Raw genomic sequence first — 40,591 nt, forward strand, 5'->3', positions numbered from 1 at the left:
CCTGCTCACGCCCTGGCCGGGCGGCGGCAAGGGCAGGGATCCGCACGTGCTGGACGAACCGGAGGTACGCGACCTGTTGCGGGAGCGCCTCGCACGGGAAAGCGACGAAGCGATGGCCGCGATGCTCCTCGACGATCCCCGCGCGTTGCTCGAACGGTTCCTGAGCATGCTGGAGCGCTACTGGCGGGAGGCGTTCGAGGAGGAATGGGCACGGCTCGAACCCGAACTCGCCGCCGGCGTCAGTGAGGCCGGACACCAGATCGAGCAGCGCGGCCTGTACGGGATGCTCCGTGGCCTGTGGCCGGAGGTGCGCAGCGACCGGCAGGCCGAACGCTTCTGGCTGGAGCGGCCGCACGACCACGAGGTCGCCATCGGCCCGGACGACACGCTCGTACTCGCCCCCAGCGCCTATGTGTGGCCGCACGTGCGCGTCAACTGCGACGGTCCGTGGCCCCTCGGTCTCGTCTTCCCCGTCTCCTCGATCGCCCGGGAAGCCCGCCCGAGGATTCCGCCGACCAGGCTCGTCGGCACACTCCGCGCGCTCGCCGACGACACCCGGCTGCGCGCCCTGCGACTGCTCGCCGAACGCCCGCGCAGCACGCAGGAGTTGGCCCCGCTCGTCGGCGTCAGCGAGGCCGCCCTGTCCAAGCACCTGCGGGTGCTGGCGGACGCGGGCCTGCTGGAGCGCCGTCGCGAGGGCTACTACGTCCTGTATCGGCTTGCGCCCGGACAGGTGGCGGGCCTGACCCCCAGCCTGGAGAGCTTCCTGCACGGCGACGGCGAGGTGACTGAGCACGACTGATTAGCCATCTGCCTAATAAGTGGATCAGGGGCCCGACGGGCCCCGACAGTGGCCGCATGTCACTGCTGAAGGACCGCAACTTCCTGCTTCTCTTCGCCGGTCAGGGCATCTCACGCTTCGGCGACGGCCTGTACACCGCCGCGACCGCCTGGCTGGCCTGGTCACTGACGAAGGACCCCACGGCCGTCGCCCTGGTCAGCGTCTCCGCGTTCGCGCCCGCGTTCGTGGCCACCTTCGTCGTCGCCTCGTACGCCGACCGCCGCGACCGCCGGAAGCTGATGATCGCCACCGACCTGGCCCGGGTCGCCGTGGTGGCCGTGGCTCTGGTCCTGCTCTCCCTCGACCTGCTGAACCTGCCGCTGCTCGTGGCGACCACGGCGCTGCTGGCGCTGATCGGCGCCCTGTTCGCCCCGGCCCGCAACGCCATCGTCCCGCAGATCGTGCCGGACGACCGCCTCCAGCAGGCCAACGGACTGCTGCAAGTCGCCTTCCGGGCCGCCTTCTTCGTCGGCCCGCTGATGCTCGCGCCGCTGCTGGCCTTCGGCTCGCTGCAGTCGGCGCTGGTGGTGAACGGACTCACCTTCCTGGGCTCGGCGGCCGCTGTGGCCGCCATCCGCGTGACCCGCCCCGCCCCGACCAGCGGTCAGACGGGGCTGTGGTCCGATCTCAGCGCCGGGCTCAGGGCCGTGCGGGCCGCTCCCGACGTACTCGTGGTCATAGTGACCTTCGTGCTCGCCCTCGCCCTGACCAACGGTTTCCTGACCGTCGGGCTTGTCGCGGTCGTGGGACAGGGCGGCCAGTACGGCCTGCTGCTCGGCGTCGCCGGGGTCGCCGAAGTGGTGGGCGCCCTGCTCCTGGCCGGCCTGCGCATCCGCAGGCTCGCACTGGCCGCGGTGCTGGCGTGGGCCCTGCTCGGGATCTTCCGGGCTCCGCTGGGAACGGTCACCTCCCCCGCCGTGGCGGCGGTTCTCCTGACCGCGACGGGGCTGGCCTCGGCCCTCACGGACATTCCCTTGATCGCACTGGTGCAGCAGCGCATACCGAGCCATCATCTGGCGAAGGCGCTTGGCCTGTGGGAGGCCGGGGTGGCAGGAGCCCTGGCGATCTCCCCCTTTGTGGCCTCGACCGCCATCACCCTCGCCGGAGTCGCGAACGCCTTCCTGCTCTCGGGAGCCGCCGTTGTCGTCCTGGCCGTGACCGCCACGTTCACCCTCGCATGCGTCGGCGCACGGCAGCCCGGTCGGGAGCCCTTCGCCACGGCCGACGGCACGGCAAGTGTCGCGGCGCCGGAAGAGACAGCGGTGATCACGGCCGAACCGGAGTGACTGCGCGGATCATCGCTGTGCGCAGGTCAGCTCAGGACACATTCCCAAGCTGAGAGCGCACCCGTTCCGACGTCACGGTTCGGCGGGCGCGTCTGCTGTGGTCGACGGCATGGCAGCGGGGCTACGGCGCGGCGGGGGCTGCCAGGCATATGCGCGCCTAGCTCGATGACCGGCCGGTTAGCCCCGCGTCAGGCAGGGGCGTAGGGATCACTGATCGGTTGCGGCTCGGCGTGCAATGCCGTCCGGGTCGACGCGATGAAGTCGCCGATGGCGGTCTCAAGAGCGGACGATGCGTCCCCGTAGGCGCCCGGCTCCTGCTGGGTCAGCAGCAAGGGCATCCGTCCAAGTAGGCCGATGGTGCGCAGTAGGGAACGGAGTTCACTCAAGATCTCGTCCGCTTCGTTCGGCATATCCGGAGATCCGATCTGGTGCCAGTAGTTCCTAACACGGAAGGTTGCGCCCAGATCCGCGATTCGCTCCACTTCGTGCGGATGGCTCGCGCGACACTCGTCGAGCAGCGTTCGGGTGAGAGCCGTGTTCGCCCAGGTGCGGCACACCTGCATGAGGCCCTCGACAGCGTCCACCAGAGCTTGCCCAGCGTTGGACACCTCGTCCGGGCCCTCCAGTCTCACCACCAGATTCTTGTGTGTCATGTCGGCCGCCAGCGGCTTGGAAGCGGCGATGGCATCCGGTGCCTGATGCGGATCGGTGGCGCCCTGAGAGAACACGTTGCTCGCCTGCTCTTTGTAGTTCAGGACGGCTTGCAGCAGGGCGGCGTAGGCGTCTCGCCGGATGCCACGTCTCCATTGCTCGTGCTCGTTGAGGCCCTGTGCGCGTACAGAGTCCAGTGCGGCCCGATAAGTGGCGTCTGCCTGCCTCATCGCGGCCTGCGCTGTCTGGAGCGCCGCCCTCGTCTGCCATCGGCCCACGAGCAGCGTGGCAGGGACGCTGAGCAATGCCACGCCAGCCGCGGCGAGCGCTCCCACTCCTTGAAGATCCATGGACAGATGATCCCGCCGACCGGTGGGAGGGCGCAGCGTGTCCAACTCTTCCACTACACAGATGGTTGTGGGCCGGGTGAGAAGTGCTCCGCCCCGAGGTGATGGGCGACGAGTTCGTTGAGACGTACGCCGAGGCGAGAAGACGGGCACCTGTGCTCAGCGCCTCTCCCGTACCGTCACCCCAGGGACGACCCAATAGCTTCAACTCCGACCCTACCGAGTCCTCGGTTGTCGATTCAGGCCACTGGACGGCAGTACGAGCGGGAGGGGCAGCCCGTCTCAGTTTCCGTCTCATTCAGGGCCGTTCACGGACGTTCAGACGAGGCCGATGGTGGTAGCAGCTCCCACGACTGGACGACCATGAACCCAGGCGAACGTCCCTGTACGCTCTCCACCACCCCACCACCACAGTTGGAAAGCGTGTTGGTGGGTATGCGCTGATGCTGGACACCACGACCTGCAGCACACGCATGAGACTCTGAAGGGTTGCTGCCAGTGCTGGCGAAGAGGCTCACCACAACCTCTTGCTGCGCTAGAAGTCTTCAGTGCGTAGTCTCCTACAAAGGCTCGTCGAGAGCCGCGCGTGGCGGGTAGCTCGGGTGGTGGCCTACTCCCTAGCAGGCCTTATCGGCGTAGGGATCTTCGTCGTCCTCCCGGTCACAGCCCAACTCAGCGGGTGGAACGATGCTGACGAGGATCCGCCTGTCAGTTCTGGAACTCCATCCGCCACGAACGCGCCAGTTCACTGGACGTATCAGGGCTACGAGTGCGCAGACGGGTGGCCGTCAGACTCCATCGGCCGCCATGGAGCCTGTAGCCATCACGGAGGAGTTGTCTCCGTATTTGAAGGAGACGACGGAACAGTCCTCAAGTGTGGAGACGACGAGCACGCACCTCGTCCCAACGAACAACAGCAGCAGATCGAAGACTTTGGGCGCATCGTCTGCGTGTTCAGGTGACATCGGGTTCCAACGCGGGTGATCACGGCCGCACCACATGCGCACCAGATCGCGCGGGGAACGGGCTGACCGCCGAGCGGCTGCAGGGTGCGCCGACCTTCGACCAGGTTGCCGGTCGGGTCGGGGCCATGCTCCAGGACCGGGTCCTGGTCGCCCACAATGCCCAGTTCGACTACGACTTTCTGGCCCGGTGTCCGGACAGACCGACCACCGTTGCAAGGAGCCGATCGCCGCCAGTCGGTCGAGTGCATCGGGCATATCCTGGTCCTCTACCCCGCACTCGTGTGCCACCCGGTCGGCCTCGCCTCGCCCTCGGCCGCAGTGGATCGAGTCGCCCTGTCCTTCAGTTGCCCCGCCGTCAGCGAGCCAGAGGCCCCGGAAGCCAGGGCTGGAATCCCTGTTGGGGAGGCGGCGAGCAACGTTCACTGGGGGAGCATGCTTAACGAGACCGGACGCCGTGCCTTTTTCCGCCGCGTCCTCCAACACCGCCCCAAGACAGTCAATGGAGCTCAGAGCGCCGTTCTGGAGTCGCTGGCCGACGGCGCGTGTCTTCTGAGCTTCCGGAGGGGCAAGTTGCTCGTGGAGTTCCGGATGCGCAAGCGACATTCCGTCGCCGCGGCCAGAGCCTTCGAGCAACTTTACGCAGACCGTGCTGCCCTGGCACGCAAGATGCGCCTCACCCTGCAATGGGACGTCCCCAACAAGACCATCGCGGCTTTCTATCCGGGCAAGATGTCATGGGCGCAGGTCAATCAAGCCCGAACCCACGTGCAGCGGGGCGATGTTGTCCAGGGAGCTTCGTGGAGCAAGCGCAGCGTTGCACGTGCCGAAGCCACTTCCTGGGCCTCGTCCACCCAGAACCTGTTCATCAGGCACATAGTGAAGGACTTCCAGTCCGATCTCCCTGCACCCACGGATCCAGCCGCTGGACTGTTTGACCGCACGGCCACGCCGGCAGCCTTGCCGTCCAAGAGCGCAGAGCCCAAGAGTCCGACTCGACGGGTCGTGCAGCCACGTCCTGCCATGTCTCCGCAGCCGGTGAAGTCTCCGCAGCCCACCGGGGACGTCGACTCCCGTAGTCGCCCCGGAAGCACGCCGCACGGGGGGTCAAGCAGCTATGAGCGCAGAGTCAGGGCGCTGGAGCTCGCACAGGCCGGCCGCGGCCGCCGGCGAGGAACGTCCACCATGACCCGACCCCAGCGGTCACGGGAGGCGCGCGCCTTGGTCATCGAGCGTTCCTCAGGACGCTGCGAGAACCCGGAATGCGGCAATCCAGGCTTCGCAGAGCAGACTCCGGCCGGGGAGCCGATACTCGAAGTCGACCACATCCACGATCTCGCCCTTGAGGGACTCGACCATCCTGCCAACATGATCGCTCTGTGCCCCAACTGTCACGCCGTCAAGACCCGCGGGGCGCGCGGCGAGCAGCTACGGGAGGTCTTCAAAGTCGCCGCCCGTGCGCGCCATGCTGCCGCCATGACCAACGCGCACAAGGCCTGAGAGTCAATGGCCGTCGATTCGCTTCGCGCTGGGATGCCGGCCGGTCGGCCGGCAGACCCCGGCAAGTCCCGCGTGGACCCCGACTCCTCCGGGACAGGAGAGGTCCCTGGCCGGCGGTGACGTCGGTCAGGGACCTCTCGACGCGATCAGCGATCAGCCTGCGTCAGCCGTCGGATTCCGGTGACGGGATGTAGGCGCCCGGTACGTCCTCCGGTGCGAAGATCTTGCTCTCGCCGGGGTACGGCTTCTTCCAGTCGTGCGTCTGGTACCACGTGAAGTGGTTCATCTGCGCGGGGTTCGCGAAGTCGGGCACGGCGTTGGGCCCGGTCAGCCGCTGCTTCGACTTCCAGGCCTCCCACTGCGCCGCGAGCGCCTGCTTGTCCGCCGGCACCTTCACCGACGGCACGGCGGCCGCACTCGGGTCCTGCGGTGCCGGAGTGTCCACGCCGCAGGCAGGCGGGGTCGCCAGCCCCGCGGTCAGCGAGGTCCGGTTGGGCAGCGTCTTGAACGGCGTGAGGTCCGCGTGCTGGGTGAACGCCCCACGCATCGGGCTGGCCGCGCTGTCCTTCTGGTTCATCGGGTGGATCCCGAGGATCTGCTCGATGGTCCGGATCATCGTGATCTGTGAGTAGTAGTGGTTGTCGACGGTGCCGTGCTGCGCCCAGGGGCTGATGATCTGGATCGGGGCGCGGTGGCCGTCGACGTGGTCGAGGCCTGCCTGGGAGTCGTCCTCGACCACGAAGATCGCCGAGTCCTTCCAGTACTTGCTGTGCGAGATCTCGTCAACGATCCTGCCGGTCGCGAGGTCGTTGTCCGCGACCTGTGCGGCGGCGTTCGCCGGACCACCGGTGTGGTCGCTGGAGAGCCAGAACATGTTCAGGTTCGCCGGGCCGTTCTTCTCGAAGTCCTGCTTCCAGATCTGCTCCCGGTAGATGTCCGGGATGCTGGTGTCGAACTTCGGGAAGCCGTGCACCGACACGTCGTTGAGGGACGGGATCGGCGAGGACGAGTTCAGGGTGTAGGCGGTGTCCTGCCCGGTCGCGTCCATGTTCTTGGCGTCGCAGTACAGGTTCTGCCAGCTCGCGTCCGACGGCTTGGTCAGGAACTGCTGGAACTCGCCGAAGTCCCGCACGGACTTCCCCGCCGCCTGCGCGCCGGTCCAGATGAACCCGGTCCGCTGGTGGCCGAGAGCGTCGTCCTCGGTGTCGTAACTGCGCGCGTACTCACCGGCCGAGGACTCGGTGTACTCCGGGTCGTCGGCCTGCATCAGCCAGTTGTGTCCCTCGGCGGAGTTCGTGCCGATGTCGTACGTGTTGTCGTACAGCCCGAACTGCCCGGCCAACGCGTGCTGGTTCGGCGTCACGTTCTCGCCGAACTCCGCCAGCGACGGGTCGCCGTTGCCCTCCGGAACGTCACCGAAGACCTGGTCGTAGGTCCGGTTCTCCTTGACGAGCAGGAAGACGTGCTTGATCGTCGAGGGATCGCCGAGCCGCACCGGGACCGGCACCGGCGTCGCGTTGCTCTTGCCCTCGGTCAGCGCGACCGAGCCGCCGTTCCAGCCGTTCTGCTTGAAGACCTTGGCCGTCTCGGACTTGATGACGCTGTCGTCCGGCAGCGTGAACCGCTGCACGCTCGAGGTCGTGTCGTGGGTGCCGTGGCCGCCGCTGGTGGTGGGACGGCGGGCGTCGATGCCACGGGTGTTGGAGACCAGCACCTGGTTGCCGGCGGCTGTGATCTCCGCGGGGAAGTAGTCCGTCGGGAGCAGGCCGACATAGCTGACCGGCTCCTGCGGGCTCGTGTACCGGTAGACGGCGACCGCGTTGGCGCGGCCGAGCGTCACCAGCAGGTGACCGTCGTCGGTGAGCGTCACCGCGTCGGGCTCGTAGCCCACCGACGCCTCCGGCCACGGCTGGGTGGCGATGGTCTGCACGACCTTGTCACTGGTGGTGTTGATGACCGACACGTCGTTGGTGGCGGTGTTGGTGACGAACACCGCGCCCTTCTTGGCGTACAGGGCGGTCGGGTGCAGGCCGACGTTGATGCTTCCGACGGCGGCATCCGGCTTCGCCAGGTCGATGACGCTGACCGTGCCGGTGGTGGTGGCAGCGGTCACCGGGCTGGCCGGCACCTGGGTGCCGTACGAGTTGATGGTGGTGTCGCCCGGCTTCGCCGGACGTCCGCCCTCGTTGCTGACGTAGAGCTTGGTGCCGACCTCGACCATGTCACGCGGGGCGTTGCCCACGGCCCAGCTCTGCTTGATGGTCCCGGTCGCCGCGTCGAGGGCGACCACGCGGTTCTGGCCGTTGACGGCGGAGTACACGGTGGAGCCGTCGGGCGAGAACACCGCCTCGCCCACCAGAGCGTGCTTGGTCCCGTCCGCCGGGATCTTGATGGATGTCGGGCCGGCGACGCTGCCGTCCGGGTTCACGGTGAACTTGGTGTAGCCGTCGGTCTGGCCCAGCCACAGCTGCGAACCGTCGGGCGAGTACGTGGGGCCTTCCTGGCCCACGGAGTTGCTGCTGATGCGCAGGTTGGCCGACGCGGAGGTGCCGACGAGCTGCTGCACCTTCCAGTTCTTCAGGTCCACGACGGACAGCGCCATCCCACCGTCGGTGACCGAGGCCGCGAGGTGGGTGCCGTCCGGGCTGACCGAGGACGACATGATCTTGCCGTTGTTGACGACGAGGCGGTCGCCGTACGGGGCGATGTACTGGTCGCTGGAGATGACCTGGCCCTGATCGGTGATCTGGCCGACCTGGTCGGTGCCGAACTGGTTCGTCTGGGCGAAAGCGGTGCCGGCCGCGACCAGGGCGACCGCGGTGGTGCCCGTCGTCAGCAGGGGAATACGGCGGCCCATGCGTCTGCCGAGAAAGCCGGAATGCTCCTTCTCGACACACCGCCGTCGGCGTGTTACCTGCATGGAGTTATCCCTTCGGGGGTGGGGTGGAGAGCAGTTCGACGTTGCCGTCGAACTGCCAGAGCGGGTTCGGTGCGTCCCCGATCGGGGTCCGCACCAGGAAGTAGCCGTTCACTTCCTTCGGTCCGTCGCCATCGGCCACGAACCGTCCGTCGGCGGTGACGTCGAGCTGGTAGATGGCCTGCCCTGTGGCCTCGACGCCGGGGAGATGCCAGGAGACGACGCAACGCCAGTCATTGCCCGGCCCCTCGGCGGCGAGATGGCCGGCGCCCTTGTTGCATGCCGCCGTGGCCCGCAGCTGCGCCTCGGTGACGTCGGGGCGGTTGAGCTGCTCGGTCTGCGTGCGATAGAGGTGGGCGAATGCCGTGGCGACCGATCGCTGCACCTTGTTCTGCTGGATTCCGGAACCCACGGACGGGGTCGCCACGGCGACGACCGCGACCGTGAGGGCGACCAGTCCGGCCAGCGGCAGGAGTCCAGTGGTGATCGCGCGGCGCCCGGAGCCGTCGTAGGTCAGGTTGGTGAAGTCGCGCCGCAGGAACAGCAGGTAGGCCAGCGCGGTCGCGAGCACGGCCCACACCAGGCTGACAACGATGCCGATCACAAGCGGCCCGAGCTGCGTGGGGCTGGTGAACAGACCGTTCCAGGCGATGAAGGCGTAGCTGGGCAGGGCGAGGCGTACAGCGACGGGCAGAGGCAGCATCTGGGCGAGCTGCATCGCGAGCGCGACGAGCGCGGGCAGCAGGAGTCCCATCGGGGACCGCCCCAGCGCGACCGACCCGAGCAGTCCGATCGCGGCGAGGGCCAGGGTCGGGGCGAGCACACAGACCCAGGCGAGGAGGACCTTCCCGGCGGCGTCCGAAGGCGCCAGCAGGTGGCCGTCGAGGCCGACCAGGGGCTGGTTGCCGACCGCCACGACCCCGCCGACGGTGCTGGAACAGGCCAGCCCGGCCACGAGCAGCAGGATGACGGTGAGGCTGGCCAGTGACTTCGCCACGAAGATCCGTCGAGGCGAGCGGACCGCCACGAGCAGGTGGCGCCAGGTACCGAGCCGGTCCTCGGAGGCGAACACGTCGCCGGCGACCACCGAGGTCAGCAGCGGGAGCGCCCAGGTGCCCGCGAAACCGAGCATCACCAGCGGTCCGGCCCACCCCGTGGCGTGCATCCAGCGACCGAAGAGAGTATCGGTGGGGAGCGTGCTCTGCCGGCTCACCGCGGCGACGAAGAGCGCCGGTGCGATCCAGCAGGCGAGGAGCAGCAAGCGGATCCGCCATTGTGAAACCAGCTTGACCAGCTCGAAGCGGTAGCCGCGCGGCACCGAGACGCGGCCGGCAGCGGCAGCGCGGTCGTTGACGCGGTCGTTGACTACGGTCGCGGTCATCTGCCGGCCTCCTGCCGCTCGTGCTGCTCCTGCTGGTCCGCCTGCTCCTGCTGCTCGGTGAGGGCGAGGAACGCGGCCTCGAGCGGTGACACCACGGGGGTGAGCTCGCGCACCGCGATGCCCGCGTGTACGAGAGCCACCACCAGTTCGTCGAGGGCGGGCACCAGCGCGCGCACAACGAGCCGCTCTGCGTCATGCCGTGCCCCGGCGTCGTCGATGACGCGGATCCCGGCGGTGTCGACGGCCACCCGGCGGGCGGCCTGCGGGTCGGAGGTGACCAACCGGTAGTCGAGTTCACGGTTCTCGGCGGCCAGCTTGCTCAGCGGGCCGGAGAAGACGACCCGTCCGGTGGCGAGGATGGTGACCTCGGAGCACAGTGCCTCGAGGTCGTCCATGCGGTGGCTCGAGAGCACGACGCCGGTTCCGTCCGCCGCGAGCCGGGTGAGGACACCGTGTACGTGTTTCTTGCCGGCCGGGTCGAGGCCGTTGGCAGGTTCGTCGAGCACGAGCAGCCGGGGCCTGGTGAGCAGGGCGGCGGCGAGCCCGAGCCGCTGGCGCATGCCGAGGGAGAATCCGCGGGTCCGGTCGTCGGCGACATCGGTGAGCCCGACCTGGTCGAGCACATCGTCAATTCCCGTTGTCCGCGCGTCGCTGCCGCGAAGTGCGGCCAGCGCGGCGAGGTTCTGCCTGGCGGTGAGCGAGGGGTAGAGTCCGGGCCCGTCCACGAAGCCGGCGACACCGTCGGGGGCGGCGAGCGCCCGCCCGACCGGCGTACCCAGGATCTCGAGGCGGCCGCTGTCGGCGACGGCCAGGCCCAGCAGGAGGCCGAGCAATGTCGTCTTCCCTGCGCCGTTCGGCCCGACCAAGCCGTGGATCTGCCCCTGCGTCACATCCAGATCGATGCCGTCGAGTGCGACGACGTCGCCGAAACACTTGGTGATCCCGCGAGCCCGGATTGCGAGGAGTGTGTCCATGAGCCCCTTCTTTCGCAACAGTGAAGGAACTTAGGCGCGGCACACAACCCAGGCAGGGACCGCTGGTTGAACGTCCACGGAACGGATCGTCAAGGCATCGGCAAGTCAGTGTGTACGGAGTAAAGCCGACATCGAGCCAGACTTGAGCAACACCTGGCGGCACCGAGTCCGCGTGAAGGCGATCCTTCGAACGTCGACAGCCGGACCACGTAAGGTAATGGTGATAGTTGTGAAGTTTTGAGGGAGACGAAGTGCCGCTGGAGCCGTTGACATTCACGGTCCTCGGGCCGATCCGGGCACAGCGGGCGGGGGCGGATCTGGCTCTGGGGAGCCCTCAGGAACGGGCCCTGCTGGCACTGCTGTTGGTGCGGGCGGGACAGCCGGTCTCCGTGAGCGAGATCGTCGACGTGCTCTGGGGACCGCACCCTCCCCACAGCGCCGTCAACGTCATTCGCCGTCATGTCGGGTCACTGCGCCGACTTGTCGAGCCCGGGCTGCCCGCCCGGGCCGCCGGCCGCTGGCTGATCCGGGAAGCGGGCGGTTACCGATGGGCGGCCGACAGCGATTCCCTGGACCTCCTTCGATTCCGCCGGCTCCGTGACGAGGCCAGGCGGGCCGCGGACGAGTCACCTGCGCGGGCTGTCGAACTCCTCACCCAGGCGCTGTCCTTGTGGCAGGGGCCGGTTGCCTCCGGGCTTCCCCCGGAAATTCACGAGCGCGCGGGCTTCGTCTCGGTCGACCGCGAACGTCTCGCGGCCGTGCAGGAGGCCGCCGACGCAGCGCTCCGCGCCGGCGTCCCGGGCGCCGTACTGCCCGAACTCAGGGAAGCCGCCGCCCGCAACCCGCTGGACGAACCGCTGCTGGCCAGGCTGATCCTCGTCCTGGCGGCCACCGGGCGTCGGTCCGAGGCCCTGAGCACGTATCAAGGGGCGTGCTCCCGGCTCGCCGAGGAGTTGGGCATCGACCCGGGCGCGGAACTGCGCGAAGCGCATCATGCGGCGCTACAGGACGCGCCCGCGACCGGGCCCGGTGCCGCCGGAACCGGCTCCGACACCCCCACTCCACCGACAGCGTCTGCAACGCCTCCTGCCCAACTGCCCCATGACCTACCGACGTTCACCGGTCGCCGCGCCGAGCTGGACGCGGCGCTGGCGTTGCTCACGGGCCATGACGGGCGGCCCGCCGAGACGGTGGTCATCAGCGCCATCGCCGGCATGGCGGGCATCGGCAAAACCACTCTCGCCGTGCACTGGGCCCATCGGGTCGCCGACCGCTTCCCCGACGGACAGCTCTACGTCAATCTCCGGGGCTACGACCCGTCCGGAGCGGTCATGAGCGCGGGCGAAGCCGTGCGCCTGTTCCTGGACGCACTGGGAGTACCGCCCGAACGCGTCCCACACGGGGTGGACGCCCAAGCCGCGCTCTACCGCGGACTGTTGGCCCGCAGACGATTCCTGGTCCTGCTGGACAACGCGCGTGACACCGATCAGGTACGACCGCTGCTGCCCGGCACCCCCGGCTGCCTGACCATCGTCACCAGCCGCAATCAGCTGTCGGGGCTGGTGTCCGCGCATGGAGCGCATGCGCTGACCCTGCGCCCGCTCGACGCCGAGCAGGCCCGGGTGTTCCTCGCCCGCCGGCTGGGCGCCGAGCGGCTGGACGGCGAGTCCGGGGCGGTGGCCGAGATCACCGCCCTGTGCGCCGGGCTGCCGCTCGCCCTGGCCTGTGTCGCGGCCCGTGCCGCCGCCCATCCCCACTTCCCGCTGTCCGCCATCGCGGCCGAACTGCGGGCGACGCACGGAAGCCTCGACGCCTTCAGCCGGACCGACGCGTCCGCGAACGTCAGCGCGGTCTTCTCCTGGTCGTCCGGCGCCGTCTCGCCCGGGGCGGCCCGCCTCTTCCGGCTGCTCGCCCTGCACCCGGGCCCGGACTTCTCCGTACCGGCTGCGGCCACGCTCGCGGGGCTCCCGGCGCGAGAGGCTCGGCAGCTCCTCACCGAACTCGCCGACGTCCACCTGATCGGCGAGCACGCCCCCGGTCGGTACGCCTTCCACGACCTGCTGCGCGCTCACGCCGCCGAACTCGTACACGCCCAGCACCCCGAGGCCGAGCGCCTGGCGGCAACGGACCGGCTGTACGCGTACTACCTGCACACCGCCCACACCGCCGACCTGCTCCTCACGCCGCACGCGGATTCCCTGCCACCGGAGCAGCCACCGGCGGGAGTAGCCGCCGAACCCCTCGCCAACGACCAGCAGGCGCTGACCTGGCTGACCGCCGAGTACCCGGTCCTGCTCTCCCTGATCGACGCGGCCGCACACTCCGGTCGCGACCGGCTCGCGTGCCTGCTCACCTGGTCCCTTGAACCGTTCTTCGACCGGCGGGGCCACTGGCACGACTACGCTGCCGCCCACCGCACCGCGCTCGAGTCGGCACTGCGGCTGGCCGATCCCGCCTGGGAGGCCCGCGGCCTGCGCGGGCTGGCCCGCGCAGAGGGCCGGCTGGGCCTGTACGAACAGTCCCGCCCCCGCCTGGGCCGTGCCCTGGAACTCTTCACCGAGTTGGGCGACGACATCGGGCGGGCCAACACCCACCGCAGCCTCGGTTGGGAATGCGACCAACAAGGCGACCTCCCCGGCGCCCTCCGGCACAACCAACAGGCCCTGGAGCTGTTGCGGGACGGCGGTCAACGGGTCGCGCAGGCCAGTGTCCTCAACGCCGTCGGCTGGTACCACGCACTGCTCGGGCAGTACCGGCAGTCCCTGAGCCACTGCTCCGAGGCCCTGGCCATGCTGCGGGACCTCGGCGACCGCTACGGCCAGGCGGCCACCTGGCACAGCATCGCCTACGCACATCACCACCTGGGCCGCCACCCGCAAGCCCTGCTCGGCTACCGCAACGCGCTCGCTCTCTGCCAGGAACTGGGCGTGCCGTACATGGAAGCCTCCACCCTCGTCGACCTGGGGGACACCCATCTCACCATGGGCGACCACGACGACGCGCACGCTGCCTGGCGGCAGGCGCTCACCCTCTTCACCTCGCTCGGCCACCCGGACGCGGACCGGGTCCGGGCCCGGCTGCGGGGGCGGAGCAACGGGCGCGATCTCGCATGAGGATGCGGTTCGAGGTACTGGGTCCCCTTCGGGTGTGCCGGGACGGGAAGGAGCTCGATCTCGGGTTCCCCCAGCAGCGTGCCCTGCTGGGCCTGCTGCTGGTGCGGGCGGGCCGGCCCGTGCCGACGGGCGAGATCGTCGACGTGCTGTGGTCCGAACGACCGCCGGCCAGCGCGCTGAACGTGGTGCGCCGTTACGCCGGTTCACTGCGCCGGCTGCTCGAGCCCGGCCTGCCGCCTCGGGCGCCAGGGCGCCGGCTGCTGCGCCGTGCCGGTGGTTATCTGCTGGAGGTGGGCGAGGACGAGCTCGACCTGCTGAGGTTCCGGGACCTCACCAAGCGCGGCAAGCGGGCAGCCGCCACCGGAAGACCCGAGGTGGCGCTGCGGCACTTCGTCGAGGCACTGAGCGGGTGGCGGGGTCCGGTGGCCATGGGAATCCCCGTATCCGTGCGAGAACACGCCGTGTTCGCCGCCGTGGAGCGCGAGCTCGTGCGCACGACGGTGATGGCGGCCGACGCGGCGCTGCTGTGCGGCAGAACGGAGCACGTCCTGCCGCGGCTGCGCCGCGCCGTCGAACTCGACCCCCTGAACGAGTCGTTGCGCTCCAAGCTCGTCATGTCGCTCGCCGCCGCCGGGCTGCAGGCCGAGGCACTGGCGGCGTTCAAGGCCGTAAGACGGCTGCTGGCCGAGGAGTTAGGGGTCTCCCCCGGCGTCGAACTGTCCGAGGCTCACCTGCGGGTGCTCCGCCAGGAGCTCCGGCCGGCCGGTTCCGCCCCCGCCCATGAACAGCGGACGGCACGGGCTGAAGCACCGGAGCCCGTTGTCCGCCCTGCCCAATTGCCGCCCGCCGGAAGGGACTTCAGCGGCAGGCGGGCCGAGCTCGGCAGGCTGCTGGAGATCACCGAGGCGGCGTCGGACTACGCCGGGGCGCCCGCCGGCGTTCTGATCAGCGGTATGGCGGGCATCGGAAAGACCACGCTCGCGGTCCATGGCGCCCATGCGCTCGCCGATCGGTTTCCGGATGGTCAACTCCACGTCGAGCTGCGGGGTTTTGACCCTTCCAGGGCGCCGCTAGAACCCGCGGAGGCACTGCGCGGGATGCTCGCCGGGCTGGGCGTGTCCCGTCATCTGCCGAACGGTCTGGACGCCCTCGCCGGTCTGTACCGCAGTGTGCTGTCGGGCCGGCGGGTTCTCATCCTGCTGGACGACGCCTCCGGCACCGAGCAGGTGCGGCCGCTGCTGCCCGCCTCGCCCGGCTGTCTGACGCTGGTCACCAGTCGCAACGGCCTGCCCAGCCTGATCGCCTCGGGGGCCCACCCGCTGCGCCTTGGCCTGCCGTCCGCCGCGGACGCCCGGGCCGTGCTCGCCGTGCGCATCGGCCACGAGCGTCTGACCGCCGAGCCCGCGGCGGCCGATGAGATCGTCGAGCGCTGCGGTCGGCTGCCGTTGGCTCTGGACATCGTGGCCGCCCGGGCCCTCAGCCGCCCCGATGTTCCACTCGCGGCCATCGCGGCTGAACTGCGCCTCTCCGAGGGGAGCCTCGACGCCTTCGCCGGCGCAGACGGCGCGACAGACGCCCGCACCGCCTTCGCATGCTCGTACCGGAGTCTGCCGCCCGACAGCGCCCGGCTGTTCCGCCTGCTGTCAGTGCACCCCGGCCCGGACATCGCGGCGGACGCCGGCGCCGTCCTGGCCGACCTCCCTGCCCGCAGAGTGCGTCTGATCCTCGATGAACTCGCCGACGCCCATCTCCTCACCGAACACACCCCGGGTCGCTACGCCCAGCACGACCTGCTGCGTGTGTTCGCCGCCGAACTCAGCGCAGAGCATGACTCGCTGACGGAACGCCAGGCCGCGCGGCAGCGCCTGCTGGCTCACATCCCGCACACCGACCACGCATAGGCGGCGGGGCGCTGCCCCTCACTTCTCTGTCACTTTTTTTGTACACCCTCATTCCTAGGCTCCGTGGGCAGTGAATGACTGCATTCGGCCCGGCACGGAGGCAAAGACATATGACGTCTGGCATGAGCACCATCGGGGCCCAGGGCGGCGAAACGGTGTTCCGGATGTCCATGGGCCTCGCCGTCGTCGTCACCGACGGGACGCCCCCGCGGCTGCCCGGAGAGCCGTGGCCCCGGCCTGGGGCCCACAAACTGATCGCCGGGGGCGGCGGCGAGTACCTCCTGGTCGGCATACGAGGCTGCGGCCCGGCCGGGGAACGCGCACAGGACGTCGGCCTCGAGCCCGGAGACATCTGCTTCTACGACGCGGACCGTCCTCCACTGCCGGACTTTCCCGGGCACGCCCGTCTGAAGGTCTTCCTCTTGGGGCGCGAGACGCTGGGGCTGGACGAGCACGACGTACGGCACGTGATGGCGGCTCCGATCAGCCGGTCCTCCCGGCTGGGAGCCCTGCTGTCGCCGTTCCTGTCCGAACTCGCTGACACGGTCCCCTCGTCCCAGCCACCGGTCGGGGAGATGCTCGCCTGGAACGCCGTCAACCTCCTGGCCACGCTGGCCACGGAACAGCTGGGCAGGGACGCGACGGGCACGCCCGACGCCAAGTCGCCGATGCTGTCGCGGATCCTGCGGTTCATCGATCTGCATCTGGCCGACGCGGACCTGTCGCCGGAAGTGATCGCCGCGGCCCATCACATCTCGGTGCGCTACCTGCACAAGCTGTTCCAGGACGCGGGCACGACGGTCGGCCGGTGGATCCAGCGCCGTCGCCTGGAGGAGTGCCGTCGCGACCTGATGCACCGGGTCCGTGGGCGGCAGACCATCGCCGCGGTCGCGGGTCGTTGGGGCTTCCTGAGCGCCACGCACTTCAGCCGGGTGTTCCGGGCCGCGTACGGCATGTCGCCCAGCGAATGGCGGGACACGGCAGGCCCGGGTGCGCGGTCCCGCCGGCGGTAGAACACGCTCAGGGCTGCGGCCTGACCCAGGCGGCGTCGGAGGCCGAGAGCAGATGGGCCGCCGTGGATGTCACCACGAGCAGCAGCAGCGCCAGGCCCAGGGTGAGGGCGAGTTGGGTGTGCAGCAGGAGCGCGGCACCGACGAGGGCTCCGAGGAACATGGCGAGGACGGACAGGACGCGCCGGCCGGGCCGGGGCGCCGCCCCGCCCGCCGGCGTGGAGTCCGCGGCCAGTCCCGTCAAGGTGAGGGTCAGTACGGTCGTGGTCAGGTCCGGGACGCCCAGGCGCCGGACGACCGCGTTCTGCAGCCCCATCGCGAGACCGAGGAGCACGATCAGGGTGTACTGCACCGTGGTCGTCACCTCGCCGTGCGTCGCCACGGCCGTGATCACGGTCGTGGCGACGAGCAGGGACTGCAGCGCCGTGGCCATGGTCAGCAGCCGCCCGCGGTGGGCCGCGAACCGGGTGCCGAACCGGCCTCCCGCCAGCGCGCCGAGAAGGAACGCCGCCATCGATACGACGGACGCGGACGCGGACAGTCCCTCCGCGCCCGCCAGGGCGAACCCCAGGAACACCACGTTGCCGGTCATGTTGGCAACGAAGACGTGCCCGAGCGCCAGATAGCTCACGGCGTCGACCAGACCGGTCACCACGGTCAGCGCCAGCATCAGCGGCGGCAGCGGGCCGTGCCGGTCCTCCCTGGGCGGGGCCAGCGTATGAGCCGCGTCAGTCAGCAGCTTGCGCATACCGGGCTGTTCCTTCCGAAACGGCGGGACGGTGCAGAAACAGACGGGTGAGCAGCCCGCTGACCGGGCCGAACACGATGGCCGCGACGGAGATCCACCACGGCCAGGGTGCCAGCCCGAGGGCATGGTCGGCCGACCACCGGCCGGGACCGGTGAGTGCCAGCGCTCCGGAGACGACGACCAGGACCACCGGGTACTCGTACCCGTCGTTCTGTACCCAGAGCCCGTTGTGCCACTTGACGGTGCTCGCGACCGTCATCACCCCCATGGCGGCCATCGCCGCCGCGGGAGTGAGTAATCCGGCCGCCAGGAACAGGCCGGCGCCGACCTGGGTGCCGCCCGCGGCGAGCGCGGTGAGCCTGCCGCCGCGGAAGCCGTCGTGGCGGAACTCCTCGGTTCCGCCCGCCAGGCCGTTGCCGCCGAGACGGAAACTGACCTTCTGCATTCCATGTCCGGCGATGAGGAGACCCACCACCAGCCGGAGCACCAACAGTCCGGTGTCCATCGCGTTCCTGCCTGTTCCTGTCCGCGCCTGCCTGTTCCTGCCCGACCTTGCGTCAGCCGGCCGCGTGAGCGCCGATGACCGCCTGCGCGTACACGACCCCGAGGCCGTAGGCACCGGCGTGCTCCTTCACCAGTTCCGTGACGGGCACGTACGTCTCCGCGCGCGCCCAGTCACGCTGGAGCTCGAGGAGCACCTGCACCCAGGTGACCGGTACCGCGCCGCCCTGGACCATGCGCTCGACGGCGTGCTCGTGTCCCTGCGGGCTGACTCCGCCGGACGCGTCCGTGACGACGTAGACCTCGTAGCCCTGGGCGAGGGCGGACATCGTCGGCAGAACGACGCACACCTCGGTCCACAGCCCGGCGATGACGAGCTTCTTGCGGCCGGTCGCCTTGACGGCCTCGACGAAGGCGACGTCCTCCCAGGCGTTCATCGTGGTGCGGTCGATGATCTTCTGGTCGGGGAAGACGTCGGCCAGCTGGGGCATGAGCGGTCCCGAGAAGGACTCGGCGGCCACCGTGCTCAGGACCACCGGAACGTCGAACACCTGGGCCGCCTTCGCCAGGCCCACGGTGGAGTTGATGATCGCGGTGCGGTCGCCGCTGCCGGTGCCGAAGAACATCTGCGGCTGGTGGTCCACGAACAGCACCGCGCAGTTGTCGGGGGTGAGCAGGTCGGGGCTGGGGACCGCGGTGACCTCATCGATGGTGACCATGTACGTGCCTTTCTGTGGGTGAGGGGTGGATCTCTCAGAGGGAGAAGCAGGGGTCGAAGACCGGTCTCCCGGTCTCCGGGGCGAGCCCGCGACGGACACGCCACTGACGGTGCTGCTCGGACTCGGCGACGGCCTGGCCGAGCAACTCGGCCTGGCGGGCGCCCGACAGGCCGGAGAACGGTGTGGCTTGGTAGCCACCGAAGTGCGCCACCGGGCTCCAGGCCGGGCTGACGGGCGGCAGTTCCTCGTCGAGGCCCTCGTACTCGGCGGCGGCGTAGACGATTCGGCCGCCGACGACCGTCAGTTGGGACTCGATGTGGGCGATGTCCGGCTCGGGCACGGCGAAGTAGTCTTCGGACAGGAGGGCGAGGTCGCCGAGGTATCCCGGGCGCAGGACGCCCTTGACGCCCTCCTCGCCGGTCAGCGCGGCGCCCGCCTCGGTGAACATCGCCAGCGCGGTCCGCCGATCGACGCGGTTGTGGGGCGGGCGGACGACGAGGTCGCCGACGGTGCGGCCGGTGACCAGCCAGTACAGGGCGATCCACGGGTTGTACGTGGAGACACGGGTGGCGTCGGTGCCCGCGCCGACGGTCAGGCCGCGGTCCAGCATGGCCCGGATCGGAGGGGCGTCCGCCGCGGCGCCGGGGCCGTAGCGGCGTACGAAGGCCTCACCCTGGAAGGACAGCCGGTTCTGCACGGACAGGGCTCCGCCGAGGGCGGCGATACGGTCGAGGCTGTCGGCGGACACGGTCTCGGCGTGGTCGAAAAGCCACCGGTTTCCGGCCGGGAAAAGTCCTTCCGCGCCGAGCTTCTCGAATACCGCGAGGTCGCGGCGGATGGTCTCGTCGTAGGTGGCGTGCAGCCGGAATCCCCAGCCGTTTTCCATGAGGAGGCGTACGGCCTTCTCGAATTCCGCCTCGTAGTCCGGGGTGAGTTCCGGGCGCGGCTGGGCGAAGTTCTCGAAATCCGCCGCCGCCCAGGTGAGATTCTCCCCCGCGCCGTTGAGTCGCAGCCATGCGTCCCCGTCCTCGGGGCGGGCCATTTCGATCCAGCGTGCCAGGTCGTCGTTTTCCTGGCCCGGGGTCTGCGGGAAGAGGTGATACGCGATACGCAGGGAAAGTTGTCCGGCCTTGGCCAGTTCGACGACCGTGTTGTAGTTGTCGGGGAAGTTCTGGAATCCGCCGGCCGCGTCGATCGCCGACGTGAGTCCGAACCTGTTGAGTTCCCGCAGGAAGTGACGGGTTGAGGTCTTCTTGTCCTCGCCCTCCAGGACCGGGGCCTTGGCCAGGGTCGAGTAGAGGATCAGGGCGCTCGGGGCTGCCAGCAGCATGCCCGTGGGCTCGCCGTCCCGGCCCCGTACGATCTGCCCGCCCTTGGGGTCGGGGGTGTCCCTGGTGTATCCGGCGGCCTTGAGAGCCGCGCGGTTGAGTACCGCCGACTGGTACAGGTGCAGGACGAACACCGGGGTGTCCGGCGCGGCGGCGTTCAGCTCGGCGACCGTCGGCAGCCGCCGCTCGGTGAACTGCTCGGCCGACCAGCCCCCCACCACCCGTACCCACTGGCCCTTGGGCGTACGGGCCGCCTGCTCGCGCAGCATCGCCAGGCCCTGGCGCAGGGTGGGAACGCCGTCCCAGCGCAGCTCCAGTACGTAGTTCAGCCCGCCGCGGATGACGTGCAGGTGGGAGTCGTTGAGGCCGGGGATCACCCGTCGGCCGAGTGCGTCGACCACCTTTGTGGCCGGGCCGATCCGTAGAGCGACGTCCTTGTCGTCGCCGACGGCAGTGATGACACCGTCGCGGATGGCGACCGCCCCGGCCTGCGGGCGGGCCGGGTCTCCCGTGTGGATCTTCGCGTTGCGGACGACCAGGTCCGCGGCGTCGTCGGTGGCGCGGGGAACCAGCCCACCGACCGGCATCGTGGACAACGTGGCCAACCTCCTGAGGTCGAACGGCTTTCGATTCGAGACGTCACGCTATTGCTGACGGATACGCCCATGTGTCCCGGCAGCGCACTGAATTCGTACCGACAGCGCACTGCCTCTTTCCACGACCTTTTCGTGCGGTGTTCCGTGCGCTGTTCCCTGCGCTGACCGTGCGCTGTTCCGTGCGCTGTTCCGTGCGCTGTGAGGTCAGCTCCGGTGCACTCGTGGGCAATTCCCGACGGCTTTCCGGTTTTAGCGTGCTGACCGACGCACCCGCAGATCAGATCAGGCGGGCGAAACCTCAGGAGAATCACATGTCCGACACCGTCGAGCCGGTTCAGCCGGTCCTGGAACCGGCGGCAGCCACATTCGCGGAAGCCACCGCCAACCCGCCCTACCTCTTCGACCTGCCGCCCGCCGAGGGCCGGAAGGCGGTCGACGAGGTGCAGTCCGGCGAGATCGAGAAGCCGGCGATCGACGAGGAGTGGATCACCGTCCCGGGCGGCCCGACGGGCAGTGTCCGGACCCGTATCGTCAAGCCCGCCGGTGCCGAGGGGACGCTGCCGGTGATCCTCTACATCCACGGCGCGGGCTGGGTGTTCGGCAACGCCCACACCCACGACCGCCTGGTGCGCGAACTCGCCGTCGGCGCGAACGCCGCCGTGGTCTTCCCCGAGTACGACCTCTCCCCCGAGGTCCGCTACCCGGTCGCCATCGAGCAGAACTTCGTGGTCGCCCGGTGGGTCGTCGAGGAGGGCGCGTCCAAGGACCTGGACGGCTCCCGGCTCGCGGTGGCCGGAGACTCCGTCGGCGGCAACATGGCCGCCGCGCTGACACTCATGGCCAAGGAGCGCGGTGGCGTCCCCCTGGTCCAGCAGGTGCTGTTCTACCCGGTCACCGACGCGAACTTCGACACCGGTTCCTACCACCAGTTCGCCACCGGCTACTTCCTGCGCCGCGACGGCATGCAGTGGTTCTGGGACCAGTACACGAGCGACGAGGCGGAGCGCGCCCAGATCACCGCGTCCCCGCTGCGCGCCACCACCGAGCAGCTCGCCGGACTGCCGCGCGCCCTGGTCATCACCGGCGAGGCGGACGTGCTGCGCGACGAGGGCGAGGCGTACGCCAACAAGCTCCGGGAGGCCGGTGTCCCGGTGACCGCCGTGCGCTTCCAGGGCACCATCCACGACTTCGTGATGCTCAACGCCCTGCGCGAGACGCACGCCGCCGAGGCCGCGATCGCGATGGCCGTCGGCACCCTGCGCACCGCACTCCACGATCACTGAAATCCGACAAGGAGAACCCCGCCATGTCCACCACCCCCACCGCCCTTCTCGTGCACGGCGCCTTCGCGGACGCATCCAGCTGGTCCGGGGTCATCGCGGAGCTGCGGAAGCACGGCATCCCCGTGGTGGCGGCGCCGAACCCGCTGCGCGGCCTGGCGTCCGACGCCGCGTACATCGCCTCCCTGGCTTCGCAGATCGACGGCCCGGTCGTCCTGGTCGGCCACTCCTACGGGGGTGCGATCATCACCGTGGCCGGCACCACGGAGAACGTGGTCGGGCTGGTCTACGTCGCGGCCTACGTCCCCGAACGGGGCGAGAACCTGGGCGAGTTGCAGGGCCGCTTCCCGCTCGCGCCGCTGGTCAGCAACCTGAAGGAGTGGACGTACCCCGTCGAGGGAGCGGAGGAGCCCGCGGTCGAGGTCACCATCAAGACCGAGGCGTTCCCGGCCATCTTCGCCGCCGACGTCCCGGCCGCCGTCACCGAGGTCCTGGCGGTTGCGCAGCGTCCGCTGGCCGCGTCGGTGTTCACGGAGCCGGCCTCGGCCGCCGCGTGGCGGACCAAGCCGTCCTGGGCACTCGTGGCCGGCGCGGACGAGGCGATCAACCCCGAGGTCCAGCGCTTCGGCGCCAAGCGGGCCGGGGCGACGGTCGTCGAACTCGAGGGCGCCTCGCACGCCGTCGCCGTGTCCCGGCCCCAGGAGGTCGCCGACCTGATCCGCGACGCGGTACGTGAGACCAGCTGACGGAACACCGCACAACGGCCGCGCGGACGGCCCCGTATGGGGCCCGTCCGCGCGGCTCGTCCGTGAACGGAGTGCGGCTCAGCTGAGGGCCCCCAGAGCGGCCTCGATCGTCCGGTGGAAGGTCGGGTAGGTGTAGATCATGTGCCGCAGCCGGTCGACGGGGACCTCGGCGTGCACGGCCACGTTCAGCCCGTAGAGCACCTCACCGCCCGCCGGCCCCGCCGATGTCGCGCCGATCAGCACACCCCGGTCGGCGTCCTCGACGAGCTTGATGAGCCCCTCGTTGCCCGCACCGTGGACCCAGCCGCGCGTGGAGGAGGCGACGGACAGCACGCTGGTGCGTACCCGCAGTCCCTGCTCCACCGCCTGACGCTCCGTCAACCCGACGGCCCCGATCTCCGGATCGGTGAAGGTGACGCGGGGCAGCGCCCGGTAGTCGGCGTCGGGGCCGGGCTGCCCGAGGATGTCCCGGACGGCGATCTGCGCCTGGTACATCGAGACATGGGTGAAGGCGCCCCGGCCGGTGATGTCACCGACCGCCCACAGCCCGTCCCCGGCGCGCATCTGCCCGTCCGTGGGCACGGCTCCCGCCGACGGATCGAGCCCCACCGTGCCGACCCCCAGCGCGGCCAGGTCGGCACGGCGCCCGGTGGCGACGAGAAGCCGCTCTGCCCGCAGCAACTCCCCGGCTCCCTCCAGACGCACGGTGAAGGCGGCATCGTCGTAGCCGACCTGCCGCGCCCGAGTACCCGTGAGAACGGTGACCCCGTCCGCGCGCAGCGCCTCGGCGGCCAGCTCCCCCGCCTCGGGCTCCTCCTGTGCCAGCAGCCGGTCCTGTCCCTCGATGACCGTCACCGCGCACTTGAAGCGTGCGAAGACCTGGGCGAGTTCGACGCCGATGGCGCCCCCGCCGAGCACGATCAACGACGCCGGCAGCTCCTTGGCCGCCATGGCGTCCCGGTTGGTCCAGTACGGCGTTTGGTCCAGACCCGGCACCGGGGGAATCCGGGGACGGGTGCCGGTGGCCAGCACGACACCGCGCCGGGCATCGAACGTCCGCTCCCCGACGGCGACTTGGCGCGGCCCGGAAAGACGTCCCCTCCCCCGGACGAGCCGGCCGCCCTTGGCCGTGAACCGGTCGGCGGCCACCTGGTCGTTCCAGTCGTCGGTCGCCTCGTCACGGATACGGCCGGCGACCTTCCCCCAGTCCGATGTCACCACGGCCGTACCGGCGAGGGCGGGGAGCCGGCCCGCCTCGGCGAGCAGGTTCCCGGCCCGGATCATCATCTTGCTGGGCACGCACCCCCAGTACGGACACTCGCCGCCCACGAGCTCCGCCTCGACGCCCACCACGTCAAGTCCGGCGTCGGCCAGCGTGCCCGCGACATACTCACCGCCCGGCCCCATCCCGACAACCACCACATCCGCCTGCTCGCTTGCACTCATGGTTCTCCTCGTTCCTCCGGCCGCCGGCCTCCGGGCGCGGGCTTTCGCGCCGAGGCTAGGCCGGGTGGAACGACGGCCCGTGCCCGTCGGCGCACGGATGCTTGTCCCAGAGCGAACGCCGGGCAGGAGGTTCTTCGTTCATGCGTCCCGCAGTTGGCACGCCAGCAGCGTTTCGTGACGGAGTCCGACGGCATTCAGGTCCCACGCCTCGACAGTGAAGTCGCTGCCTGCGATGCCCGTGGTGTGGGCCTCCAACCGCCATGGTCCGTCGCCGACGGGATAGAACCTGACGGTGAGGACTTGACCGGTGGACAGGTAGATCTCGGCGATCGAGCGGTCCACGACGACGCGCAGTTCGACAGGAGTGCGGGGTACGCGCGCGACCGGGCAAGGGACGGTGTATACGCCCTCTCGTGCTCGTGCGTCCAGTGATGCGTGGCTGCGGTCAACGATGAGATGGCAGGCGGTGGGGTCGAAACTGATGTGGAGGTACTCGCTGCCGTCCGCGGAGGTGATCAGACGCAGGCCGCTCGTGTCGGCGGGGTCGGGGGTCAGGACCGCGGTGAGGTCGAAGGTGCGGCTGACCTCCCCCAGTTCAACCGGCCCGGATCGGGTGACGTGTTCACTGCGGTGCAGGACGCGTTCCCCGCGCAGGGCGAGCAGTTCGCGGGCCGGGCGCTGGCCGACCGTGCCGTCGTCGGCCAGGGTGATCTCGCGCGGGAGAGTGAGGACGCCGGCCCAACCGGCTTCGTGCGCCCAGGATTCGTCGCGGGCCTCCCACGACCAGCCCCACAGCAGCCAGCGATCCTCCTCGGGGGCCTTGAGCAGAGCGGGGGCGTAGAAGTCCGGGCCATGGTCCAGCCGTACGGGGGGTGCGGTCGTCGTGAAACGACCGTGTTCCTCGTGGCCGGTGTGGACCGTGACGTGGGACGGGCCGTCCTGCGGGGTCCAGTCGCTGACGATCAGGACGCCGCGGTCGCCGAAGGTCGCGTACTGGGGGCATTCCCAGCCGGCCGGGTCGGCGGGGTCGGCGGGGCTGCTGGTGTGGAAGGGGCCGAGGTAAGTCCAGTGCTCCAGGTCGTCGGACTCGTAGAGCAGTGCCGCACCGCGGCCGTCGGCGAGTGCCGAGCCGACCAGCATCCGCCACCGGCCGTCCTGCTGCCAGACGTAGGGGTCCCGGTACATGGTGGTGTCGGTGGGCGGCTGTGGGATGAGCGACTCCGGCCGCTTGGCCCAGGTGTGTCCGCCGTCGTGGGACTCGGCGGTGGTGACCGGCTGCCACCAGCGGCCGGTGCGGTGGGCGGAGTAGAAGGCCACCAGCCGGCCGTCGACGGAGATCGCGTTGCCGGAGTAGCAGCCGTCGGCGTCATCGCCGCCGGGGGTGGGGGCGAGGGCGACCGGGAGCTGTTCCCAGGTGATCAGGTCTCGGCTGCGGGCGTGGCCCCAGTGCACGTTCGCGTGCTGCGGGGCGTCCGGGTTGTACTGGAAGAACACGTGGTAGTGGCCGGCGTGGAAGACCAGCCCGTTGGGGTCGTTGATCCAGTTGCGGGGCGGGCGCAGGTGCACGGCGGGCAGGTGGGGGTCGGCGGGCGGCGTGGACACACGGGGCCTTTCGAAGGGTGCGCGAGGCACAGGGGGGGTGGCAGACGAAGTGGGGCGGGCGCCATCGGCCCGGCGGAGGTCAGCCCTTGACGCCGCTGGAGGCGATGCTGCTGACGAAGGCCCGCTGGAAGGCCACGAACAGCGCGAGCACCGGCACGGTGATCATCGACGAGTAGGCCATGATCTCGCCCCAGGAAGGGTTCAGCTGGAAGAAGTACTGGATGCCGACCATGACCGGGCGCAGGTCCTCGCTCTGGACGACCATCAGCGGCCACAGATAGGAGTTCCAGGCGGGCAGGAAGGTCAGGATGGCGACCGTGGCGATCGCTGGGCCGGACAGCGGCATGACGATGCGCCGGTAGATACCGAACCAGTTCGCCCCGTCGATGACGGCGGCTTCGTCGAGTTCCTTGGGGATGCTCTGGAAGTACTGGTGGAACAGGAAGATGGAGAAGGCGTTGGCGACGAAGGGCAGGACCTGCACCTGATAGGTGTCCAGCCAGCCTTCGGTCAGGGTGAGGTGAAAGCCGTTGACCTGGAGCCAGGGCAGTTGGTTGACCCACCAGACCATCGGCAGGGCGAAGGTCTCGAACGGCACGATCAGCGTAGCGATCACGGCGGTGAGCACGATCTTCTTGCCGCGCCAGCGCATCCGGGACAGGGCGAACGCCGCGAGGCTGTTGACGAAGATGCCCAGGACCACGGTGACGGCGGAGATCCCGATGGAGTTGAACAGGAACCGGGCGGCGGGCACCCGGTCGAAGACTCCGGTGTAGTTGTCCAGGGACACATGGCCGACCGGCAGGAACGCCTTGATGCTGTCCAGATCGCCGAAGATCTGCTGGTCGGGCTTGAGCGATGACACCAGCATGAACACGATGGGGAACGCGAAGAACAGCGCGAGCGCGATGCGTGCCGCCTGCAGGGCAAGCATGCGCAGCAGCGGCCTCCGGTGGCCCGGGCGTGCGGGGGCGGGGGATACGGAGGTCATGTCAGTCCTTCTCCCGGGTGAGGAAGCGTTGTACGAGGGAGACCGCCAGCACCAGTACGAAGAAGACGAGGGAGATCGCGGACGCGTATCCGGTCTGCTGCTGCGCGTATCCGGTCTGCACGGCCTGGTAGACGACCGTGGTGGTCGAGTCCAGGGGCCCGCCCTGCGTCATCACGCTGACCTGTGCGAACAGGCTGAACGCGGCGATCGTGATGGTGATGAGCACGAAGGTCCGGGTCGTGCGCAGGCCGGGCCAGGTCACGTATCGGAAGCGCACCCAGCGCGTGGCCCCGTCGATGTCGGCAGCCTCGTACAAATCCTGCGGGATGGTCTGGAGTCCGGCCAGCCAGATGACCATGTGGAAGCCGACGCCCTGCCAGACGGACATGAAGATGATGGCGGGCATGGCCGTGGACGGGTTGTTCAGCCAGTCCGGTCCGTGCACAACGCCGAGGGTGAGCTGCGAGATGAGCTCGTTGACCAGCCCGGTCTTCTGGTACATGAACGTCCACAGGAGGGACACCACCACCATCGAGGTGACGACCGGGATGAAGTAGACGGTGCGGAAGAAGTTGACGCCTTTGAGCTTGGCGTTGACGAGCAGCGCGAGCACCAGAGCCAGGCCGCCCTGGAGCGGGACGACGACGGCGGCGAAGTAGAAGGTGTTGCGCAGCGACTTGTAGAACAGTGGGTCGTCCAGCAGGGTGCGGAAGTTCTGCAGGCCCGTGAACTCGGCCGGGGTCGGCGACACCAGGCGGGCGTTGGTGAACGCCAGCGCGAAGGCCAGCACCACAGGGATGACGAAGAACAGCAGCAGGAGGAAAACGGCGGGACTCACCATGCCGAGGGCGGTGAGGCTTTCCCTGCGCCGTGATCGCCTACGCGTCGTCCGACGGGTCTGTGGGGCACCGGCGGTGGTGCCGGGTCGGGAGGGCAGTGAGGTCATTGTTGTACTCATGGGACATCCAGGCAGGTACGTGTCCCGGCGGGGGTGGTGGGGAGGAACCGCCTCCGCCGGGGCGGGCGGGCGCGGTCAGCTGCCGGTGGAGTAGTTGTTGGTCGACAGGTTGTTGTCGATCTGACTGACGGCCTGGTCGAGGGCGCCCTTGACATTGGCGCCGGCCAGGATGTCCCGAGCCGTCTTGGAGAACACCGTGGAGATGTAGGGGTAGGCCGGGGTGACGGGCCGGACCATCGCGAACCGCTGCGCTTCCTTGAGGAAGATGTTGAACTGACCGCCCGTTTCGTAGCCCTTCACTTGTTCCGCTGCCGCGTTGGTGGCGGGGATGGTGTTGGTGGCCTTGGCGAAGTCCACGAAGTACTTCGTCTGCCGGGAGAAGTTCAGGTACGCCTGGGCACCTTCCTTGTTGGCGCAGGTCGAGCTCATGCCCCACTGCCAGGATGCTCCGCCGATCTTCGGTCCGTCGCCGAAATCGACCGGCGGGAGGATCGCCAGGTCGCTGCCGAACTTGTCGGTGTTCGCCTGGGCGGACCAGCTGCCGTCCCACTGGATGGCGGTCCTGCCGTTGCGGAAGTCGTCGGCGGGGCTCTTGCTGGACTTCTGCGGCGCGTAGCCCTTCGTGACCATCGAGCGGAACCACTTGCCCCACTCGACGGCCTTCTCACCGTTCAGCGCGCCCTTGGCGGTCTTGTAGGCCGAGCGGTCGATCAGGTCGCCGCCGAAGCTCTGCAGCATCGGCGAGTAGGCGTACGGCCACCACTCGCCGGGGTCGCCCGTGCCGAGGTCCAGCGTGTTCTTGAACCTGCCGCTCGCCTTGATCTTGGCGAGCGCGTCCATGAACTCGGCCTTGGTCCAGGGCTTGTCGAGGGTGGGGACGCGGATGTCGTACTTCTTCAGCACCGACTTGCGGGAGTACATGGTCAGCGCGACATCGTAGAAGCCGAACGCGTAGGTCTTGTCCTGGTACGTGGCGACCGTGCTGGGCAGCTGGTCCTTCACGGCGACCTTGCCCTTGGACAGGTCCAGCGGCGCGAGGTACCCACCCCAGGCCCAGTTCGGGACGTTGGGCCCGTCGACGTCGAGGATGCACGGCAGCTTCTTGGCGGACGCCGCGGCCACCACCGAGTCGTTGTAGGAACCCTGCGGGAACGCCTGGATCTTGACCTTGTACTTGCTCTGGCCGGCGTTGAAGTCCTTGACGATCTGCTTCACCACGCCGTACTCGGCGGCGTTGCCGGCGTTGTGCGTCCACAGGGTCAGCGTGTCGCCGTCGGCGCCCGACGAGCCGGTGCTCCCACTGCCGCCGCACCCGGCCACGAGCGCCGCCGCGGCAAGGGCGGCTATGCTCGACACCGTGAGGCGCCTGGTTCTCGATTCCACTGGGTTCACTGGGGTCCTCCAATTTCACTGGGCACGGTCCTGGCAGACCGTGCCGGCGGCCGGTGTTGACGGCCGCCTGTATCGGTGGTGCTTCGCCGTTCCGGGGTCAGAGTCGGGGCGGCGAAGCGACCGATGCCCGTACCACCAGCGGGCAGGGCAGCATTTCCTGAGCAGCCGGACCGGACTCCTGGCCCGGGGCGCCTGTGAGCGCGAGCAGCTGCGCGACAGCCCGCGCCCCCATCTCGTAGTGCGGCAGGGCGACGGTGGTCAGCCCGGGGAACAAACCGTCACAGATCAGGTCCTGGTCGTCGAACCCGATGACCGACAGGTCGGCAGGGATCGACAGCCTCAGTTCGGCGGCGGCGCGGTAGACGCCCATCGCCATCCGGTCGGCGAAGCAGAACAACGCGGTGGGCCGTTCCTCCGCCCGCAGCAGTCGAAGCGCCGCCCGGTACCCGCCGGCGGCATCGGTGGTCTCCGTCACCACCAGCCGGGGGTCCTCGGCGATGTCCGCCTCGGCGAGAGCACGCCGGTAGCCCTCAAGTCGTCCGTGGGTGGCCGGGATGTCGTCGACGTTGTTGATGAAGCCGATACGGCGGTGGCCGTGGCGGACCAGCTCGCGCACCGCCGTCTGCCCGCCCAGGACCTCGTCCGGTACGACCGAGGGCACGCCGGGGTCGTCCGAGCGCGCGTCCAGCAGCACGGTGGGGACCGACCGCAGCCGCTCCGGCACCTCCACGACCCGGTGGTACATGGACGCATACAGCACGCCGTCGACCTGGCGCTGCAGCAGCAGATCGATCTCCTTGCGCTCCAGCTCCGGGTCGCCGCCGGTGTTCAGCATGAGCAGCAGCAGTCCGTGCTTGGCCGCCTCCTCCTGCGCTCCCAGGATGATCCGGCCGGCGTGCGGAGTGGTGGCGATCTGGTCGCTGACGAAGCCGATCGTGTTCGACCGCCGCAGCCGCAGCCCCCGCGCCAATCCGTTGGGCGCGTACCCCAGTTGCCGGGCCGTTTCGAGAACGCGCTGCCGGGTCTCGGGGTTGACGCGCTTGCCCTCGACCTCGTTGAGGATGTGGGAAACGGTCGTGGCCGAGACGCCGGCGGCCGCCGCCACGTCTTTGATCCCGATCCGCCTGCCCATGTTGTGCCCAATCGTTTTGGCAATTGAGTGCGGGATGAGCGTGCGCCCCACGAGGCGCCCCTGTCAACGGCTCGTTACGAACTCGTGGCCAGGCGATGCCGGTGCGAGGCGGCGGCAGGGAACGGGCGACCGCGACCCGCGTCGCGGCCCTGACCTGCTCCGTTGCCGGTCCCCATCCGCCGCAGCAGAGCGAGTTGGCGCAGCCCGCCGCAGTCGGCCGCGCATGACGGGCAAATGAGCCACCCATTGGTTACCTCGCGCCAGGGCTGTTGACGCATCGGCGGGATTGCCCTCATCATCGGGCCACTCGATGTCATCGATGACACAAGTCAACGATGACACTCCTGGCCGACGCCGTGGACACTCGCCGGCCAGGCATCACTTTTCGGTCGGTCCGCGCTGGGCAGCAGGCTCCGCTGCGCGGACGGCCGCGGCACAGGAGACACCATGAGCTCTGTACGTGTATCCCGGCATGCCCGCACACGGATGATCGCGGCGGTGGCGACCGTCTGCGCCCTGTCCGCAGCCCCGCCGGCCCCCCAGGCCGTCGCTGCCGACACCCCGCCGTACTCCGAGACCTACAGGCCCCAGTTCCACTTCACCCCGGAGAAGAATTGGATGAACGACCCCAACGGCCTCGTGTACTACAAGGGCGAGTACCACCTCTTCTACCAGTACAACCCGAACGGCAACTCCTGGGGTGACATGTCCTGGGGGCACGCGGTGAGCAAGGACCTCGTGCACTGGAAGGAGTTGCCGCTCGCCCTGTCGCACGACGACAAGGAGATGGTGTTCTCCGGCAGCGCGGTCGTCGACTGGAACAACACCACCGGGTTCGGCACGAAGGAGAACCCGCCCATGGTGGCGATCTACACCAGCGCCTACAAGAACGGCGGCAAGCAGGCCCAATCGCTCGCCTACAGCACCGACCGGGGCCGCACCTGGATCAAGTACCAGGGCAATCCCGTCCTCGACATCGGCTCCAGAGAGTTCCGTGACCCCAAGGTCCAGTGGTACGAGCCGACCAAGAGCTGGCTGATGACGGTGTCGCTGTCCACCGAGCACAAGGTGCGGTTCTACTCGTCGAAGAACCTCAAGGACTGGGACCTGCTCAGCGAGTTCGGGCCGGCCGGCGCGACCGGCGGTGTATGGGAGTGCCCCGACCTGTTCCCCCTCGCGGTCGACGGGGACGAGAACAACATCAAGTGGGTCCTGGTCGTCAACATCAACCCCGGTGGTATCGCGGGTGGCTCGGCCGCCCAGTACTTCATCGGCGACTTCGACGGCAAGAAGTTCACCGCCGAGGACAAGGGCACCTACACACCGCCCACCGGCACGGTCGTGCAGGACTTCGAGAGCACCGACTTCGGTGCGTGGACAACCACCGGCACCGCGTTCGGCGAGGGACCGACGGCCGGGGCGCTGGACGGGCAGGGAACCGTCGAAGGCTTCGACGGCAAGGGTCTCGCCAACAGCTTCCACTCGGGTGACGGCACCACCGGCACCCTCACCTCACCCGAATTCACCGTCGACAGCGGCTACTTGAACTTCAAGGTCGGCGGTGGACGGCACCCGCACGAGCCCGGAACCGTCATGGAGCAGGGACCTCCGCCCGAGGGCACGGTCCTCGCCGACTTCGAAGGCGGCAGCTACGGCGACTGGACGAAGACCGGAGACGCCTTCGGTACGGCACCGGCAGCCGGCACCCTCCCCAACCAGCAAGAGGTCTCCGGGTTTCTGGGCGACGGCCTGGTCAACACCTACCTGAACGGCGACTCGACCACCGGCACCCTCACCTCACCCGAATTCACCCTCGACAAGGACCACATCAACTTCCTCATCGGTGGCGGCAACCACCCCGCCGGCTCCGACAACCCCACCGCCGTCGAACTGCTCGTCGACGGTCAGGTGGTGCGCAGCGCGACCGGAAAGGACGGCGAAGCTCTCAACTGGGCTTCGTGGGACGTCGGCGACCTCGGCGGCAAGAAGGCGCAGATCAGGATCGTCGACGACAACGCCGGTGGCTGGGGCCACATCAACGTCGACCACATCATGCTGTCCGACACCAAGGCGCAGCCCGTCTCCCAGGAGACGTCCGTCAACCTGATCGTCGACGGCCAGGTCGTCCACAGCGCCACCGGTTCCAACAGTGAGACTCTGGACTGGGCCTCCTTCGACCTGCGTCCCTACGCCGGCAAGAAGGCACGCATCCAGATCGTCGACATGAACAGCGCCGGCTGGGGCCACCTCCTGGCCGACCAGTTCACCGCCGCCGACAGGCCCGCCAAGTCCGTCGTACAGCGCGCCGACTGGGCCGACTACGGCAAGGACTACTACGCGGCGGTGTCCTGGGAGAACGCACCGGGCGGCAAGCGGTACATGATCGGCTGGATGAACAACTGGGACTACAGCGGCGCCATCCCCACGTCCCCCTGGCGCGGCGCGCAAAGCGCCCCCCGGCAGATGGCCCTGCGCACCGTCGACGGCCGGGTCCGGCTGACGAGTGAGCCGGTCAACAGCCTGGCGTCCCTCCGGGAGAATTACCCGGCGACGGCGGCAGGCGTCACCGTCACGAGTTCCTCAAAGCCCCTGATCGGCAATGCGGCCAGGGGGAAGGCACTCGACATCGAGGCGACGTTCTCCCTCAAGGACGCCGAACGCTTCGGCCTGAAGGTGCGCACCGGCGCCGGAGGCGAGGAGACCGTCATCGGCTACGACACCACGACCCAGGAGCTGTACGTCGACCGCACCCGCTCCGGCGCGGTGGACTTCAACAGCACCTTCCCCGGCGTGCAGCGGGCGCCGCTCCAGGCCAAGAACGGCAAGGTGAAGCTGCGGATCCTCGTCGACTGGTCGTCCGTCGAGGTCTTCGGCGGCAGCGGCGAGGCGGTGATCACCGACCAGATCTTCCCCGACCCCGCGAGCCAGGGGGTGCAGGTCTTCGCCGAGAACGGCTCGGTGAAGCTGGACCGGGCCAGTGTCTGGCAGCTCGGCTCCTACCGCGACCAATGAGACGTCGGGGTCCTGCGGTGGGAGCCTGGCATGCGTCTCCCACCGCACGGCCTCAGTTGCTGATGACGGGCATGGCCCGGCGGTAGCGGGGGTCGGTCAGCTGGGAGACGAGGAAGGCGGCGATGTCCGCACGGGTCATCGCCGAGCCGACCTTGTCGTGGCCCAGGAAGCCGGACTTGATACGGCCGGTGGCGGGCTTGTCGACCGGGTTGGGGCCGGCTGCTCGCCGCGCTAGCGCGAACACGGCATCAGCCCGAGCGAGTACCGCATGCGCGAGACACGGGCGGCGACCATTCCGGCTCCGGTCGACTGAACTCCCGGACACTGTGATCAACGGGCGGCACAATGGCGTCGACGGTCCGTGCCGCTGCGGCGGCCGCGTACGCCCCGAACACATCGTGGGCGTGCAGGGAGGGGGAGACATGACGGAGACCCAGCGCCCGACAGGCAGATCGGGGCGGCTCAATACCGAGGTGGCGCACAATGCCCGGGTCTGGAACTACTGGATCGGCGGGAAAGACAACTACGAGGTCGACCAGCAGGTCGGTGAGCGGGTCGCCTCGATGTTCCCGGTGATCCGGGACGTGGCTCGCGCGGACCGCGCCTTCCTGGGCCGCACCGTCCAATTCCTGGCCGCCGACCGCGGGGTGCGGCAGTTCCTGGACATCGGCACCGGACTGCCGACCCTGGACAACACCCATGAGATCGCCCAGCGGATCGCGGCCGAGTCGCGGATCGTGTACGTCGACAACGACCCCATCATGCTCGCCCACGCCCGCGCCCTGCTGACCAGCGCCCCCGAGGGCGCCACCGCCTACATCGATGCCGACGCCCGCCACCCGGACACCATCCTCAAGGGTGCCGCGGCGACCCTCGACCTCGACCAGCCCGTCGCGGTCATGATGCTCGGCATCCTGAACTTCGTCCTCGACACCGGCCAGGCGCAGGACATCGTGCGCGAGATCCTGGCCGCGGTCCCCTCCGGAAGCTATCTCGTCCTGACCCACCCCACCACCGACGCCGACCTCGGCGGCGAGGGCAACATCGCAGCCATGACGTTCTGGAACGAGAACGCCACTCCGCCGATCACCGCCCGCAGCCGCACGGAGATCACCGCCTTCTTCGACGGCCTGGACCTCCTCGCCCCGGGTCTTGTCTCGTGCGCACACTGGCGTGCCGAGTCCGACTCCCCTGCCACGGTCCCGCAGTTCGGCGCAGTGGCCATCAAACCGTGACGCCGGATCCCTTGCTGCCTCAACCGACCGCGCGGCGGGCGGCCACTTCCTGCGTGAGCTGGGGAGCCACCGTGAACAGGTCGCCCACCACGCCGTAGTCGGCGAGGTCGAGGATCGGGGCCTCCGGGTCCTTGTTGACCGCGACGATCGTCTTGGAGGTCTGCATCCCGGCGAGGTGCTGGATGGCCCCGGAGATGCCCAGGGCGATGTACAGCTGGGGAGAGACGGACTTGCCGGTCTGCCCGACCTGGAACTGGTGCGGGTAGTAGCCCGCGTCCACCGCGGCGCGCGAGGCGCCCACCGCGCCTCGCAGGGCGTCGGCCAGCTCCTCCACCACCTTGAAGCCGTCCGTTCCTCCGACACCGCGGCCTCCGGAGACGACGACCGCCGCCTCGGTGAGCCCAGGTCGGTCGCCCGCGGGCGCGGCGCGCCGGGCGGTGATACGGGCGGACGCCGCGGGGTCGACCGTCGGCAGGGCGAGTGTCCGCTCCACGGCTTCCCCGGGATGTTCCTCGGGCTCGAAGGCTCCCGGGCGCACGGTGATCACGGGTATGCCATGGGTGGCCTGGGAGCGCACGGTGTACGACCCCCCGAAGACGATCTGGGTGACCACCCCGGACGAGTCCAGGTCGACCGCGTCGATCAGCAGCCCGGCGTCCAGCCGCGCGGCGAGACGCGCGGCCACCTCCCGGCCGTCCGTCGTGGAGGAGACCAGAACGGCGGCTGGAGACGTTTCACGGACCGCGAGTTCCAGGGCGTCGACGGCGGGCGTGACGAGAAACGCGGCCGCGTCGGTGGATTCCGCCGCGTGGACGCTTGTGGCGCCGTGGCGTGCGAGCGATCGCCTGAGGCGCGCCGCTGTGCCGGGGGTTCCGACGACGACGGCGGCCGGGTCCCCCAATCGCCGTGCGGCGGCCAGGAGTTCATATGTGGATGTGTTGACATGATCCCCGTCGTGGTCGACGAGTACGAGGACATAGGGCATGGGCCTGTTTTCCTGGTCGGGCGGTTCAGACGAGCTTCTGGGCGATCAGGTATGCGGCGAGCTGCCGGCCGGCCGAGCCGTCGTCCGCGATGCGGGTTCCGGCGGCTCGCGGGGGACGCGGTACGGCCTCCACGACGCGAGTGCGGGTCACCAGGAATCCGGCCGCGTCGGGGAACAGGTCGTCGAGGTCGACCGTGTCCACCGGCTTCTTCTTGGCGGCCATGATCCCCTTGAACGAGGGGTAGCGCGGCTCGTTGATCTTCTCGGTGACGCTGACCAGCGCGGGCAGCGGTGCGTCCAGCGTCGCTTCGCCGTTCTCGGTCTCGCGTTCGGCGCGCACCCGGCCCGCGTCCGCGTCCACGCCGAGCTTGCGCACATGGGTCAGTTGCGGCAGGGCGAGCAGGTCCGCGACGACGGCGGGGACCGCGCTCGCCTGTCCGTCGGTGGTCGCGTTGCCCGCCAGCACCAGGTCGACGTCCGTCACGGTCCGTACAGCGGCCGCCAGGACCCTCGCGGTGGTCAGTACGTCGGCTCCGTGCAACCTGTCGTCGCAGATGTGGATCCCCCGGTCGCCGCCCATCGCCAGGACCCTGCGGATGGCGTCGAGTGCGGAGTCGGGTCCCATGGAGACGACGGTGATGTGGGCGTCCGCCGTCTCCTTCAGCGCCAGGGCCTCTTCGGCGGCCCGCTCGTTGATCTCGTCCAGGACGAGGTCGGCGTCCTCGCGGTCGAGGGTGTGGTCGGCCTGGGACAGGGTGCGTTCCGCGCCGGTGTCCGGGACCTGCTTGACGAGTACGACGATGTTCACGGGCGTCTTCTTTCAGCAATCAGTGATCAGCGGAACGCCGGCTGTCCGGTGATCGCCTGCCCGACGACCAGGGTGTGCATCTCGCTGGTGCCTTCGTAGGTCAGGACGGACTCCAGGTTGTTGGCGTGGCGCAGCGGTGAGTACTCCAGGGAGATGCCGTTGGCCCCCAAGATGGTGCGGCACTCCCGCGCGATGGCGATCGCCTCCCGGACGTTGTTGAGCTTGCCGACGCTGATTTGTTCGGGCCTGATGCGGTGCTGGTCCTTGAGCCGGCCCAGATGCACGGCGATCAGTGCGGCGCTGCCCAGGGACACGCTCATGTCGGCGAGCTTCTTCTGGGTGAGCTGGAAGGCGCTGATCGGCTTGTCGAACTGCACGCGGGAGTCGGCGTATTCGATGGCTGCCTGAATGCAGTCGCGGGCCGCGCCGACCGCGCCGAACAGGATGCCGAAGCGGGCCTCGTTCAGGCAGGACAGCGGTCCGCGCAGGCCCTCAGCGAGCGGCAGCCGCGCCGAGTCGGGCAGCCGTACGTTGTCGAAGTACAGCTCCGAGGTGATGGACGCGCGCAGCGACATCTTCTGTTTGATGTCCTGCGTGGTGAAGCCGGGCGTCCCGCGCGGCACGAGGAAGCCGCGAACGCCGTCCTCGGTCTGCGCCCAGACGGTGGCCACGTCGGCGATGCCGCCGTTGGTGATCCACATCTTGGAGCCGTTCAGGATCCAGTCGTCGCCGTCGCGGACGGCCCTGGTGCGCATCCCGGAGGGGTTGCTGCCGAAGTCGGGCTCGGTCAGGCCGAAGCAGCCGATCGCCTCACCGGCGGCGAGCCGGGGCAGCCACTCCTGCTTCTGCTCCTCCGAGCCCCACTTCCAGATGGAGAACATCGACAGCGAGCCCTGCACGGAGACGAAGCTGCGGAAGCCGGAGTCCGCCGCCTCCAGCTCCAGACAGGCCAGTCCGTAGCTGACGGCGTTGGTGCCTGCGCAGCCGTACCCTTCGAGGTGCATGCCGAGGACGCCCAACTTGCCGAGCTCCGGGGCGAGTTCGCGGGCGAAGTGCGCGTTCTCGAACCATTCTCCGATGTGCGGGCGCACCCGGTCGGCAAGGAACTTGGCGACGGTGGCCTGGATCTCGCGTTCCTCGTCGGTGAGGGTGGAGGAGAGGTCGAGGAGGTCGAGAGGATCCTTCATCGGCTTGCGGCTCATCGTGGGCCCCTTGTGGTTGCGGTGGTGGCGGTAGTTGCGATGGTGGCGGTAGTTGCGGTGGTCGGGCGGGTCGTGGTGCCTGCGCCAAGAACGGTCATGTGACCGCTCCGTACAGGGCGGAGGTGTGGTCGGAAGCGCGGTCCCGTCACCACCAGCGCTCCAAAGGCGGTGCGGGGCAGGTGAGTTCGACGACGGGCAGGCCCTGACCGAGGGGGGCTACGGCCCGTACGACACTCACTCTTGCCCCGACCGCGACCATGACCGGCGCCGTCCCGGTGACCTGGCAGAGCAGGTTGAAGCCCTCGTCCATCGCGACGAACCACGTGTGGTGCTGGGCGTGGCCGATGCGGCGAACGGCGACCCCGACGCCCGCGCTGCGCTCCCGTTCGAAGGCCCTGGACCCGCAGGCATGGCAGAACGAACGGCGGTAGGCCGGGGTGCCGCACCAGAGACAGCGCTGGAAGAATAGTTCGCCGCAGACCACCGGCGCGGTCGGCATGGCGGGCGCGGTCGTGGCGACGGCAGCCACGTCGTGGTCTTCCCGGAGCTCGGTGTGTTCACGGGTGTCTGTCTGAAGCATCACGGCCTCCTGAGCATCACGGCCTCCTGAGCTCAGTTCGGCGACCGAGAACGGGTGATCGGAATCCGGTATGGCTCCACCACCCTGGCCCTGCCGCGGAGCGCCGGTCAACGACGAGCTGACGCATCTTTGTGCGCGGAAAGCGTTCCATTCACTGAGGTCAGAGCCGGTTTCCCACCGCTACTCTCACAGTGGAGCCTTGGTCGCGAGCGGGTCCGGCTCCTGTCCGACGCCCCGGGCGGGCACAGCCTGTCCACAGCGTCCTGAGACAGAGTCGAGGGATGACTGGCACCTTTGTGGCTCGCGAAGGCATGGTTCGTGTGCTGATCGTCGACGACGAGCCCGAGCTCACCGAGTTGTTGTCCGCGGCCGTCACCGAGGCGGGATGGCGGCCGTTCACGGCGGAGGACGGGCGCAGCGCGCTGCGGCTGGCGCGCGGTTGCGCCCCGCACGTCGTCGTCCTCGACGGGATGCTGCCCGACGTGGACGGCGTTCAGGTACTGCGCAGTCTCAGGCGCGAGATCGCGCGGCTTCCCGTGCTCATGCTCACCGCCCGTGCTGAGTCGGGCGCATCATCGGTTCACGGTCATCACGAGGGCCGCACCCACCCGGGCGCGGCCCTCGTGCGTTGTCCCGTGGTCGACTCCTCAACCGCGTTGCGCTTGGCGCACGTGGCTCAGGACGAAGGGTCCGGGTTCTGGCCGCGGCGCAGTGCGCGGGAGCACCAGCCGATGACCACAGCGTTGACCACCGCCCCGAGAACGACGGCGACGACGAGCATCGCTTCGTGGTCCGGCAGCAGAAGCAGCACGAGGCTGAACGGCGCGGTGGCGAGCAGCGGGATGACACCCGCCATGGACTCGTCCGAGCTGTCGCCGGCGGTCACCACGAGCGCCCACACGAGCAGGGCGGCGCAGGCCGCGAGGTAGACGCGGGCGACGACGTCGCTGAGTGCGTGGCGCAGACGGCGGAGAAGGGAGCGGCCGGAACCGGTCACGACGGTGGACTCCTCGATTGTGGTGGTCATGGTGTGTGGGTGCCGGGTGGGTTCGGGCGGGCGAGGCCGAGGTCGTACGCCAGGATCGTGGCCTGCACGCGGTCGCGCAGCCCGAGCTTGCGCAGGAGCGCGTTCACATGGGACTTCACGGTGCCGACGGTGATGCCGAGTTCCTCGGCGATCTCCGCGTTGTTCAGCCCGGACGCGACCAGGGAGAGGACGAACCGTTCGCGTTCGGTCAGGCTCTCCAGCGCGCGGGGACCACCCTCGACCCGGAATCCGGTGCCCGCTCCGGACGCGTAGTGGCCGATGAGCCGACGGGTCGCGGACGGGGCGAGCACGCTCTCGCCGGCGGCCACCACCCGGATGCCGTGCAGCAGTTCGGAGGCATGCACGTCCTTGAGCAGGAAACCGGAGGCGCCGGCCCGCAGCGCGTCGAAGACGTACGCGTCGAGGTCGAAGGTGGTCAGCACCAGGACACGGGGCGCGTTCTCCCGGCCCGTGATGATCCGGGTGGCGGCGATCCCGTCCAGTTCGGGCATCCGGACGTCCATGACGATCACGTCGGGTGCCAGCTCCTCGGCGAGACGTACCGCCGCGGCGCCGTCGCCGGCCTCGCCGACGACCGTCATGTCCTCCTCGGCGTCGATCACGGCGGCGAATCCCGCCCGTACGATGCCCTGGTCGTCGACGACCAGCACGCTGAGGCTCATCGTTCCCTCTCCTCCTCGTCGTCGCCCTGCTCGACAACCGGCGCGACGGCGGTCGGGGGTCCGTCCCCGCGGGCGGGTCCGCCGTCGGCCCCCTCCGCGTCGGCCCTGGCCGTCCCGCCCGGAGCGAGGGGCAGCCGGAGGCGGACCGTACCCGTCGGACCGGTGGTCAGGGTCCCGCCGAGCGCCGCGACCCGCGCCGCTAGCCGTTCCCGTACGGCGGGGCGGGCGGAGTGAGGCACCCCGGTGGCCGTGAGCGTCAACTTGTCGTCGTCCGCGTCGAGTTCGAGCACCGCAGGCTCCTCGCCGCCGGCCGCGAGTACCGTCTCGGCGGCATGGTAGGCGGCCAGGTCCACCACGGTGGGCAGCCGCTCCGGCACACGGTCGGTCAGCCGTATCTCGACGTCGCGGCCGGTGGCCCGGCAGTGATGGGCGAGCAGGTCGAGAGCCTGGAGGGTGGGCTGCGGCCGCAGTTCGCGCTCCGTCTCGCCCTCCCGGACCGTGTCGAGCAGGGCGCGCATCGCGGCCAGGGCCTCGCGGGCGCGTTCGGCGGTCGCGTCGAGCCGGCCCGCCTCCGCCTCCGCGACCATGTCGGCGGTGCGCGCCAGCACGGTGGTCTCCAGCCCGGCGGCGATCCGGCGGCGCTCGGCCCACGCGTCCCGGACGGCCTCCTCGGTCCAGGCGGCGAGGCGTTCCTCGCGCGTCCCCCGGGCGGCCCGGTCGCGCCGCCCGCGCAGGGC

Annotated in this window: 31 protein-coding genes and 2 pseudogenes (1 of these 33 only partly in view); 11 read left to right on the forward strand and 22 right to left on the reverse strand. The window is 69.5% G+C overall.

Annotated elements, in window-relative coordinates:
* Together FE633_RS29805 and FE633_RS29810 are read left to right on the forward strand one after the other, a co-directional pair.
* Nucleotides 1–802, forward strand: partial view of an ArsR/SmtB family transcription factor gene (locus FE633_RS29805; protein ID WP_138048274.1) — the 3' portion only. Its footprint begins 320 nt before the window's first position; the window shows 802 of its 1,122 coding nt (coding positions 321–1,122); its start codon lies off the left edge, out of view; its stop codon occupies nucleotides 800–802.
* Nucleotides 803–858: 56 nt separating this feature from the next.
* A complete protein-coding gene (locus tag FE633_RS29810) occupies nucleotides 859–2,127 on the forward strand; it encodes an MFS transporter (protein ID WP_138048275.1) in 1,269 nt (422 codons plus the stop codon).
* 188 nt (nucleotides 2,128–2,315) lie between these two features.
* Here the strand turns inward: FE633_RS29810 and FE633_RS29815 are convergent, their stop codons facing one another.
* A complete protein-coding gene (locus tag FE633_RS29815; protein ID WP_138048276.1) occupies nucleotides 2,316–3,182 on the reverse strand; it encodes a hypothetical protein in 867 nt (288 codons plus the stop codon).
* A 2,090-nt stretch (nucleotides 3,183–5,272) separates the two neighbouring features.
* On the opposite strand from FE633_RS29815, the gene FE633_RS48750 reads away from it, so the two are divergent.
* Nucleotides 5,273–5,587 carry an HNH endonuclease gene (locus FE633_RS48750; protein WP_281291288.1) on the forward strand — a complete coding sequence of 105 codons (315 nt, stop codon included), beginning with the start codon at nucleotides 5,273–5,275 and terminating at the stop codon, nucleotides 5,585–5,587.
* A gap of 163 nt (nucleotides 5,588–5,750) precedes the next feature.
* Here FE633_RS48750 and FE633_RS29825 read toward each other — a convergent pair whose 3' ends face one another.
* From FE633_RS29825 to FE633_RS29835, 3 genes are read right to left on the reverse strand one after another with little or no spacing between them, the layout of a single operon-like run.
* Complete coding sequence (locus FE633_RS29825) at nucleotides 5,751–8,507, reverse strand: bifunctional YncE family protein/alkaline phosphatase family protein (protein ID WP_138048278.1); 2,757 nt, start codon at nucleotides 8,505–8,507, stop codon at nucleotides 5,751–5,753.
* Between the two features lie 4 nt (nucleotides 8,508–8,511).
* The gene (locus FE633_RS29830; RefSeq protein WP_138048279.1) at nucleotides 8,512–9,885 is read right to left on the reverse strand and encodes an ABC transporter permease; all 1,374 of its coding nucleotides are present in this window, start codon (nucleotides 9,883–9,885) and stop codon (nucleotides 8,512–8,514) included.
* Entirely contained in the window at nucleotides 9,882–10,859 is a 978-nt protein-coding gene (locus FE633_RS29835) for an ABC transporter ATP-binding protein (RefSeq protein ID WP_138048280.1), read from the reverse strand. The genes FE633_RS29830 and FE633_RS29835 overlap by 4 nt, the downstream gene beginning before the upstream one ends.
* A 251-nt stretch (nucleotides 10,860–11,110) precedes the next feature.
* On the opposite strand from FE633_RS29835, the gene FE633_RS29840 reads away from it, so the two are divergent.
* The 3 genes from FE633_RS29840 to FE633_RS29850 all read left to right on the forward strand — a co-directional run bounded on the left by FE633_RS29840 (nucleotide 11,111) and on the right by FE633_RS29850 (nucleotide 16,886).
* The gene (locus FE633_RS29840; RefSeq protein ID WP_138048281.1) at nucleotides 11,111–13,972 is read left to right on the forward strand and encodes an AfsR/SARP family transcriptional regulator; all 2,862 of its coding nucleotides are present in this window, start codon (nucleotides 11,111–11,113) and stop codon (nucleotides 13,970–13,972) included.
* Nucleotides 13,969–15,873: an AfsR/SARP family transcriptional regulator gene (locus FE633_RS29845; RefSeq protein ID WP_246113891.1), complete on the forward strand. Its 1,905-nt coding sequence runs from the start codon at nucleotides 13,969–13,971 to the stop codon at nucleotides 15,871–15,873. The genes FE633_RS29840 and FE633_RS29845 overlap by 4 nt, the downstream gene beginning before the upstream one ends.
* A gap of 122 nt (nucleotides 15,874–15,995) precedes the next feature.
* On the forward strand, nucleotides 15,996–16,886 hold the full coding sequence (locus FE633_RS29850; RefSeq protein WP_246113892.1) for a helix-turn-helix domain-containing protein: 891 nt from the start codon (nucleotides 15,996–15,998) through the stop codon (nucleotides 16,884–16,886).
* Nucleotides 16,887–16,893: 7 nt separating this feature from the next.
* Here the strand turns inward: FE633_RS29850 and FE633_RS29855 are convergent, their stop codons facing one another.
* The 4 genes from FE633_RS29855 to FE633_RS29870 are packed head-to-tail and all read right to left on the reverse strand — an operon-like array spanning nucleotide 16,894 to nucleotide 20,766.
* Nucleotides 16,894–17,631 (reverse strand): YoaK family protein, encoded by a 738-nt coding sequence (locus tag FE633_RS29855; protein ID WP_138048283.1) that lies wholly within the window; start codon nucleotides 17,629–17,631, stop codon nucleotides 16,894–16,896.
* Nucleotides 17,612–18,136, reverse strand: coding sequence for a DoxX family protein (locus FE633_RS29860; RefSeq protein WP_138048284.1), 525 nt, complete (start codon nucleotides 18,134–18,136; stop codon nucleotides 17,612–17,614). Before FE633_RS29860 ends, FE633_RS29855 begins: the two co-directional genes overlap by 20 nt.
* A 52-nt stretch (nucleotides 18,137–18,188) precedes the next feature.
* Entirely contained in the window at nucleotides 18,189–18,851 is a 663-nt protein-coding gene (locus FE633_RS29865) for a hydrolase (protein WP_138048285.1), read from the reverse strand.
* A gap of 34 nt (nucleotides 18,852–18,885) precedes the next feature.
* A complete protein-coding gene (locus tag FE633_RS29870; RefSeq protein ID WP_246113898.1) occupies nucleotides 18,886–20,766 on the reverse strand; it encodes an amidohydrolase in 1,881 nt (626 codons plus the stop codon).
* A gap of 320 nt (nucleotides 20,767–21,086) precedes the next feature.
* Here FE633_RS29870 and FE633_RS29875 point away from each other — a divergent pair, with 320 nt between their 5' ends.
* Nucleotides 21,087–22,058, forward strand: coding sequence for an alpha/beta hydrolase (locus FE633_RS29875; RefSeq protein WP_138048287.1), 972 nt, complete (start codon nucleotides 21,087–21,089; stop codon nucleotides 22,056–22,058).
* Nucleotides 22,059–22,081: 23 nt separating this feature from the next.
* Nucleotides 22,082–22,801 carry an alpha/beta fold hydrolase gene (locus FE633_RS29880; protein ID WP_138048288.1) on the forward strand — a complete coding sequence of 240 codons (720 nt, stop codon included), beginning with the start codon at nucleotides 22,082–22,084 and terminating at the stop codon, nucleotides 22,799–22,801.
* A gap of 78 nt (nucleotides 22,802–22,879) precedes the next feature.
* Here FE633_RS29880 and FE633_RS29885 read toward each other — a convergent pair whose 3' ends face one another.
* From FE633_RS29885 to FE633_RS29910, 6 genes are all read right to left on the reverse strand, one after another.
* Nucleotides 22,880–24,247 (reverse strand): dihydrolipoyl dehydrogenase family protein, encoded by a 1,368-nt coding sequence (locus FE633_RS29885; RefSeq protein WP_138048289.1) that lies wholly within the window; start codon nucleotides 24,245–24,247, stop codon nucleotides 22,880–22,882.
* A gap of 138 nt (nucleotides 24,248–24,385) precedes the next feature.
* Nucleotides 24,386–25,849, reverse strand: a complete 1,464-nt coding sequence (locus FE633_RS29890; protein WP_138048290.1) for a glycoside hydrolase family 32 protein — start codon at nucleotides 25,847–25,849, stop codon at nucleotides 24,386–24,388.
* Nucleotides 25,850–25,928: 79 nt separating this feature from the next.
* Entirely contained in the window at nucleotides 25,929–26,840 is a 912-nt protein-coding gene (locus FE633_RS29895) for a carbohydrate ABC transporter permease (protein ID WP_138048291.1), read from the reverse strand.
* Between the two features lies 1 nt (nucleotide 26,841).
* On the reverse strand, nucleotides 26,842–27,681 hold the full coding sequence (locus FE633_RS29900) for a carbohydrate ABC transporter permease (RefSeq protein ID WP_246113893.1): 840 nt from the start codon (nucleotides 27,679–27,681) through the stop codon (nucleotides 26,842–26,844).
* A 192-nt stretch (nucleotides 27,682–27,873) separates the two neighbouring features.
* Nucleotides 27,874–29,154 (reverse strand): extracellular solute-binding protein, encoded by a 1,281-nt coding sequence (locus tag FE633_RS29905; protein WP_246113894.1) that lies wholly within the window; start codon nucleotides 29,152–29,154, stop codon nucleotides 27,874–27,876.
* Between the two features lie 133 nt (nucleotides 29,155–29,287).
* On the reverse strand, nucleotides 29,288–30,322 hold the full coding sequence (locus FE633_RS29910) for a LacI family DNA-binding transcriptional regulator (RefSeq protein WP_138048293.1): 1,035 nt from the start codon (nucleotides 30,320–30,322) through the stop codon (nucleotides 29,288–29,290).
* Nucleotides 30,323–30,769: 447 nt separating this feature from the next.
* On the opposite strand from FE633_RS29910, the gene FE633_RS29915 reads away from it, so the two are divergent.
* Nucleotides 30,770–33,334: a glycoside hydrolase family 32 protein gene (locus tag FE633_RS29915; protein ID WP_138048294.1), complete on the forward strand. Its 2,565-nt coding sequence runs from the start codon at nucleotides 30,770–30,772 to the stop codon at nucleotides 33,332–33,334.
* Nucleotides 33,335–33,386: 52 nt separating this feature from the next.
* Here the strand turns inward: FE633_RS29915 and FE633_RS29920 are convergent, their stop codons facing one another.
* A complete protein-coding gene (locus FE633_RS29920; protein WP_246113895.1) occupies nucleotides 33,387–33,578 on the reverse strand; it encodes an NAD(P)-dependent oxidoreductase in 192 nt (63 codons plus the stop codon).
* Between the two features lie 178 nt (nucleotides 33,579–33,756).
* On the opposite strand from FE633_RS29920, the gene FE633_RS29925 reads away from it, so the two are divergent.
* The gene (locus tag FE633_RS29925) at nucleotides 33,757–34,569 is read left to right on the forward strand and encodes an SAM-dependent methyltransferase (RefSeq protein WP_138048295.1); all 813 of its coding nucleotides are present in this window, start codon (nucleotides 33,757–33,759) and stop codon (nucleotides 34,567–34,569) included.
* A 19-nt stretch (nucleotides 34,570–34,588) separates the two neighbouring features.
* On the opposite strand, the gene FE633_RS29930 is transcribed toward FE633_RS29925, so the two are convergent.
* From FE633_RS29930 to FE633_RS29945, 4 genes are all read right to left on the reverse strand, one after another.
* On the reverse strand, nucleotides 34,589–35,554 hold the full coding sequence (locus tag FE633_RS29930; RefSeq protein ID WP_138048296.1) for an electron transfer flavoprotein subunit alpha/FixB family protein: 966 nt from the start codon (nucleotides 35,552–35,554) through the stop codon (nucleotides 34,589–34,591).
* 25 nt (nucleotides 35,555–35,579) lie between these two features.
* Nucleotides 35,580–36,362, reverse strand: a complete 783-nt coding sequence (locus FE633_RS29935; protein ID WP_138048297.1) for an electron transfer flavoprotein subunit beta/FixA family protein — start codon at nucleotides 36,360–36,362, stop codon at nucleotides 35,580–35,582.
* A gap of 26 nt (nucleotides 36,363–36,388) precedes the next feature.
* A complete protein-coding gene (locus tag FE633_RS29940) occupies nucleotides 36,389–37,564 on the reverse strand; it encodes an acyl-CoA dehydrogenase family protein (RefSeq protein ID WP_246113896.1) in 1,176 nt (391 codons plus the stop codon).
* Between the two features lie 145 nt (nucleotides 37,565–37,709).
* Entirely contained in the window at nucleotides 37,710–38,144 is a 435-nt protein-coding gene (locus tag FE633_RS29945; protein WP_138048298.1) for a Zn-ribbon domain-containing OB-fold protein, read from the reverse strand.
* Nucleotides 38,145–38,425: 281 nt separating this feature from the next.
* Between FE633_RS29945 and FE633_RS29950 the strand changes: the two are divergent.
* Nucleotides 38,426–38,701: pseudogene (locus FE633_RS29950) on the forward strand (response regulator); the annotation flags it as partial.
* Nucleotides 38,702–38,820: 119 nt separating this feature from the next.
* Here FE633_RS29950 and FE633_RS29955 read toward each other — a convergent pair.
* From FE633_RS29955 to FE633_RS29965, 3 genes and pseudogenes are all read right to left on the reverse strand, one after another.
* Nucleotides 38,821–39,171 carry an SCO4225 family membrane protein gene (locus FE633_RS29955; RefSeq protein ID WP_171060172.1) on the reverse strand — a complete coding sequence of 117 codons (351 nt, stop codon included), beginning with the start codon at nucleotides 39,169–39,171 and terminating at the stop codon, nucleotides 38,821–38,823.
* A complete protein-coding gene (locus tag FE633_RS29960; protein ID WP_138048299.1) occupies nucleotides 39,168–39,854 on the reverse strand; it encodes a response regulator in 687 nt (228 codons plus the stop codon). Before FE633_RS29960 ends, FE633_RS29955 begins: the two co-directional genes overlap by 4 nt.
* A pseudogene (locus tag FE633_RS29965) lies at nucleotides 39,851–40,591 on the reverse strand (histidine kinase); the annotation flags it as partial. The pseudogene FE633_RS29965 and the gene FE633_RS29960, both read right to left, overlap by 4 nt.

It is taken from the genome of Streptomyces montanus (assembly GCF_005786655.1).
Taxonomy (GTDB): Bacteria; Actinomycetota; Actinomycetes; order Streptomycetales; family Streptomycetaceae; genus Streptomyces; species Streptomyces sporangiiformans.

Bases quoted from the DNA above. Each gene is read 5' to 3' on its own strand.
- FE633_RS29810 (WP_138048275.1), top strand. From the start codon at position 859: ATGTCACTGCTGAAGGACCGCAACTTCCTGCTTCTCTTCGCCGGTCAG.
- FE633_RS48750 (WP_281291288.1), top strand. From the start codon at position 5,273: ATGACCCGACCCCAGCGGTCACGGGAGGCGCGCGCCTTGGTCATCGAG.
- FE633_RS29825 (WP_138048278.1), bottom strand. From the start codon at position 8,507: ATGCAGGTAACACGCCGACGGCGGTGTGTCGAGAAGGAGCATTCCGGC.
- FE633_RS29830 (WP_138048279.1), bottom strand. From the start codon at position 9,885: ATGACCGCGACCGTAGTCAACGACCGCGTCAACGACCGCGCTGCCGCT.
- FE633_RS29835 (WP_138048280.1), bottom strand. From the start codon at position 10,859: ATGGACACACTCCTCGCAATCCGGGCTCGCGGGATCACCAAGTGTTTC.
- FE633_RS29845 (WP_246113891.1), top strand. From the start codon at position 13,969: ATGAGGATGCGGTTCGAGGTACTGGGTCCCCTTCGGGTGTGCCGGGAC.
- FE633_RS29850 (WP_246113892.1), top strand. From the start codon at position 15,996: ATGAGCACCATCGGGGCCCAGGGCGGCGAAACGGTGTTCCGGATGTCC.
- FE633_RS29855 (WP_138048283.1), bottom strand. From the start codon at position 17,631: ATGCGCAAGCTGCTGACTGACGCGGCTCATACGCTGGCCCCGCCCAGG.
- FE633_RS29860 (WP_138048284.1), bottom strand. From the start codon at position 18,136: ATGGACACCGGACTGTTGGTGCTCCGGCTGGTGGTGGGTCTCCTCATC.
- FE633_RS29865 (WP_138048285.1), bottom strand. From the start codon at position 18,851: ATGGTCACCATCGATGAGGTCACCGCGGTCCCCAGCCCCGACCTGCTC.
- FE633_RS29870 (WP_246113898.1), bottom strand. From the start codon at position 20,766: ATGCCGGTCGGTGGGCTGGTTCCCCGCGCCACCGACGACGCCGCGGAC.
- FE633_RS29875 (WP_138048287.1), top strand. From the start codon at position 21,087: ATGTCCGACACCGTCGAGCCGGTTCAGCCGGTCCTGGAACCGGCGGCA.
- FE633_RS29880 (WP_138048288.1), top strand. From the start codon at position 22,082: ATGTCCACCACCCCCACCGCCCTTCTCGTGCACGGCGCCTTCGCGGAC.
- FE633_RS29885 (WP_138048289.1), bottom strand. From the start codon at position 24,247: ATGAGTGCAAGCGAGCAGGCGGATGTGGTGGTTGTCGGGATGGGGCCG.
- FE633_RS29895 (WP_138048291.1), bottom strand. From the start codon at position 26,840: ATGACCTCCGTATCCCCCGCCCCCGCACGCCCGGGCCACCGGAGGCCG.
- FE633_RS29900 (WP_246113893.1), bottom strand. From the start codon at position 27,681: ATGGTGAGTCCCGCCGTTTTCCTCCTGCTGCTGTTCTTCGTCATCCCT.
- FE633_RS29910 (WP_138048293.1), bottom strand. From the start codon at position 30,322: ATGGGCAGGCGGATCGGGATCAAAGACGTGGCGGCGGCCGCCGGCGTC.
- FE633_RS29915 (WP_138048294.1), top strand. From the start codon at position 30,770: ATGAGCTCTGTACGTGTATCCCGGCATGCCCGCACACGGATGATCGCG.
- FE633_RS29925 (WP_138048295.1), top strand. From the start codon at position 33,757: ATGACGGAGACCCAGCGCCCGACAGGCAGATCGGGGCGGCTCAATACC.
- FE633_RS29930 (WP_138048296.1), bottom strand. From the start codon at position 35,554: ATGCCCTATGTCCTCGTACTCGTCGACCACGACGGGGATCATGTCAAC.
- FE633_RS29940 (WP_246113896.1), bottom strand. From the start codon at position 37,564: ATGAGCCGCAAGCCGATGAAGGATCCTCTCGACCTCCTCGACCTCTCC.
- FE633_RS29945 (WP_138048298.1), bottom strand. From the start codon at position 38,144: ATGCTTCAGACAGACACCCGTGAACACACCGAGCTCCGGGAAGACCAC.
- FE633_RS29955 (WP_171060172.1), bottom strand. From the start codon at position 39,171: ATGACCACCACAATCGAGGAGTCCACCGTCGTGACCGGTTCCGGCCGC.
- FE633_RS29960 (WP_138048299.1), bottom strand. From the start codon at position 39,854: ATGAGCCTCAGCGTGCTGGTCGTCGACGACCAGGGCATCGTACGGGCG.